The organism is Nocardia ignorata NBRC 108230, assembly GCF_001612905.1.
GTDB classification, from domain to species: Bacteria; Actinomycetota; Actinomycetes; order Mycobacteriales; family Mycobacteriaceae; genus Nocardia; species Nocardia ignorata.
Genome location: NZ_BDBI01000002.1, coordinates 1 through 55,780 on the forward strand (window position 1 = coordinate 1; position 55,780 = coordinate 55,780).

The 55,780-nt window shown below is 68.3% G+C and carries 56 protein-coding genes, 1 pseudogene and 1 riboswitch; of the genes and pseudogenes, 37 read left to right on the forward strand and 20 right to left on the reverse strand.

The window, feature by feature from the left end; all coding sequences use genetic code 11:
* Window positions 1–112: 112 nt before the first annotated feature.
* Complete coding sequence (locus NI2_RS00310; protein WP_067484405.1) at window positions 113–1,501, reverse strand: FAD-dependent oxidoreductase; 1,389 nt, start codon at window positions 1,499–1,501, stop codon at window positions 113–115.
* Between the two features lie 191 nt (window positions 1,502–1,692).
* Here NI2_RS00310 and NI2_RS00315 point away from each other — a divergent pair, with 191 nt between their 5' ends.
* From NI2_RS00315 to NI2_RS00325, 3 genes are all read left to right on the forward strand, one after another.
* Window positions 1,693–2,151 carry an Rv0361 family membrane protein gene (locus NI2_RS00315; RefSeq protein ID WP_067484407.1) on the forward strand — a complete coding sequence of 153 codons (459 nt, stop codon included), beginning with the start codon at window positions 1,693–1,695 and terminating at the stop codon, window positions 2,149–2,151.
* A 45-nt stretch (window positions 2,152–2,196) separates the two neighbouring features.
* A riboswitch (SAM riboswitch) is annotated at window positions 2,197–2,313 on the forward strand.
* Window positions 2,314–2,330: 17 nt separating this feature from the next.
* Window positions 2,331–2,747 carry a rhodanese-like domain-containing protein gene (locus NI2_RS00320; protein ID WP_067484409.1) on the forward strand — a complete coding sequence of 139 codons (417 nt, stop codon included), beginning with the start codon at window positions 2,331–2,333 and terminating at the stop codon, window positions 2,745–2,747.
* 10 nt (window positions 2,748–2,757) lie between these two features.
* Entirely contained in the window at window positions 2,758–3,966 is a 1,209-nt protein-coding gene (locus tag NI2_RS00325; protein WP_067484412.1) for an O-succinylhomoserine sulfhydrylase, read from the forward strand.
* A 7-nt stretch (window positions 3,967–3,973) separates the two neighbouring features.
* Here the strand turns inward: NI2_RS00325 and NI2_RS00330 are convergent, their stop codons facing one another.
* The 4 genes and pseudogenes from NI2_RS00330 to NI2_RS00345 form a co-directional block, all read right to left on the reverse strand.
* Window positions 3,974–4,372 (reverse strand): PIN domain-containing protein, encoded by a 399-nt coding sequence (locus NI2_RS00330; RefSeq protein WP_084475833.1) that lies wholly within the window; start codon window positions 4,370–4,372, stop codon window positions 3,974–3,976.
* Window positions 4,373–4,467: 95 nt separating this feature from the next.
* Window positions 4,468–4,620: pseudogene (locus NI2_RS35585) on the reverse strand (type II toxin-antitoxin system Phd/YefM family antitoxin); the annotation flags it as partial.
* A 34-nt stretch (window positions 4,621–4,654) separates the two neighbouring features.
* A complete protein-coding gene (locus NI2_RS00340; protein WP_067484422.1) occupies window positions 4,655–5,761 on the reverse strand; it encodes an SPFH domain-containing protein in 1,107 nt (368 codons plus the stop codon).
* 17 nt (window positions 5,762–5,778) lie between these two features.
* Entirely contained in the window at window positions 5,779–6,012 is a 234-nt protein-coding gene (locus NI2_RS00345) for an NfeD C-terminal domain-containing protein (RefSeq protein WP_067484424.1), read from the reverse strand.
* Between the two features lie 115 nt (window positions 6,013–6,127).
* Between NI2_RS00345 and NI2_RS00350 the strand changes: the two genes are divergently transcribed.
* Both NI2_RS00350 and NI2_RS00355 read left to right on the forward strand, forming a co-directional pair.
* Window positions 6,128–6,763 (forward strand): DJ-1/PfpI family protein, encoded by a 636-nt coding sequence (locus tag NI2_RS00350; protein WP_084475764.1) that lies wholly within the window; start codon window positions 6,128–6,130, stop codon window positions 6,761–6,763.
* A complete protein-coding gene (locus NI2_RS00355; protein ID WP_067484427.1) occupies window positions 6,760–7,221 on the forward strand; it encodes a MarR family winged helix-turn-helix transcriptional regulator in 462 nt (153 codons plus the stop codon). Before NI2_RS00350 ends, NI2_RS00355 begins: the two co-directional genes overlap by 4 nt.
* A 37-nt stretch (window positions 7,222–7,258) precedes the next feature.
* Here NI2_RS00355 and NI2_RS00360 read toward each other — a convergent pair whose 3' ends face one another.
* Window positions 7,259–8,062, reverse strand: coding sequence for an HAD-IIA family hydrolase (locus tag NI2_RS00360; RefSeq protein ID WP_067484430.1), 804 nt, complete (start codon window positions 8,060–8,062; stop codon window positions 7,259–7,261).
* Window positions 8,063–8,180: 118 nt separating this feature from the next.
* Between NI2_RS00360 and fgd the strand changes: the two genes are divergently transcribed.
* Entirely contained in the window at window positions 8,181–9,191 is a 1,011-nt protein-coding gene (gene fgd, locus NI2_RS00365; protein ID WP_067484432.1) for a glucose-6-phosphate dehydrogenase (coenzyme-F420), read from the forward strand.
* A gap of 15 nt (window positions 9,192–9,206) precedes the next feature.
* Here fgd and NI2_RS00370 read toward each other — a convergent pair whose 3' ends face one another.
* The gene (locus NI2_RS00370; protein ID WP_067484435.1) at window positions 9,207–9,713 is read right to left on the reverse strand and encodes a nitroreductase/quinone reductase family protein; all 507 of its coding nucleotides are present in this window, start codon (window positions 9,711–9,713) and stop codon (window positions 9,207–9,209) included.
* A 73-nt stretch (window positions 9,714–9,786) separates the two neighbouring features.
* Here NI2_RS00370 and pta point away from each other — a divergent pair, with 73 nt between their 5' ends.
* Together pta and NI2_RS00380 are read left to right on the forward strand one after the other, a co-directional pair.
* Entirely contained in the window at window positions 9,787–11,865 is a 2,079-nt protein-coding gene (gene pta / locus NI2_RS00375; RefSeq protein ID WP_067484437.1) for a phosphate acetyltransferase, read from the forward strand.
* Window positions 11,862–13,055: an acetate kinase gene (locus NI2_RS00380; RefSeq protein ID WP_067484442.1), complete on the forward strand. Its 1,194-nt coding sequence runs from the start codon at window positions 11,862–11,864 to the stop codon at window positions 13,053–13,055. Before pta ends, NI2_RS00380 begins: the two co-directional genes overlap by 4 nt.
* A gap of 176 nt (window positions 13,056–13,231) precedes the next feature.
* Here the strand turns inward: NI2_RS00380 and NI2_RS00385 are convergent, their stop codons facing one another.
* The 3 genes from NI2_RS00385 to NI2_RS00395 form a co-directional block, all read right to left on the reverse strand.
* Window positions 13,232–15,562 carry a serine/threonine-protein kinase gene (locus tag NI2_RS00385; protein WP_084475765.1) on the reverse strand — a complete coding sequence of 777 codons (2,331 nt, stop codon included), beginning with the start codon at window positions 15,560–15,562 and terminating at the stop codon, window positions 13,232–13,234.
* Between the two features lie 425 nt (window positions 15,563–15,987).
* Window positions 15,988–16,944, reverse strand: coding sequence for a glutamate ABC transporter substrate-binding protein (locus NI2_RS00390; protein ID WP_067484447.1), 957 nt, complete (start codon window positions 16,942–16,944; stop codon window positions 15,988–15,990).
* A complete protein-coding gene (locus tag NI2_RS00395; RefSeq protein WP_067484450.1) occupies window positions 16,941–18,401 on the reverse strand; it encodes a GlnX family signal transduction membrane protein in 1,461 nt (486 codons plus the stop codon). Before NI2_RS00395 ends, NI2_RS00390 begins: the two co-directional genes overlap by 4 nt.
* A gap of 126 nt (window positions 18,402–18,527) precedes the next feature.
* Here NI2_RS00395 and NI2_RS00400 point away from each other — a divergent pair, with 126 nt between their 5' ends.
* On the forward strand, window positions 18,528–19,160 hold the full coding sequence (locus NI2_RS00400; RefSeq protein ID WP_067484453.1) for an NUDIX domain-containing protein: 633 nt from the start codon (window positions 18,528–18,530) through the stop codon (window positions 19,158–19,160).
* 213 nt (window positions 19,161–19,373) lie between these two features.
* On the opposite strand, the gene thiE is transcribed toward NI2_RS00400, so the two are convergent.
* Window positions 19,374–20,072 (reverse strand): thiamine phosphate synthase, encoded by a 699-nt coding sequence (gene thiE, locus NI2_RS00405; RefSeq protein ID WP_067484460.1) that lies wholly within the window; start codon window positions 20,070–20,072, stop codon window positions 19,374–19,376.
* Between the two features lie 297 nt (window positions 20,073–20,369).
* Here thiE and thiO point away from each other — a divergent pair, with 297 nt between their 5' ends.
* From thiO to NI2_RS00435, 6 genes are all read left to right on the forward strand, one after another.
* Window positions 20,370–21,452: a glycine oxidase ThiO gene (thiO, locus tag NI2_RS00410; RefSeq protein WP_084475766.1), complete on the forward strand. Its 1,083-nt coding sequence runs from the start codon at window positions 20,370–20,372 to the stop codon at window positions 21,450–21,452.
* Entirely contained in the window at window positions 21,449–21,658 is a 210-nt protein-coding gene (thiS, locus tag NI2_RS00415) for a sulfur carrier protein ThiS (RefSeq protein ID WP_067484462.1), read from the forward strand. Before thiO ends, thiS begins: the two co-directional genes overlap by 4 nt.
* Before the next feature lie 49 nt (window positions 21,659–21,707).
* The gene (locus NI2_RS00420; RefSeq protein WP_371851930.1) at window positions 21,708–22,412 is read left to right on the forward strand and encodes a thiazole synthase; all 705 of its coding nucleotides are present in this window, start codon (window positions 21,708–21,710) and stop codon (window positions 22,410–22,412) included.
* An 83-nt stretch (window positions 22,413–22,495) separates the two neighbouring features.
* Complete coding sequence (locus NI2_RS00425) at window positions 22,496–23,428, forward strand: ABC transporter ATP-binding protein (protein ID WP_067484471.1); 933 nt, start codon at window positions 22,496–22,498, stop codon at window positions 23,426–23,428.
* Complete coding sequence (locus tag NI2_RS00430) at window positions 23,428–24,195, forward strand: ABC-2 transporter permease family protein (RefSeq protein WP_067484474.1); 768 nt, start codon at window positions 23,428–23,430, stop codon at window positions 24,193–24,195. Before NI2_RS00425 ends, NI2_RS00430 begins: the two co-directional genes overlap by 1 nt.
* Window positions 24,196–24,508: 313 nt before the next feature.
* Window positions 24,509–25,291, forward strand: a complete 783-nt coding sequence (locus tag NI2_RS00435; RefSeq protein WP_067485790.1) for an adenylate/guanylate cyclase domain-containing protein — start codon at window positions 24,509–24,511, stop codon at window positions 25,289–25,291.
* A gap of 6 nt (window positions 25,292–25,297) precedes the next feature.
* Here NI2_RS00435 and NI2_RS34340 read toward each other — a convergent pair whose 3' ends face one another.
* Window positions 25,298–25,438: a CG2302 family histidine operon protein gene (locus tag NI2_RS34340; protein WP_166655701.1), complete on the reverse strand. Its 141-nt coding sequence runs from the start codon at window positions 25,436–25,438 to the stop codon at window positions 25,298–25,300.
* Window positions 25,439–25,523: 85 nt separating this feature from the next.
* Between NI2_RS34340 and NI2_RS00440 the strand changes: the two genes are divergently transcribed.
* From NI2_RS00440 to NI2_RS00470, 7 genes are read left to right on the forward strand one after another with little or no spacing between them, the layout of a single operon-like run.
* The gene (locus NI2_RS00440; RefSeq protein ID WP_067485792.1) at window positions 25,524–27,239 is read left to right on the forward strand and encodes an acyclic terpene utilization AtuA family protein; all 1,716 of its coding nucleotides are present in this window, start codon (window positions 25,524–25,526) and stop codon (window positions 27,237–27,239) included.
* Window positions 27,236–28,387: an acyl-CoA dehydrogenase family protein gene (locus tag NI2_RS00445; RefSeq protein ID WP_067484477.1), complete on the forward strand. Its 1,152-nt coding sequence runs from the start codon at window positions 27,236–27,238 to the stop codon at window positions 28,385–28,387. Before NI2_RS00440 ends, NI2_RS00445 begins: the two co-directional genes overlap by 4 nt.
* Complete coding sequence (locus tag NI2_RS00450; protein WP_067484480.1) at window positions 28,384–29,982, forward strand: acyl-CoA carboxylase subunit beta; 1,599 nt, start codon at window positions 28,384–28,386, stop codon at window positions 29,980–29,982. The genes NI2_RS00445 and NI2_RS00450 overlap by 4 nt, the downstream gene beginning before the upstream one ends.
* 11 nt (window positions 29,983–29,993) lie before the next feature.
* On the forward strand, window positions 29,994–31,991 hold the full coding sequence (locus tag NI2_RS00455; protein WP_067485794.1) for an acetyl/propionyl/methylcrotonyl-CoA carboxylase subunit alpha: 1,998 nt from the start codon (window positions 29,994–29,996) through the stop codon (window positions 31,989–31,991).
* Complete coding sequence (locus NI2_RS00460) at window positions 31,988–33,148, forward strand: acyl-CoA dehydrogenase family protein (RefSeq protein WP_067484483.1); 1,161 nt, start codon at window positions 31,988–31,990, stop codon at window positions 33,146–33,148. Before NI2_RS00455 ends, NI2_RS00460 begins: the two co-directional genes overlap by 4 nt.
* Window positions 33,149–33,208: 60 nt before the next feature.
* On the forward strand, window positions 33,209–33,991 hold the full coding sequence (locus NI2_RS00465; RefSeq protein ID WP_067484486.1) for an enoyl-CoA hydratase family protein: 783 nt from the start codon (window positions 33,209–33,211) through the stop codon (window positions 33,989–33,991).
* Between the two features lie 4 nt (window positions 33,992–33,995).
* The gene (locus NI2_RS00470) at window positions 33,996–34,610 is read left to right on the forward strand and encodes a TetR/AcrR family transcriptional regulator (protein ID WP_067484489.1); all 615 of its coding nucleotides are present in this window, start codon (window positions 33,996–33,998) and stop codon (window positions 34,608–34,610) included.
* A 99-nt stretch (window positions 34,611–34,709) separates the two neighbouring features.
* On the opposite strand, the gene NI2_RS00475 is transcribed toward NI2_RS00470, so the two are convergent.
* Window positions 34,710–35,345: a class I SAM-dependent methyltransferase gene (locus NI2_RS00475; RefSeq protein WP_067484492.1), complete on the reverse strand. Its 636-nt coding sequence runs from the start codon at window positions 35,343–35,345 to the stop codon at window positions 34,710–34,712.
* 141 nt (window positions 35,346–35,486) lie between these two features.
* Between NI2_RS00475 and NI2_RS00480 the strand changes: the two genes are divergently transcribed.
* Complete coding sequence (locus NI2_RS00480; RefSeq protein ID WP_084475835.1) at window positions 35,487–36,212, forward strand: TetR/AcrR family transcriptional regulator; 726 nt, start codon at window positions 35,487–35,489, stop codon at window positions 36,210–36,212.
* A gap of 110 nt (window positions 36,213–36,322) precedes the next feature.
* Here the strand turns inward: NI2_RS00480 and thiD are convergent, their stop codons facing one another.
* Complete coding sequence (gene thiD, locus NI2_RS00485; RefSeq protein ID WP_067484496.1) at window positions 36,323–37,171, reverse strand: bifunctional hydroxymethylpyrimidine kinase/phosphomethylpyrimidine kinase; 849 nt, start codon at window positions 37,169–37,171, stop codon at window positions 36,323–36,325.
* A gap of 77 nt (window positions 37,172–37,248) precedes the next feature.
* Here thiD and NI2_RS00490 point away from each other — a divergent pair, with 77 nt between their 5' ends.
* Window positions 37,249–38,397, forward strand: coding sequence for a GTP-binding protein (locus NI2_RS00490; RefSeq protein WP_067484499.1), 1,149 nt, complete (start codon window positions 37,249–37,251; stop codon window positions 38,395–38,397).
* 100 nt (window positions 38,398–38,497) lie between these two features.
* Here NI2_RS00490 and NI2_RS00495 read toward each other — a convergent pair whose 3' ends face one another.
* Entirely contained in the window at window positions 38,498–39,631 is a 1,134-nt protein-coding gene (locus NI2_RS00495) for an epoxide hydrolase family protein (protein WP_067484503.1), read from the reverse strand.
* A gap of 89 nt (window positions 39,632–39,720) precedes the next feature.
* On the opposite strand from NI2_RS00495, the gene NI2_RS00500 reads away from it, so the two are divergent.
* The 10 genes from NI2_RS00500 to NI2_RS00545 all read left to right on the forward strand — a co-directional run bounded on the left by NI2_RS00500 (window position 39,721) and on the right by NI2_RS00545 (window position 47,239).
* Window positions 39,721–40,368 (forward strand): TetR/AcrR family transcriptional regulator, encoded by a 648-nt coding sequence (locus tag NI2_RS00500; RefSeq protein WP_067484505.1) that lies wholly within the window; start codon window positions 39,721–39,723, stop codon window positions 40,366–40,368.
* A gap of 57 nt (window positions 40,369–40,425) precedes the next feature.
* Entirely contained in the window at window positions 40,426–40,836 is a 411-nt protein-coding gene (locus NI2_RS00505; protein ID WP_067484507.1) for a VOC family protein, read from the forward strand.
* Between the two features lie 57 nt (window positions 40,837–40,893).
* The gene (locus tag NI2_RS00510) at window positions 40,894–41,691 is read left to right on the forward strand and encodes an ABC transporter permease (protein ID WP_067484509.1); all 798 of its coding nucleotides are present in this window, start codon (window positions 40,894–40,896) and stop codon (window positions 41,689–41,691) included.
* A gap of 118 nt (window positions 41,692–41,809) precedes the next feature.
* Window positions 41,810–42,580, forward strand: a complete 771-nt coding sequence (locus NI2_RS00515; protein ID WP_067484511.1) for an ABC transporter ATP-binding protein — start codon at window positions 41,810–41,812, stop codon at window positions 42,578–42,580.
* Complete coding sequence (locus NI2_RS00520; protein ID WP_067484513.1) at window positions 42,577–43,572, forward strand: ABC transporter substrate-binding protein; 996 nt, start codon at window positions 42,577–42,579, stop codon at window positions 43,570–43,572. The genes NI2_RS00515 and NI2_RS00520 overlap by 4 nt, the downstream gene beginning before the upstream one ends.
* Window positions 43,573–43,726: 154 nt before the next feature.
* Window positions 43,727–45,244 carry an MFS transporter gene (locus NI2_RS00525; protein ID WP_243749768.1) on the forward strand — a complete coding sequence of 506 codons (1,518 nt, stop codon included), beginning with the start codon at window positions 43,727–43,729 and terminating at the stop codon, window positions 45,242–45,244.
* Between the two features lie 71 nt (window positions 45,245–45,315).
* On the forward strand, window positions 45,316–45,747 hold the full coding sequence (locus NI2_RS00530) for an SRPBCC domain-containing protein (protein ID WP_067484516.1): 432 nt from the start codon (window positions 45,316–45,318) through the stop codon (window positions 45,745–45,747).
* Window positions 45,737–46,066 carry an ArsR/SmtB family transcription factor gene (locus NI2_RS00535; protein WP_067484519.1) on the forward strand — a complete coding sequence of 110 codons (330 nt, stop codon included), beginning with the start codon at window positions 45,737–45,739 and terminating at the stop codon, window positions 46,064–46,066. Before NI2_RS00530 ends, NI2_RS00535 begins: the two co-directional genes overlap by 11 nt.
* 20 nt (window positions 46,067–46,086) lie before the next feature.
* A complete protein-coding gene (locus tag NI2_RS00540; protein ID WP_067484522.1) occupies window positions 46,087–46,593 on the forward strand; it encodes an SRPBCC family protein in 507 nt (168 codons plus the stop codon).
* A 28-nt stretch (window positions 46,594–46,621) separates the two neighbouring features.
* A complete protein-coding gene (locus tag NI2_RS00545) occupies window positions 46,622–47,239 on the forward strand; it encodes a maleylpyruvate isomerase family mycothiol-dependent enzyme (RefSeq protein ID WP_067485800.1) in 618 nt (205 codons plus the stop codon).
* Window positions 47,240–47,382: 143 nt separating this feature from the next.
* Here the strand turns inward: NI2_RS00545 and NI2_RS00550 are convergent, their stop codons facing one another.
* From NI2_RS00550 to NI2_RS00560, 3 genes are all read right to left on the reverse strand, one after another.
* Complete coding sequence (locus tag NI2_RS00550; protein WP_067484526.1) at window positions 47,383–48,177, reverse strand: thioesterase family protein; 795 nt, start codon at window positions 48,175–48,177, stop codon at window positions 47,383–47,385.
* Window positions 48,178–48,219: 42 nt separating this feature from the next.
* Window positions 48,220–48,432, reverse strand: coding sequence for a hypothetical protein (locus tag NI2_RS00555; protein WP_067484529.1), 213 nt, complete (start codon window positions 48,430–48,432; stop codon window positions 48,220–48,222).
* 155 nt (window positions 48,433–48,587) lie between these two features.
* Window positions 48,588–49,445: an MmyB family transcriptional regulator gene (locus NI2_RS00560; protein WP_067484531.1), complete on the reverse strand. Its 858-nt coding sequence runs from the start codon at window positions 49,443–49,445 to the stop codon at window positions 48,588–48,590.
* 87 nt (window positions 49,446–49,532) lie between these two features.
* Here NI2_RS00560 and NI2_RS00565 point away from each other — a divergent pair, with 87 nt between their 5' ends.
* The 3 genes from NI2_RS00565 (at window position 49,533) to arfB (ending at window position 51,231) form a co-directional block, all read left to right on the forward strand.
* Window positions 49,533–50,291 carry an SDR family oxidoreductase gene (locus NI2_RS00565; protein ID WP_067484533.1) on the forward strand — a complete coding sequence of 253 codons (759 nt, stop codon included), beginning with the start codon at window positions 49,533–49,535 and terminating at the stop codon, window positions 50,289–50,291.
* A gap of 50 nt (window positions 50,292–50,341) precedes the next feature.
* Window positions 50,342–50,551, forward strand: coding sequence for a tautomerase family protein (locus tag NI2_RS00570; RefSeq protein ID WP_067484536.1), 210 nt, complete (start codon window positions 50,342–50,344; stop codon window positions 50,549–50,551).
* A gap of 251 nt (window positions 50,552–50,802) precedes the next feature.
* Window positions 50,803–51,231, forward strand: coding sequence for an alternative ribosome rescue aminoacyl-tRNA hydrolase ArfB (arfB, locus tag NI2_RS00575; RefSeq protein ID WP_067484539.1), 429 nt, complete (start codon window positions 50,803–50,805; stop codon window positions 51,229–51,231).
* Window positions 51,232–51,637: 406 nt separating this feature from the next.
* On the opposite strand, the gene thiC is transcribed toward arfB, so the two are convergent.
* Both thiC and NI2_RS00585 read right to left on the reverse strand, forming a co-directional pair.
* A complete protein-coding gene (gene thiC, locus NI2_RS00580) occupies window positions 51,638–53,290 on the reverse strand; it encodes a phosphomethylpyrimidine synthase ThiC (RefSeq protein WP_067485802.1) in 1,653 nt (550 codons plus the stop codon).
* 177 nt (window positions 53,291–53,467) lie between these two features.
* A complete protein-coding gene (locus NI2_RS00585; RefSeq protein WP_067484542.1) occupies window positions 53,468–55,723 on the reverse strand; it encodes an MMPL family transporter in 2,256 nt (751 codons plus the stop codon).
* Between the last annotated feature and the right edge of the window lie 57 nt (window positions 55,724–55,780).

Below are 55,780 nucleotides of genomic sequence, written 5' to 3' on the forward strand. Positions count from 1 at the left end.
ACTCGAGTAGTGCCGTGTGGTCGGGAGTGCGGTAGGTGGCGGACTCGAGTGGTGCCTGTGGCCGGGGGGGCGTAGGCGGGCGGGCTCGTGGGTGAGCCCGCCCGGTGTGGCTTTACGCCTTGTGGGGCTCGCTCGCGCGGAGCATGTCTTCGCGCTCGACGACCTTCACGCGCTCGCGGCCTTCGGGCTCGCCGAGGGCGCGTTCGTGGGCGTCGAGGCGGTACCAGCCGGCCCAGGTGGTGAACGGGATGCCTTTGCCCTCGAGGAACTCGGTGACCGCGTCCAGCTCGGGCTTCGGCGCGGGGGTGAAGTTCTTCGCGTCGTCGAGCAGGCAGGCGATGGTCTCGTTGGCGTCGCCCTTGGTGTGGCCGATCAGGCCGACGGGGCCACGCTTGATCCAGCCGGTGACGTAGGTGGCGGGCATGAAGCGGGCGTTGCCTTCGGCGCTCTCGTCGGCGATCACGCGACCGGCCTCGTTGGGCACGGTGCCCGCCTGATCGTCGAACGGCAGCTGGTTGATGTTCTGCGACAGGTAGCCGACGGCGCGGTAGACGGCCTGCACGTCCCACTGCTTGAACTCGCCGGTGCCCTTGACGTTGCCGGTGCCGTCGAGCTGGGTGCGCTCGGTCTTGAGACCGACGACGCGGCCGTTCTCGTCGCCGACGATCTCGGCGGGCGACTCGAAGAAGTGCAGGAACAGCTTGTGCGGGCGGTTGCCCTGGTCGCGGATGGCCCACTGCTCGAGGGTGTTGGCGACCATGTCGACCTGCTTGGAGTTACGGCGCGCGGCTTCGGAACCCTCGTCGTAGTCGATGTCCTCGGGGTCGACGATCACCTCGATGGTCGGCGAGTGGTCGAGTTCACGCAGCTCGAGGGGGGTGAACTTGGCCTGCGCGGGACCGCGACGCCCGAAGACGTGCACCTCGACGGCCTTGTTCTCCTTGAGCCCCTTGTAGACGTTCGGCGGGATCTCGGTGGGCAGCAGCTCGTCACCGGTCTTGGCGAGCACGCGCGCCACGTCCAGGGCCACGTTGCCGACACCGAGCACGGCGACCTTCTCGGCGTCCAGCGGCCACGAACGCGGCACGTCGGGGTGCCCGTCGTACCAGGAGACGAAGTCGGCGGCACCGTAGGAACCGTCGAGGTCGATGCCGGGGATCGGCAGTGCGCGGTCGGCGTTGGCACCGGTGGAGAAGATCACCGCGTCGTAGAACTGACGCAGGTCGTCGAGGGTGATGTCGGTGCCGTAGTCGATGTTGCCGAGCAGGCGCACCTGATCCTTGTCGAGCACCTTGTGCAGGGCGGTGATGATGCCCTTGATGCGCGGGTGGTCGGGTGCCACGCCGTAGCGGATGAGGCCGAAGGGCGCGGGCATGCGCTCGTAGAGGTCGATGCTGACCTCGGCGTCGGACTTCATCAAGGCGTCGGCGGCGTAGATACCGGCCGGTCCCGCACCCACGATCGCGATGCGAAGCGGGCGAGTCGCTGTCTGTTCGGTCATTGTCTACGCGCACCCTTTGGTCGAGAAACGATGTGACGGCGTCAACTTAGCTTAGGCTAAGTCGGAAACCGGCTACCGGCCGCTGCCGTCCTCGTCGGCGGCAGGCCGTAATCAACGCGATTCTAGCTGCGGTGTTGCGGCAACCCGGCGCGCGGTGTAGCTGCCCGGCCCGGGTCTGTCAGGATTACCACATGAGCGAGGAGCAAACAGGCTCGGACGATCAGCCCATCGAGGTCGATCAGACCGACAAGCGGTCCATCGTCCCGTTCGTCGCGGCCGCGGTGATCGCGGTCGTCGTGCTCATCAGCATCGTCGTCGGCGGGCTCCTCGCGCCCGCTGAGAAAAATGTCACAGAGGCCGATCGGCTCGCGGCCGCCGTCACCAACTATATCGACGCGCGCTCGCGCACCGATCAGCGTCCGCCGCCCGGGGTGGCGTGCCCCGGGTTCGACGAGGCGAAATCGGGTCTCACCGAACGGCTCGGCGGCCCGGAATCAGCGGCGACGATCGACAAGAAGGGCTTTTCCAACGCCACCGTCAACGGCAACCGGGCCAAGATCGACGCCACCGTTTCGGTGGGTGGGCAGTCGACGTCGAGCACCTGGAACCTCACCCGGGTCGACGGCGCCTGGCTGGTGTGCACGCCCTGAGGAGTTTGACACGGTGACCAGTGCCGGGGCAATCTCAGATCGCAAGGTCATGAGTACCAGCGTCAAGCCCCGGCTAGCTGGTCGGCAACCCTCCTCCGCGGTGGGGTGCTCCGGGTGACGACCTGGCCGTGTGCGGACTCCCCGCCTCGGCAAGAGCGGATTCACGCAGGAGGATCGACATGAGTTACGCCGGCGACATCACCCCTGAGAAGGCGTGGGAAATCCTGACCGAGCACGCCGACGCGGTGCTGGTCGACGTGCGCACCGAAGGCGAGTGGGCCCACATCGGCATCCCCGACACCAGCTCCATCGAGCGCCCCGCGCACTTCATCGAATGGGTCGACGGCACCGGCGCGCGCAACCCGCGCTTCGGTGAGCAGCTCGAACAGGTCCTCGCCGACCGCCCGGCCGACGCGCCCGTGGTGTTCCTGTGTCGCTCGGGTCAGCGCTCGGCGTACGCGGCGACGGTGGCCACCGCGGCGGGGATCACCCCGTCCTACAACGTGCTCGACGGTTTCGAAGGTGGGCTCGACGCGTTCGGGCAGCGCGGCAGCACCGGCTGGCGCGCCGTCGGCCTGCCGTGGCGCCAGGCATAAGGAGACTCGCATGATCACCGGTGGTTCCTTCGACAAGCCGCTGCCGGAAGGGGTTGGTCCCGCCACCCTCGGTGTGCGCGGTGGCCTGCGACGTTCCGGATTCGACGAGACGTCCGAGGCGCTGTACCTGACTTCCGGCTTCGTCTACGAGAACGCCGAGGCCGCCGAGGCCGCGTTCACCGGCGATGTCGAACACTTCGTCTACTCCCGCTTCGGCAACCCGACGGTGGCCATGTTCGAGGAGCGCATCCGCCTGCTCGACGGCGCCGAGGCCGCGTTCGCGACCGCCTCGGGCATGTCGGCGGTCTTCACCGCGCTCGGCGCGCTGCTGAAGGCCGGCGACCGGCTCGTCGCCGCGCGCAGCCTGTTCGGTTCCTGCTTCGTGGTGTGCAACGAGATCCTGCCGCGCTGGGGCATCGAGACCGTCTTCGTCGACGGCGACGACCTCGACCAGTGGGAGCAGGCCCTGTCGGTGCCCACCCAAGCCGTGTTCTTCGAGACCCCGGCCAACCCGATGCAGACCCTCGTCGACGTCCGCAAGGTCACCGAGCTGGCCCACGCCGCGGGCGCGAAAGTGGTGTTGGACAACGTCTTCGCCACCCCACTGTTGCAGCGCGGGTTCGAACTCGGCGCCGACGTGGTCGTCTACTCCGGCACCAAGCACATCGACGGCCAGGGTCGCGTCCTCGGCGGCGCCATCCTCGGCGCCAAGGACTACATCGATGGCCCGGTGAAAACCCTGATGCGCCATACCGGTCCGGCACTGAGCCCGTTCAACGCCTGGACCCTGCTCAAGGGCTTGGAGACGATGCCGCTGCGCGTGCGTCAATCCACCGAATCGGCGCTGAAGGTCGCCGAATTCCTGGAGACGAACAAGTCGGTCGAATGGGTGAAATACCCGTTCCTGCAGTCCCATCCGCAACACGCCTTGGCGCAGGAGCAGATGTCGGGCGGCGGCACCGTCGTCACCTTCGCCCTGCACGGCGACGACGGCAAGAAGCGCGCCTTCGAGGTCCTCAACCGCCTGCGCATCATCGACATCTCCAACAACCTCGGCGACGCCAAAACGATGATCACCCACCCCGCGACCACCACCCACCGAGCCATGGGCCCGGAAGGCCGCGCCTCCATCGGCCTCTCCGACGGCGTGGTCCGCATCTCGGTAGGCCTGGAAGACATCGAAGACCTCCTGGGCGACCTCGACCACGCCCTCAGCTAGCTCCCGTTCAACGAACGGGGTCGTACACCGCGAAACCGAGCTGCTCGGCCACCGTGGCCATGTTCTTGTCGTGGGTCACGATGGTGAGGTCGTCCAAGCCGCTGCGTAGTGCGGAGGCCAGATGGATGGCATCCAGGGTTCGGATGTGGGAAATGATGGCCTCGGCCTCGTTGAGGACAGCGTGATCGACCGGGATGATGTCGATGTGATCGATGATCTGGTCCCGGTCGAGCACGGGCAATCCTTCACGGCGCAACACGCGGGTGATTTCGGTGCGTAGCAATCGCGACGAGACGACTCGGTCGACCTCGCTGCCGGTGGTGCCGTCGAACCACTCAGCAGCTTCGGCCGAGTGTCCGAGGATGATCCGCATGGCGACCGAGGTATCGAGGTAGAAGTACCTCACCACTCGCCCTTCTCCGAGTCGAGCAACTCGTCGATCGAGTCGGCCGTTCGGAGTTCGTGACGCCGGATCGCGCGGGTGTTGGCGCGTCCAGCGACCTTGCGCGGAATGATCTGCGTCGAGGAGACCGCAGGCACGATGAAGCCCACCCGATGGTTGTGCCGGGTCAGCTCGTAGACCTCGCCCGATTCGACGTCGGCGACCATGGCGGACGGATTCTGGCGAAGCTCGCCGACGCTGATGGACTTCATAACGCCCAGCGTACGCGGGTTTGTCTACTAATGTCTACGAGTCGTGAACCTTGTCGACCTCGCCGTTGGACAGGGCCTTCTGCAAGGAGTTGAAGACCGTCAGGCCCTGGCCGACCATGCCGTTGACCAGTTCGCTCACGCCGTCGGGTCCGTTGAGGACGGTGAGGTTGGCGTTGGCGAGGCCGTTGGAGGCTTGGCGGACGATCTCGGGGAGTTGCTCGATGAGCAACTGGTCCAAGGCGATTCGGTTGTTGGAGGCGGCGGCTTCGGCCTGGATGCGAGTGCGGTCGGCTTCGGCCTCGGCGAGGATGCGGACCCGTTCTGCCTCGGCGAGAGCGGGTTTCACGACTTCGGCCTGAAGTTCCTGCTCGCGCAGTTCGGCGTTCTTGCGTGCCTGTTCGGCCTGGGCGGTGAGGACTTCCTGCCGGGCTACGGCGTCGGCGAGCGGACCTGCCTGTGCCGCTTCGGCATTGGCCTTGTCGATGTCGCGCTGGTACTGCGCCTTGAGCAGCGAGGTCTCGCGCTCGTATTCGGCGCGGCGGCGCAGCGATTCCTGTTCGGCCTCGGCGGCGCGCTGGGCGGCCTGGGCCTGGGCGATCTGGGCGTCGCGCTGCACGGCCGCGTTGTGCGGGGCGGCGAGGGCCTCGATATAGCCGAGGTTGCCGTCGTCGATCGACTGGATCTGGAACGAGTCGACCCACAGGCCGATATTGCTCATCTCCACCTTGGAGGCGATCAGCACCTCGTCGGCCAGCTTCTGGCGTTCGCGGATGATCTCCTCGACGGTCATCGAGCCGACGATCGAGCGCAGGTGACCGGAGAAGATGCGGCCGGTGAGCACCGACATCTCCTTCTCCTGCTCGGACAGGAAGCGTTGTGCCGCATTGACGATCGACTGGGTGTCGTTGGCGACCTTGAACGCGATAACCGCGCGCACGTCGAGCTGGATGGCCTGCTTGGTGACGCAGCGTTCGCGGATCTCGGATTCGAACATTGCCAGCGACAGGTAGCTGACCTTGCGAAACAGTGGAATCACCCAGGTGCCGCGACCGATGATCACCTTGAACGGCGCGTTGTCCTTGACCTTGGCGCCACTGACCAGCATGGCCTCGTCGGGATCAGGAACGTGATAGCCCAGCATCTGAGCCTCCCTTGCTTTCAGTTGTCTTGCGGCAGTCGCGGTGTGAGCGGTATCCAGGGCACGACGTCGACGAGCCTGCCCGGATTGACCGCGACGATGAGCACGGTCGCGCCCGCCTCGATCGGTTCGTCGGCGCGCGCGAGATACAGCTCCGTGCCGCCACGAATGGCGACGAGTACTTCGCCGAGTGCGCCCGCGGCGCGGATCGGTGAGGTGATGGTGCCGGTCATTCCCTGCACCGGGTCGGTCATCGTGGCGAACTCCTTTGTCTCGCACCGGTTGTGCGTCAGCCTACGGAGGGGCGCCTGTAAGCGGGTAACAAAATTCTTATTGACAGCATCCTGTCAATAATGACAGGATGCTGTCATGACGAAGAAGACAGTTCACGTGGCTGTGTACGACACTCTTTCGGACTGGGAAGTCGGCGCGGCGACGGTCAATATCGCCGACGACTCCTGGCATCGCGAGCCGGGGCGCTTCGAGGTGGCGACGGTCGGGCTCACGACCGCGCCCGTCACCACCGCCGGACGCATGCGGGTGACCCCCGACCTGGCCCTGGCCGACATCGACCCCGCCGACAGCGCGATGCTGATCCTGCCCGGCGCCGACCTGTGGGACGCCGGTGACGACCTGGCTCCCTTCGCTCGCAAGGCGCGGGAATTCCTCGCGGCGGGTGTACCGGTCGCGGCGATCTGTGGTGCCACCCTCGGACTCGCCAAGGAAGGCTTGCTCGACGACCGCCCGCACACGAGCAACGCCGCCGAATATTTGGCCTCCAGTGGCTATTCCGGCGCCGAGCACTATGTCGACGAATCGGCGGTGACCGACGGTGACCTCATCACCGCCGACGCCATGTCCCCGTTCGAGTTCGCGCGTGAGATCTTCGTCCGCCTCGATCTCTTCGAGCCGCAGGTACTCGACGCGTGGTACCAGCTGTTCGGACAGAAGGACCCCACCGGCTACTTCGCTCTTGCCGAAAACGCAAGCGGACAAGCAGATTGAACGAACAACAGCAGCTGCTCGACGCGGCCGCGCTCACCGTCTACCGGCTCAACGGTCAATTCCTCGCCCTCGGTGACGAATTGGCCGCGCCTGCCGGGATCTCGGTGGCGTGGTGGCAGGTGATGGCGTCGGTGGAACATCAACCGTTGCCGGTCGCCGGGATCGCCCGCGCCATCGGCATCACCCGGCAGAGCGTGCAGCGGGTGGCCGACATCCTGGTCGGCAAGGGGCTGTGCGAATACCGGCCGAACCCGGCGCACAAACGGGCCAAGCTGGTCGCGATCACCGAGGCGGGCGAGGCGGCCGTCCGTCGCATCGACCCGCAGCACGAAGTGTTGGCCCGTCGCCTCGCCGACGCACTCGGCCCGGCCGAATTCGCCGCGACCGTCGAGACTCTCACCCGGTTGTCGGCGGCGATCGACATCATCGTCGCGGGTGACGAGAACAGCGTCGGTTGAGACCGCCCACGTGGCGGCGGCCAGTGCGTCGGGCTCGTCAGAGTTCCACGAACGGGGTGCGGGTGCGATTGAGCAGGTCGGCGATCGAATCCACGACAAGCGTCGGCCGGAAGGGGTACTTCTCGACCGAAGACTTGGTGGAGATACCCGAGGTGACCAGGACCGTGCGCATGCCCGCCTCGAGACCCGCGATCACATCGGTGTCCATCCGGTCGCCGATCATCACCGTCGACTGGGAGTGCGCGCCGATGCGCCGCAGTGCCGAACGCATCATCAGCGGGTTCGGTTTGCCGACGTAGTAGGGGTCCTTGCCGGTGGCCCGGGTGATCAGGGCGGCGACCGAACCCGTGGCGGGCAGCACGCCGTCGCGGGAGGGACCGGTGGCGTCGGGGTTGGTGGCGATGAACTTCGCACCACGGTCGACCAGTCGGATCGCGGTGGTGATCGCCTCGAAGGAATAGGTGCGGGTCTCGCCGAGCACCACGTAGTCGGGGTCGCTGTCGGTGAGCACGTAACCGATCTCGTGCAGCGCCGTGGTGAGCCCCGATTCGCCGACCACGTACGCGGTGCCGTTGGGGCGCTGGTCGTCGAGGAAGGTCGCCGTCGCCAGCGCCGAGGTCCAGATCGACTCCTCCGGGATGTCGAGGCCGGTGTGGCGCAGCCGGGCCTGCAGATCGCGCGGGGTGCGGATCGAATTGTTGGTCAGCACGAGGAACGGGATCTCGTTCTCGCGCAGCTCGGCGAGGAACTCGTCGGCACCGGGGATCAGCTGATCCTCGTGCACCAGCACGCCGTCCATATCGGTCAGATACGACAAGATCTGGTCATCCTTGGCGGTCACCAGCTAATCATCCGCTAAAACCGGGCGCGGTGGGAGACGAAACGGCGACGGTGCGGATCGCGGGCCGCACGCTAGTGTCGAGGAGGCAGCGGTCAGCGGAGGAACAGGAGTGGCTGGAATGGTCGATCTCAAGCTCGGGTACAAGGCGTCGGCGGAGCAGTTCGGACCACGAGAGCTGGTCGAGTTGGCGGTGGCCGCCGAGCAGCACGGCCTCGACAGCGCCACCGTGAGCGACCATTTCCAGCCGTGGCGGCACAACGGCGGCCATGCACCGTTCTCGCTGGCCTGGCTCGCGGCCGCGGGCGAGCGCACCGAGCGCATCATGCTCGGCACCTCGGTGCTCACCCCGACCTTCCGCTACAACCCGGCGGTGATCGCGCAGGCCTTCGCCACTTTCGGCTGCCTGTACCCGGGCCGGGTGATGCTCGGTGTCGGTACCGGCGAGGCGCTCAACGAGATCGCCACCGGGTACAAGGGCGAATGGCCCGACTTCAAGGAGCGGTTCGCCCGGCTGCGTGAGGCCGTGCGACTGATGCGCGAACTGTGGCTCGGCGACCGGGTCGATTTCGACGGCGAGTACTACCACACCGTCGGCGCCTCGATCTACGACGTGCCCAAGGACGGCATCCCCGTCTACATCGCGGCCGGTGGCCCGGTGGTCGCCAGGTACGCGGGCCGTGCGGGTGACGGTTTCATCTGCACCTCCGGCAAGGGCATGGACCTTTACACCGAGAAGCTGCTGCCCGCCGTCGCCGAGGGCGCGGCCAAGGCCGAACGCGACCTGTCCGCGATCGACAAGATGATCGAGATCAAGATCTCCTACGACACCGATCCCGAACTCGCCCTGGAGAACACGCGTTTCTGGGCACCGCTGTCGTTGACCCCCGAACAGAAGCACGACATCACCGACCCGATCGAGATGGAAGCCGCCGCCGACGCGCTGCCCATCGAACAGGTCGCCAAGCGCTGGATCGTCGCCAGCGACCCCGACGAGGCCGTCGCCCAGATCAAGCCCTACCTCGACGCGGGTCTCAACCACCTGGTCTTCCACGCTCCCGGCCACGACCAGCTCCGCTTCCTCGACCTCTTCAAGCGCGATCTGGCCCCCCGCCTGCGCGCCCTGGGCTGAGCTCCAGCGTCCGGGTCAGGCGCGGCGGAGGGCGAAGATGCGCAGGTCGCGAGTGGTGCGGTCGCGGTAGGCGGCGTAGGCGCCGGTGATCTCGACGAAGCGGGCGAAGATCGCCTCTTTGTCCGCGTCGGGAACGAGGGTGGCGGTCACCGGGATGCGTTCGCCCGCGATGGCGACGGTGGCTTGCGGGTTCGCGAGCAGGTTGACGGTCCAGGCGGGGTGTTTGGCCTGGCCGAAGTTGGAGCCGACCACGTAGAGGGTGTCGCCGTCGTGGACGTAGAGCAGCGGCTGGGTGCGTGGCTGCCCGGATTTGCGGCCGATGGTGGTCAGCAGGATCACCGGGGCGCCGATCGGGCCGAGCACGGTGTACTTGGCGTCGGTGCGTTCGAGCACGGCCCGGTCGAGTGGGGTCAGGGTGCGGATCAGCAGGGAACCGGGCTTTGTCGCGGCGAAACGGTTGGCGGCGCGGGAGAGCAGGTTCGTGCGTGAACCCCAGAGTCGATCCGGGAACTGCGGTGTCATGGGCGGACTATAACCGCGAGGATCGCGCCACACCGAACCCCGGGATCGCCGCCGATTAACTAAGCTCGCGGGCATGGTCGAACCAGCGCCGTCCACCGTGTACATCGCCTCGCCCGAGGGCGACACCGGAAAGTCAACGGTCGCCCTCGGTGTCCTGCAGATGTTGTGCGCCACGACGGCGCGGGTCGGCGTGTTCCGGCCGATCACCCGCTCGGCCACCGCACCCGACTACATCCTCGAGCTGCTGCTCGAGCACAGCACCGCCGATATCAGCTACGAGCAGGCCGTCGGCGTGAGCTACGAGGACGTGCACCGCGATCCCGACGCCGCCATCAGCGAGATCGTGATGCGGTTCCACGATGTGGCCAAGGCGTGCGACGCGGTGGTGATCGTCGGCAGCGACTACACCGATGTGGCCAGCCCGAGCGAACTGCGCTACAACGCCCGTATCGCCGTGAACCTCGGCGCCCCGGTCCTGCTCGTGGTGCGCGGCGCCGAACGCACACCCGTCGAGGTGAAGCAGCTCGTCGAACTCTGTGCGAGCGAACTCGCCGGCGAGCACGCGCAACTGGTGGCGGTGATCGCCAACCGCTGCGATCCCGACGGGATGGACGAGACCTGTGCCGCCCTGGCCGATTTCGACGTGCCGTCGTGGGGGCTGCCGGAGGTGCCGCTGCTGATGGCGCCCACCATGGGCGAACTGTGCGAGGCCATCGACGGCGAGATCTACAGCGGCGACCCGGAATTGCTGCAGCGCGAGGCGCTGCGCATCATGGTCGGCGGCATGACGGCCGAGCACATCCTCGAACGGCTCTCCGACGGCGTCGTGGTGATCGCGCCCGGCGACCGCTCCGACGTGCTGCTCGGTGTGATGAATGCCCATGAGGCGGCGGGCTTTCCGTCGCTGGCCGGAGTCATCATGAACGGCGGCATCCGCCCGCACCCGGCCATCGCACGGCTGATGGATGGTCTGCAGCCCAAGCTGCCTATCCTCACCACCGAACTCGGCACCTACGACACCGCCAGCGCGGTGCACCGCACCCGTGGCCGCATGTGGGCGGGTAGCCCGCTCAAGGTCGACACCGCACTCGCGCTGATGGAACAGCGCGTCGACGCGTCGGCCCTGCTCGAACGCATCCAGGTGCCGTCTTCGACGGTGGTCACCCCGCAGATGTTCGAGTACCGCCTGATCGAACGCGCCCGCTCCGACCGCAAACGCATCGTGCTGCCCGAAGGCGACGACGACCGCATCCTGCGCGCCGCGGGCCGGGTGCTGCAGCGCAAGATCGCCGACCTGACGATCCTCGGCGACGAGGCCGCCGTGCGTTCCCGCGCCGCCGAACTCGGCGTCGACATCGCCGCCGCCCAGGTACTCGACCCGCGCACCTCCGGCTACCTCGACGAATTCGCCGCCGAGTACACCGAATTGCGCAAACACAAGGGCATGACGCTGGAGCGGGCCCGTGAAACCATGGCCGACATCTCGTACTTCGGCACCATGATGGTCTACAAGGGCATCGCCGACGGCATGGTCTCCGGCGCCGCGCACACCACCGCGCACACCATCCGGCCCTCCTTCGAGATCATCAAGACCACCCCCGGCGTCTCCACGGTGTCGAGTGTGTTCCTGATGTGTCTGGCCGACCGGGTGCTCGCCTACGGCGACTGCGCCGTCGTGCCCGACCCCACCTCCGAGCAGCTGGCCGATATCGCGGTGTCCTCGGCGGCGACGGCGGCCCGCTTCGGGATCGAGCCACGGGTGGCGATGCTGTCGTATTCGACGGGTGCGTCGGGTACCGGCGCCGATGTCGACAAAGTCCGTGCCGCAACGGAATTCGTGCGTGAGCGCGCTCCGGAACTGCCGGTCGAGGGGCCGATCCAGTACGACGCGGCGATCGAGCCCGCGGTGGCGAGCGCGAAGATGCCCGACTCCGATGTCGCGGGCAAGGCAACGGTTTTCGTCTTCCCCGACCTCAACACCGGCAACAACACCTACAAGGCGGTGCAACGCAGCGCCGGTGCCGTCGCCATCGGTCCGGTGCTGCAGGGTCTGCGCAAGCCGGTGAACGATCTGTCGCGCGGCGCCCTGGTGGCCGACATCGTGAATACCGTGGCGATCACCGCCATTCAAGCGCAGGGAGACACGAAGTGAGTGACCTGGTCCTGGTGCTGAACTCCGGGTCGTCGTCGATCAAATACCAGCTGCTGCACGCGGATTCGGGTGAGGTGGTCGCCTCCGGGTTGGCCGAGAAGATCGGTGAGGCGCACGGTGGGCGCATCGTGCACGAGTGCGGTGGGCGAAAACTGGTGCACGAGGGGCCGATCGCCGATCATCGTGACGGGCTGCGGCAGGCATTCGAGATGTTCCAGGAGACCGGCATCGACCTGACCACCGTCGGTGTCGGGGCGGTCGGGCACCGGGTGGTGCACGGCGGCGAGGTGTTCTGGGAACCCACGATCGTCACCGACGACGTGCTCACCACCATCCGCGACCTGTCCGAGCTCGCGCCGCTGCACAACCCGGCCAATGCCGTCGGTATCGAGTCGACGCGAGAGCTGTTGCCCGGCATCCCGCAGGTCGCCGTATTCGACACCGCGTTCTTCCACGGCTTGCCCGATGCCGCCAAGACCTACGCGATCGACGCGAAAGTCGCGGCAGCGCACGGCATCCGCAAGTACGGGTTCCACGGCACCTCGCATCAGTACGTGTCGGAGAAAGCCGCCGAGTTCCTCGGACGCGACTACACGGAGCTGAACCAGATCGTCTTCCACCTGGGCAACGGTGCGTCCGCGTCGGCGATCCGGGGTGGCGTCGCGGTGGACACGACCATGGGGATGACCCCGCTCGAGGGCCTGGTGATGGGCACTCGCCCCGGCGACCTCGATCCGGGCATCGTGCCGCACCTGGTGCGCGTGGCCGATCTGGATCTCGCGCAGGTGGAGCAGCTGCTCAACCGCGATTCCGGGCTCAAGGGGCTGTCGGGGGTCAACGACTTCCGGGAGCTGGGCGAGCTGGTCGAAAAGGGAGACGCCGCGGCGGAACTGGCCTACGACGTCTACATCCACCGCCTGCGCCGCTACCTGGGCGCGTACCTGGTGGAGCTCGGCTCGGTGGATGTCATCGTCTTCACCGCGGGTGTCGGCGAGAACGCCGCGAACGTGCGCGCGGACGCCCTCGCCGGGCTGTCGGGCCTGGGTATCGAGGTCGATCCGGGCCGCAACGAAACCCGGACGCCAGGAGTCCGCCGCATCTCGCCGGAATTCTCCCCGGTCGAGGTCTTGGTGGTCCCCACCAACGAAGAACTCGCCATCGCCCGGGCCGCCCACAGCTTGACCGCCTGAAGACCCCGGTCGCGTAACGACCGGGGTCCGGCACCGACGAGCCGTCCGGCCGGCTCCGTCGGCCGCGGGGTGTAGTGCGATTTGCGCGTACGGCTATTCGTGGCTGACACGGCCTTCGTGGGCCTGCGGTGGTCGGCTCGGGCGTTCCGACCCGCGAAGAGACCGACCGCCGAAGATCAGAACCAGGTCTTGGCGCGTAGCGAGTTGGCCAGGTCGATCAGCGCGTAGCGGTGGGTGCGGTCGGCGGCGTTGCGGGCCAGGGCGCGCAGGCCGGTTTCGGTGCCGTCGCGCAGGTCGCGTTCGTCGAAGGGGCGACCGAACAGCTTGGCGTCCTTGCGTTTCGGTGAATTGCCCGCCTGCAACCAGGCCAGGGCGGTGCCCTGCACCAGGGTGCGCATGAGGGTGGCGCGGTGTTCGCCGGGCGGCACGGACTGGGCGCGGGAGGCGGCCAGGCGCAGCACCTGTTCGTCCAGGTCGGCGACGGGAGCGCTGGTGAGCAGCAACAGGATCGCCGTCGTCTGTGCGGTGGTGAAGTGGCGCGATGCGGCCGGAACGTCGTCGAGGGCGTGCACGGCTTCACCCACCCGGCCCGCCACGGCCAGCTGCCTGGCCAGGCCGAAGGCGGCGCTCACCACGGCGCGGTCGGTACGCCATACGGTGTCGTAATAGCGTTCCGCGAAGGCGCGCCACTGCTCGGGTTCCGGGGAATCCCAGTGTTGCAGAATGAGTTCCGCGGTCGCGGCGAGTGCCAGCTTGGGGGCGATCTCGCCGGGGAGCACGCGAAGGACCGCCTCGAACGAGTCGAACGCGGCCTCGTAGTCGAGTTCCAGCAGATGGGCCTGACCGGCGAACCAGTCCGCGCGCCAATCGGAATCGTTCGGCACCCGCTCGAGCAGATGCAGCACGGCGGCCGATTCACCGAGCTCGAGCCGGGCGCGGGCCTCGGCGAAGAGGAGTTCGTTCGCCAGGGTCTCCGGTGCGTTGTCCGGGTCGGCCTCGGCGCGTTCGCGGGCGTCGTGGAGGGCTTCCAGGACGCGCTCGGGCTCGGGATTGGCGGTGGCGGCCAGCAGGGGAGCGGCCGGGTCGGCGGGGTCGATCAGCGGAATCGGCAGGGCCGCGACCACTTCGCCCGAGTCCATCAGCGGAGAGCGGCCGACGCCGTCGAGATAGGCATCGGTCTGGCTGATGAGTTCCTCGGTGCCGAAACTGGTGCGCTGTGGACTGAACACTGTGGACAGCTGGGGATGTTCGGTGTCGGTGTCCTGGGCGAGGATCTCGCGCAAAACCCCGGCCAGCTGTGCCGACATCGCCCGCGCCGAAGGGAAGCGCCGGTCCGGATCGGGGTCGGTGGCGGTGAGCAGGAAACGGTGGAAGAACTCGTAGCGGGCCAGCACGGGTTCGGCGGCGGGCTCGGGGAGCCCGTCGAGGTAGCGGCCGTGCTCGCTCGGCAGGTGCAGGGTGAGGGCGGCGAGAGTGCGGCCGACCGTGTACACGTCGGAGGCGGGTGTCGGACCGGTCCTGGCGATCTCGGGCGCCTGGAAACCCTTGGTGCCGTACAGGTTTCCGTAGGCTTCGATGGTTGCCACGGCGCCGAGGTCGATGAGTTTCACCTGGTCCTCGGTGACCATCACGTTGTCGGGCTTGAGGTCGTTGTAGGTGAGCCCGATCGAATGCAGGTGTTCGAGCGCGGGCAGTACCTCGAGCACATACGCGATGGCCTCGGCCACCGGCATCCGTTCACCGTGCGGGCGGGCATCGAGGATGTCGCGCAACGACTTTCCGCCCACGTACTCCATGACGATGTAGCCGATGCTGGACCCGTCACCGGCGGTGTGCTCGACGAAGTTGTGGATCTTGACGATGCTCGGATGCGCCACCTCGGCCAGGAACTGCCGTTCGGCCACCGCCACGGCCTGCGCTTCGGCGTCGCCCGCGTGCAGCAAACCCTTGAGCACCACCCACCGGTCGCTGACATTGCGGTCGATCGCCAGGTAGATCCAGCCGAGCCCGCCGTGCGCGAGGCAACCCTGGATCTCGTACTGCCCGCCCACCATGTCACCCTCGTGCAGCGACGGCCGGAAATCATAAGCGGCACCACAGGTTCGGCACTCGCCACTGCTCGACGCCGCCCGCGCCGGCGTAGACCGCCCCACCGGATCCCCGCACCGCCAGCAGAACCGCCGCCCCTCCGACACCACCGGATCGGTGAGCACCGCATCCCGTGGATCAGCGGGCGTCACGGTCGGGATCGGCACCAACCCGGCCCCCAACCGCCGCGTCGGCCGAGACCGCGCCGTCCGCACACTCCGCCCCGACCGCACCGTCGCCCCGGACTCCGTGTCCGCAGGAACAGCAGCACGCTCCGCTGCCTGGGTGGCAGCCGCAGCCCCCGTTTCCGGCGGCGCGGCCGTGCGCTCCGCCGCCTGGGTAGCCGCATAGGCACCCAGCTCAGCGGCACTGAACTGGTCCGTTCGCTGTGCGGCCTGCGTATCCGACAGGTCATCCATCGGCGCCCTGGCCGAAGCCTGGGTCGCGGGAGGTTCGTCGCCTGGCGGGTGCTCGGCTGGGCTGTCCGGTGCGGCCGCTCGGCGCGTACTCGCCTGCGTGGCAGGCCATTCCTGCTCCGCAGGTTCAGGGGAGGCCCGAGTTTCGGATGGATCGCGCTCGACCGGCCGATGACTCAACTCGGTCGTGTCGGTGGGGCTCGGACGGGGTCGGCCGAGGGGAAGTTTCGGGAGGGGTTTGGTTTCGTCGTCCTCGGTGGAGGGTGGCAGCGTCCAGCCGCCGGGGAGTGTGCCGGGTTTCGGGCGTTGGGTGAGGCTGGTGGGCTCGGGGCGTGGGGCGAGTTCGGGCGCCGTGTCGGCGGCGGGTGACTGATCGTCCGGGTCGCCGTGGCCCGGTGCGCCTTTCGGTGGCGTTGTACTCATCGCGATCAGTCCTGGTACTTCGGGGCGGGTGGCGTCGCTTCGCCGAGCGTGGACAGCCAGCGGCGGTGGATGCGCGTCCAGGTGCCGTCGGTGCGGATGCGGTCGAGGGTGGCGTTGACGAAGCGGACCAGGTCGTCGTCGCCCTTGGGGATTCCGATGCCGTAGGGCTCGGCGCTGATGCTGGCACCGACCACCTCGGTGTAGGGGTCCTGGGCGGCGAGACCGGCGAGGATGGCGTCGTCGGTACTCACCGCGTCGACCTGGCGTTGCTGCAGGACGACGAGGCAGTCGGCCCAGGTCGGGACCGTGAGGATGGTCGCGGCGGGCTGATCGCGGCGGATGTGGTCCAGCGAGGTCGTCCCGCGGACCACGCACACGCGCTTGCCCGCCAGATCGGCGAGGCCGGTGATACCGGAATTCTTCATCGCGAGCACTCGCTGATCGGCGCGCAGATACACCGTCGAGAACGCCACCCGTTCGCGCCGTTCGCAGGTGATCGTCATCGTCTTGGCCACCAGGTCGACGGTGTGCTCCTGCAGCGCCTTCTCCCGCTCTTCCGAAGCGAGACTTCGGTATTCGATCAGGTCCGGATTGCCGAGCAGGTCGCGGGCGATCTCGCGGGCGATATCGGCGTCGAAGCCGACGATGCGCCCGGTCACCGGGTCGCGGAAACTGAACAGATTGCTGCCCGCGTCCAGCCCGACGACCAGCCTGCCGCGCGCGCGGATGGCCGCGATCGTCGGACCGTCGGCGGTGCTCGGGCGCAGACTCGCGGTCGGATCGCCGCACTGCGCGCCGGTGCGTGGCGGCAGCGGAGTGTCGGTGCCGATGGGAATCGCCTTGGCGGGCAACGGCGGTTCGGAATACACGGTGTGTTCGTCGGGTGCCGGTGTGCTGTTGTCGGAACAGCCGCCGAGCAGCGCGACCAGCAGCAGCGCCGCGACGGCGCGCCCCCGCCTCACCGGTACTCCCGCAGCCGGGGCCAGAGCCCGAGCGCCACACAGACGGCGGCGGCGATGCCGAGCACCAGGGCGCCGGGAGCCAGGAACGAGAGCACGTCGGTGGCCTGGGATACCTTGTCGCGCAACCGATCTCGTGTGGCTGTCCGGGCGTCGTCGAGTGCGCGTTCCAGGGCGTCGACCTGGGCGGTCGAATCGGCGGCGCTCGGCCCGGTCGCCACGGCGGCGGCGCCGACGAAATCACCACGCTGGAGGGTGTCGTTCATCCGCTGATGCGCCGACTGCCAGCGGGCCAGCGCGGCGCGCGCGTCGGTCACCTCGTCGGCGGCCGGTGCGCCGGACGGGTAACCGTCGAGGAGTTCGGCGAGCCGGGCGGCATTGGCGTCGAACGTTCGGTCGTAGTCGCCGGTGGCGTCGCGGCGCACCAGCTTCACCATTTCGGCGGCCCTGGCCTGCTGCACCAGGATCCGGCTCTCGGCGAGCCGGGCGGCGGGCACCGCGCCCTCGTCGCGGCAGCGGATCATCGCCACCGCCGACACCGACCCGGCCGCCACCGTCCACAGCAGGGTGAGCGCCACCATCGCGGTACCGATCAGCAGGCCCATGTTGAAAACCCGCCGCGACCGGCGCGCCAGCTCCATCTGCACGTAGACGAGCGCGGCGAGCGTGAGCACGAGCAGCCCGATCGCGACCCACGGCGGCTGCACGTGCCGGTGCTGGGCGGCGGTCACCGCGTCGAAGCGGTGGTCTTCGAGTTCCTCGGCCATCGGCAGCAGGGTGGTCTGCATCTGGTGCGAGGCCTCGCTCAGATACGCCGCGCCCACCGGGAAACCGTTGCGGTTGTTGGCCCGCGCGGTCTCGATCAGCCCGGTGTACACGGGTAGGCCGGTCGCGATGCCCGTGCGCAGGCGCCGGTCGGTGCCTGCCGGGTCGGCCGCCTCCTCGGCGGAGATGTGACCGGCCTGGGTGACCAGCTCGGCGGCCGCCTCACCGATGGCCTGGGTGTAGCGGTCGCGCACCTCCTCCGGCTCGACCCCACCAGCGATGAAGGCGCGGCCCGCGGCGGCGTCGGCGATCGAGAGCGAGGTGTAGAGGTGGTTGGCCGAATGCGCGTCGGGTTCGGTGTCGTCGAGCAGGACGCCCAAAGCTTGCTTGCGCTCGCTCACGGTCGTCGAAGTCACCATGCCCGCGGCTACGCAGAGCAGCATCAGCACCAGTCCGGCGGCGAGCAATCGGCCCGGCGTCGACCGCGCGAACCCCCGCAGGCGGGCTGGCTGGAACTGCGCGCGCAGGGCTTTCACATCGGGTGCGGGCGGTCGATCGGCGACGAGCACCTGCCTGCGCGAGGGCATCCGCCGCGTCGTGGTTTGCGGGCCGTTACCTGCTTCCACCTGCGGTGACGGGCCGGTTCGGACAGCCGCGACCTCGGTCGCCGCCTCGCGGTTTCCCGGTTCGACCATCGCTCACCTCCCCGTCCTGTCCGCGCACCCGTCCTGGTGCGGAGTTTATTGTGGTCGTACCGGTGCCGCAGCCCCTCAGACACCCCCGTGGCGGTTGCTGCACGGCTGCTAGGGAGAGGGTATTGGATGCGCGGTGACGGAGACGGGTGGGCTGACAGCCCGGGTGGCGTCCGGCACTGGGGCAAGTTCGGTGCGGCGGGTCTGCTGCTGCGCGCACCGCTGCCCGGTGGTGGCTCGGCGGTGCTGCTGCAGCATCGGGCCGCGTGGAGTCATCAGGGCGGCACGTGGGCGCTGCCCGGCGGTGCCCGCGATTCCCACGAGACCGCCCGGCGCGCGGCGGTCCGCGAAGCCGAGGAAGAGGCCGGGATCAGCGCCGACGCCGTGCGCGTGCGCGCCGAACGCCTCACCATGACCGCGCCAAGCGGCTGGACCTACACGACCGTCGTCGCCGACGCGGCGAGCACGCTGCCGACCGTCCCCAACCAGGAGAGCACCGAACTGGCCTGGGTCCCCGAAGACGACGTCACCGCCCTCCCGTTGCACCCCGGTTTCGCCGCCGCCTGGGTCGGCCTGCGCGCAGTCCCCCTGCGCGTCGTCGATGTCACCCCCGACCTCGCCCCCGCCCTGCCCCGCACGGTCGACCTGTCCGGCCACGGCTTCTACTGGCTGCACACCACGATCACCGGCCCCGGCGCCGAAATCCTCCTCGACAACCCGACCACCGGCCCCACCGTCACCCGAGCCGACCTGCTGTCCTGAAACCCCTCGTGCCGTCCGAACCCACCGGGCCGCACGCATGAACTCCGAACGTCGCCGCCATGAGCGTCCGCGGCACGTCGCAGCTGAATTCAGCCGCCGCCAGGGGCCACCTTCGGCAGGCAATCGCGACCTGGTCAGTGGAATACCACGCTCTGGCGGCGGGAGCCCCTCGGCCGGTGCCGCCACCAGAGCGTGGTGATCAAGCGTCCAGGGTCAGGAGGCGGCGAGGAGGGCCGATTTGAGTTCCCGGGCGGCGGCTTCGGGATCGGCGGCCTCTGTGATCGCGCGGACGACGACCACGCGGCGGGCTCCGGCTTCGAGGACTTCCGGGAGGCGCTCGGTGTCGATGCCGCCGATCGCGAACCAAGGGAGCGTGGGGTGGGAGTCGGCGGTGGTGCGGATCAGGTCGACGCCCGCGGCTTGCCTGCCCGGTTTGGTCGGGGTGGTCCAGATGGGGCCGGTGCAGAAGTAGTCGAGGTGGCCATCGATCGCGGCCAGGCCGGCCTGGTTGCGGTTGTGGGTCGACCGGCCGATCACCACATCGGGGCCGAGGATGCGGCGCGCGTAGGCGGGCGGGAGATCGCCTTGGCCCAGGTGGAGCACGTCGGCGCCGGCGGCGAGGGCGATATCGGCGCGATCGTTCACCGCGAGCAGCGCGCCGTGCCGCCGGGTGGCCGCCTTGATCTCGGCGAGCGCACCGAGTTCGGCCTTCGCCTCGAGCGGACCGAACTCGGCCTCGCCCGGCGACCCTTTGTCACGCAACTGCACGATGTCGACGCCACCGGCCAGCGCGGCATCGACGAACCTGGCCAGATCGCCCTTCTCCCGGCGTGCGTCGGTGCACAGATACAGCAGGGCCGAGGAGAGGCGTTCCCTCGGCGGGACGGAACGGTTCGGATGGGAGGGCTGCACAGTGTCGACGGTAGTCGCGCTACCGTGGAACCGCGAACGTCGAAACCCCTCGACACGGTGGACTCGCGGCAATCCCGCCGAGCCCGTCGTCGAAACCCTCGATGTTCGACCAGCGGTGGCCCCGGTTCTCGGCCGCCTCGATCTGGGCCGCCCGGCCCGCGGCGCCGTCCGCAACGTCGCGGCGACAGTACGAGAACCCACAGCGCCGGTCACGGCCTCGGGCCGACCAACCGCGGCGAAGGACACGGCAACAGGCGAAACCTGCGGCACCCGCCGCAACTGGACACGGAGGCGTTGATGCGGACACTGGCGGTTGTCGGCGGCGGTGCCGTCGGACTCGCCGTCGCATGGCGGGCCACCGAGGCGGGCTGGACCGTCACCGTGTTCGACCCGGCCCCCGGAACCGGTGCGTCCTTCGTCGCGGGCGGGATGCTCGCCCCGCTGTCGGAAGGCTGGCCCGGTGAAGACCGCGTGCTGGAATTCGGCGCCGCAGCCCTGGCTGCCTGGCCGTCCTTCGCCGAGCAACTGCGCGCGATCACCGGCGAGTCCGTCTTCGTCGCCGAAGAAACCCTCACTGTCGCCCTCGACACCGCCGACGCCCAGGACCTGCACACCGTCGCGGACTGGCTCGCCGGTTTCGGCCACGATCTCCCTGTCCTCGACCGCGCCGGCGTCCGCGCGCTGGAACCGGCGCTGGCCCGCACCGTCCGCGCGGGCCTGCACGCCACGACGGAACCGGCCGTCGACAATCGCCGCGTCCTGCGCGCACTGCGCGCTGCCTGTGCCGCTTCGGGCGTCGAGATCCGCGCGGAATCCGTTGCCGCACCGGCCGATCTGCCGCACGATCGGGTCGTCCTCGCGGCGGGCGCACGGTCCGCCGAGTTGTGGCCGGGTCTGCCGGTGCGCCCCGTGAAGGGGGAGATCCTGCGGTTGCGCCGCAGGCCGGGGGTGAATCCGCCGCCGACCCGCGTGATCCGGGCGCGCGTGCACGGCAGGCCGGTCTACCTGGTGCCAAGGGCGGACGGAATCGTTCTGGGCGCAACCCAATACGAGGCAGGGCTCGACACGACGGTCACCGTCGGCGGGGTCCGGGACCTGATCGCCGACGCCGAAGCCATCCTGCCCGGCATCGGCGAATACGAGTTGGCCGAGGCCGCCGCCGGTTCCCGCCCCGCCACTCCCGACAACCTGCCGCTGCTCGGTCCGCTCGACGACCGGGTACTCGCGGCCACCGGACACGGCCGCAACGGCATGCTCACCCTCGCGCTCACCGCGGCCCTCGTCCCCGGCCTGCTCGACGGTGTCACCACGCCGGTCGCGGAACTGGCCGCACCGCAACGTTTTCCAGCATCCGTGCTGTCTCGAGGAGGAACCCGATGACCATCCCGATCGGCGTCACCGTCAACGGTGCCGACCACGAGTTCGCCGAGCCGCTCAGCGTCCGCGAACTGCTCACCCGGCTCGAATTGCCCTGTCAGGGTGTGGCATTGGCGGTCGACGGTGCGGTGTTCCCGAAATCGCGCTGGGACGAACCGGTCGGGCGCGGCTGGACCATCGAGGTGCTCACGGCGGTGCAGGGTGGCTGACCTCGCACCGTTGCGGATCGCGGACAAGGAGTTCGGTTCGCGGCTCATCATGGGCACCGGCGGCGCCGAGAACCTCGCCGTGCTCGAGCAGGCCCTGATCGCCTCGGGCACCGAACTCACCACGGTCGCCATGCGCCGCGTCGACGCGGTCGGCGGCACCGGCGTGCTCGACCTGCTGAAACGCCTGGACATCACCCTGCTGCCGAACACGGCGGGCTGCCGCACCGCCGCCGAGGCCGTGCTCACCGCCCAGCTCGCGCGCGAGGCGCTGGAGACGAACTGGGTGAAGCTCGAGGTCGTCGCCGACGAGCGCACGCTGCTACCGGACCCGTTCGAACTGCTCGACGCCGCCGAGAAGCTGGTCGATGACGGTTTCGTCGTCCTGCCCTACACCACCGACGACCCCACCCTGGCCCGCCGCCTCGAAGACGCCGGTTGCGCCGCCGTGATGCCGCTCGGCTCACCGATCGGCACCGGCCTGGGCATCGGCAATCCGCACAATATCGAGATGATCGTGGCGGGCGCGGGCGTGCCGGTGATCCTCGACGCGGGCATCGGCACGGCCAGCGACGCCGCGCTCGCCATGGAACTCGGCTGCTCGGCCGTCCTGCTCGCCACCGCCGTCACCCGGGCCCGCGAACCCGAGCTGATGGCGTCGGCGATGGCCGCGGCCGTGCGCGGCGGCTACCTGGCCCGGCAGGCGGGCCGCATCCCGAAGCGTTTCTGGGCTCAGGCTTCTTCCCCAGCCCGCTAAGGGTTCGGGTCATCCTCGAGGATGACCCGACTCGCGACTTCCAGCCGACGCGCGCGCCGGGTTTGCTGGGGCATGCTGGACGCATGATCGAGCTGAGGGGCCTGACCAAGAAATTCGGCCAGACCGTCGCGGTACAGGATCTCTCGTTCACCGTCCAGCCTGGACAGGTGACCGGGTTCCTGGGACCCAACGGTGCGGGTAAATCGACGACGATGCGGATGATCCTCGGGTTGGACAAACCCACCGCGGGAACCGCGTTGATCGGCGGCAAGCTGTACCAGGAGCTCGAGCGGCCACTCACCCAGGTGGGTGCGCTGCTCGACGCCAAATGGGTACATCCCAACCGGTCGGCGCGCGCGCACCTGCAGTGGCTCGCCGCGTCCAACGACCTGCCCAAGGACCGCGTCGAGGAGGTGTTGCGGCTGGTCGGCCTGTCCGAGGTGGCGGGTAAGAACGCCGGCGGCTTCTCGCTCGGTATGTCACAGCGGCTCGGCCTTGCCGGCGCGTTGCTGGGTGATCCGAAGGTCCTGCTGTTCGACGAGCCGGTCAACGGCCTAGACCCCGAGGGCATCCTGTGGATCCGCCGGTTCATGCAGCGCCTCGCCGCCGAGGGCCGCACGGTGCTGGTCTCGAGCCACCTGCTTTCGGAGATGGCGCAGACCGCCGACCATCTGATCGTCATCGGTCGCGGCAAACTCATCGCCGACACCACCACCAAGGAGTTCATCGAACGCGCGTCCGAACAGTCGGTGCGCGTGCGGAGCCCACAACTGGACCAGCTGCGCAGCCTGCTCACCTCGCACGGCATGACCGTGCGTGAGGACGGCGACGCCGCGCTGGTCGTCACCGGCGTGACCAGCGACGAGGTCGGCAAGGTCGCCGGAACCAACAGCGTCACGCTCTACGAGCTGGCACCGCAGCAGGCCTCCCTCGAGGAGGCGTTCATGCGGATGACCGGCGGCGCCGTGGAATACCACGGCGGGGGAATCGATCAGGTGATGGGAGGTGCGCTCTGATGGGCGTGCTCGCTGCGGAACGAATCAAACTCACCTCCACCCGGTCGCCGTGGTGGTGCTCGGCGGTGGTGGTGCTGCTCGGCATCGGCCTCGCGGCCCTGATGGCCGTCATCACCAGCGTCGACACCTCCCAGGCGACCGAGCCGGGCGAGGGCCCGCCGATGCTCACCCCGAGCCTGGCGACATCGGGCGTGACGGGCTTCGGCGTAATGGTGCTGATGATCATGGCCGCGCTCACGGTGACCAGCGAATACCGCTTCGGGGTGATCCGGACGAGCTTCCTCGCAGTGCCCAACCGGTCGAAGGTGATCGTGTCCAAGGCAGGCTTGGTCGGTGTGTACGCGGCGGTGCTGACGGGCGTGCTGGCGCTGGCCGCCTTCGTGGTGGCCAAGGCGATCGTCGGCGACGATGCCCCGATGCTCGTGCTCGACGGCAACTGGCGCGCCATCTACGGCATCCCGATCTACGCCTTCCTGAGCGTGCTGCTGGCGGTCGGCGTGGGTGTGCTGGTTCGCCAGTCCGCGGCCGCCATCTCGCTGATCGTGCTGTGGCCGCTGCTCATCGAGAGCCTGCTAGGCGCGTTCGGCAGCTTCGGTCGCGCGGTCAACCCGTTCCTGCCCTTCGCCAACGTGAACCGCTTCCTGTCGGTCGAGGAGGTCTCGGGCAACTGGCACTGGGGAGTGTGGGGCAGCCTGGCCTACTTCGCCGCGTTCTGCGTCATCGTCTTCGCCGGCGCCCTGGTGGTCGTCAACCGTCGCGACGCATAACCCTGGTCCTGCCCGGGCTGCCCTCGCAACAAGCCCGGGCCGCGTGGGGGGCGACCTTGTCGGGAGGTCCTCCCCGGAACCCCCGGCGTCCGCTGCCCGGACGCCGGGGGTTTTTGCGTATCCCTTCGGCCCGCACCCAAGTCTGGCCTTAAGTTTCGGGCAGGCGGGACTGTAGGCTCGGTCCGTGAGTGAAACGCCTTCTGGCGCGCCGGATCCGCGACAGCGTGACGCTGACGCCGAGGTGTTCATCCCGTTGGAGCCGACCGTCGATGCCGACTCCGAGGAGCCCGGTGCCCGCAACGGTCGTCGTCGCGTGCAGATCTCGTCGAAACTGCAGGCCGCCAACCGTCGTGCCGACGTGATCGGCGCGTTGCGCAAGGCCCGTCAGCAGCTGCCGGGTGACCCGTCGTTCGGCGATCCGCTGTCGGTGTCCGGGCCGGGTGGGGCGCGGGCCGTGGCCAGGGTCGCCGACCGGATCGCCGGTGGCGCGCCGACGGCGGCACGCGAGATCGGTTTCGGCGCGCTGCAGGTGTGGCAGGCCGCCCTGGAGCGCGTGGGGCGTGGCCGGGGCACCGAGGAGGTGACGATCGTGTTCACCGACCTCGTCGGTTTCTCCAGTTGGGCGCTCGCGGCGGGTGACGAACGCACCCTCGATCTGTTGCGCAAGGTGGCCAAGGCCATCGAACCGCCGATCGCCGAGCGCGGCGGCCAGGTGGTCAAACGCATGGGCGACGGCCTGATGGCCGTGTTCTCCTCACCCGACCGCGCGGTGCGCGCCGCCCTCGCCGCCCGCCGCAACCTCGAGGACGTGGAGGTACAGGGCTACAAACCGCGCATGCGCGTCGGTCTGCACACCGGGTCCCCGCGCGAGATCGGTGGCGACTGGCTCGGCGTCGACGTGAACATCGCCGCCCGCATGATGGAGGCAGGCGGCAACGGCAACACCATGATCTCCAGCACCACCATGGCCGCCCTGCGCCCGGAAACCCTCACCGACCTCGGCGTCACCGCCAAGCTCTACCGCCGCAACTTCTGGGCAGCCCCCCTCAACGGCGTCCCCGAGGACGTGAAGATCTTCAAGCTAACCCCGGCCTGACCGCGGTCAGAGCCAGAGGAACGCGCCTGCGGCGGCGAGGGCGGCCGCGGCGATCAGGGCGATGGACATCGCGCGATTGTTCTTCCAGGTGGTGTAGGCGCCGCCGAGCAGGAAACCGGCGAGGGCGAAGAGCAGGACCGCAGACATGTTCACCATCTTGCCTGGTGAATTGCCCGCAGTTAACAAGCACGCATGCTTGCTTTTTTACGGGACCGGTGTGATCCTGGGTGCCATGAGTGCACTCTCCGCTGACCCGGACGTGATCCGGATCGGTAATTGCTCCGGTTTCTACGGCGACCGGCTCAGCGCTATGCGCGAAATGCTCACCGGCGGCGATCTCGACGTGCTCACCGGCGATTACCTCGCCGAACTCACCATGCTGATCCTCGGCCGCGACCGGATGAAGGACCCGAGCCTCGGCTACGCCAAGACCTTCGTCAAGCAGATCGAGGAGTGTCTCGGTCTGGCGCTGGAGCGCAACGTCCAGATCGTCACCAACGCGGGCGGCCTGAATCCGGCCGGGCTGGCCGAGCGGCTGCGCAAGGTCGCCGCCGACCTCGGTCTCGATGCCAAGATCGCGCACGTCGAAGGCGACGACCTCGTCGCCCGGGCGGGCGAGCTCGGCCTCGGTCAGCCGCTCACGGCCAACGCCTACCTCGGCGCCTGGGGCATCGTGGAGTGCCTGAACTCCGGCGCCGACATCGTCGTCACCGGTCGGGTCACCGACGCCTCGGTCATCGTCGGTCCGGCGGCGGCTCATTTTGGCTGGGGCCGAACCGAGTACGACGCACTCGCGGGTGCCGTGGTGGCCGGCCACGTGATCGAGTGCAGCACGCAGGCCACCGGCGGCAACTTCGCCTTCTTCACCGAACTCGGTGATCTCGGCCGCCCGGGCTTCCCGATCGCCGAGATCCGCCGTGACGGGTCGAGTGTCATCACCAAACACGCGGGCACGGGTGGCGCGGTCACCGTCGACACGGTCGAAGCGCAGCTCATGTACGAGATCCAGAGCGCGCGCTACGCCGGGCCCGATGTGACCACCCGCCTGGACAGCATCGCCCTGAGCCAGGAGGGTCCGGACCGCGTTCTCATCAGCGGTGTCACCGGTGAGGCGCCGCCGCCGCAGCTCAAGGTCTCGCTCAACACCCTCGGCGGCTTCCGCAACGAGATGGCCTTCATCCTCACCGGGTTGGAGATCGAGGCGAAAGCCGAACTGGCGCAACGGCAACTCGAATCGTGGTTGCCGGTGAAGCCGGCCGAGATCAGCTGGACCCTTGCCCGTCTGGACCGTCCCGACGCCGACACCGAGGAGCAGGCCAGCGCCATCCTCCGCTGCGTGGTGCGCGACCCCGATCCGAACAAGGTCGGGCGCGGCTTCTCCAGTGTCGCTGTGGAATTGGCGCTCGCGAGTTACCCGGGTTGCACCTTTACCGCGCTGCCCGGCAATGGTTCGCCCTACGGTGTCTTCACCCCCGGCTACGTCGACGCGCATGAGGTACCCCACGTGGCGGTCCTCGCCGACGGCACCCGTGTCGACATCGCGCCCGCGACGGAAACCCGTGCGCTCGAGCCACTTCCGGAACCCGCGCTGCCCGAACCGCTGCCGCCCACCGCGACCCGTCGTGTCCCGCTCGGCAGCATCGCGCTGGCCCGCAGCGGCGACAAGGGCGGTGACGCCAATATCGGCGTCTGGGTGCGCACCGACGAGCAGTGGCGCTGGCTCGTGCACACCCTCACCGTGGAGAAGCTGCGCGAATTGCTGCCCGAGACAGCCGAACTCGACGTCACTCGGCACGTGCTGCCCAACCTGCGGGCGATCAACTTCATCATCACCGGCCTGCTCGGCAAGGGCGTCGCCTACCAGGCGCGTTTCGACCCGCAGGCCAAGGGGCTCGGCGAATGGCTGCGCTCTCGCCACATCGACATGCCGACGGAGCTGCTCGCATGACATCTGTATGGGACACGCCGGAACGAAAAGAGCTGCGCGCCACCGTGCGCGGGTTCGTCGAGCGCGAAATCCTGCCCGACCTGGACTCCTGGGAGCGCGAAGGCGCCCTGCCGCGTGAGCTGCACAAGAAGGCGGGTGGGCTCGGCCTGCTCGGCATCGAGTACCCCGAATTCGCCGGTGGCGAGGGCGGTTCGCCCATCGACGGTGTCATCGTGGGCGAGGAGTTCCACTACGCTGGTGCCTCCGGCGGCACGTGGGCATCGCTGTTCACGTGCGGAATCTCGTTGCCGCACATCATAGCCTCGGGCAACCAGGAGCAGATCGACCGCTGGGTGAAGCCCACCCTGGCCGGTGACCTGATCGGCTCCCTCGCCATCACCGAACCCGGCGGCGGCTCCGACGTCGGCCACCTCACCACCTCGGCGGTGCGCGACGGCGACGACTACATCATCAACGGCGCCAAGACCTTCATCACCTCGGCCTGCCGCGCCGACTTCATCGTCACCGCCGTGCGCACCGGTGGGCCCGGCGCCGCCGGTGTCTCGCTGATCATCGTGCCCACCGACACGCCGGGCTTCGAGGTCACCCGCAAGCTGGAGAAGATGGGCTGGCTGGCCTCCGACACCGGTGAGCTGTCGTTCACCGATGTGCGGGTGCCCGCGGCCAACCTGGTCGGCGCCGAGAACTCCGGATTCGCGCAGATCGCCAGCGCGTTTGTGAGCGAGCGGGTCGGCCTGGCCGTGCAGGCGTACTCGATGGCCCAGCGCGCCCTCGACCTCACCCTCGAGTGGTGCCGCAACCGGGAGACCTTCGGCCGCCCGCTGATCAGCCGCCAGTCGGTGCAGATGACGCTGACCGAGATGGCCCGCCGCATCGATACGGCCCGCGTGTACACCCGCTCGCTGGTCGAGCGGGTGGAGAACGGCGAGCAGGGCCTCATAGCCGAGGTCTGCTTCGCCAAGAACACCGCTGTCGAGACCGTCGAATGGGTCGCCAACCAAGCCGTCCAGCTGCACGGCGGCATGGGCTACATGCGCGAGTCCGAGGTGGAGCGCATCTACCGCGACATCCGCATCATCGGCATCGGTGGCGGCACCAACGAGATCCTGACCATGCTGGCGTCGAAAGTATTGGGGTACCAGTCGTGACGACCTTCCGTTCCACCCTCGACACCGCGTCGCCGGAGTACACCGCCGCCGCGGAGGCGATGGCGACCAAGCTCACCGAGGTCGAGGCCGAGTTCGCCAAGGCCATCGCCGGTGGCGGCCCCGAGAAGGTGGCCCGTCATCACAAGCGCGGCAAGCTCACCGCCCGCGAGCGCATCGAACTGCTGCTCGACGAGGACTCGCCGTTCCTGGAGCTGTGCCCGCTGGCGGCCTGGGGTAGCGACTTCCACGTCGGCGCGTCGACGATCGCCGGTATCGGCATCGTGGAGGGCGTCGAGTGCATGATCGTCGCGCCCGATCCGACGGTACGCGGTGGCACGTCCAACCCGTGGACGCTGCGCAAGACATTGCGCATCAACGACATCGTGCGGGAGAACCGCCTGCCGGTGATCTCGCTGGTCGAGTCCGGCGGCGCCGATCTGCCCACGCAGAAGGAAGTCTTCATCCCGGGCGGCGCCATGTTCCGCGACCTCACCCAGGCCTCGGCCGCCGGAATCCCCACCATCTCGCTGGTTTTCGGTAACTCGACCGCGGGCGGCGCCTACATCCCCGGCATGTCCGACTACGTGGTGATGGTCAAGGAGGGCGCGAAGGTCTTCCTGGCGGGACCGCCGCTGGTGAAGATGGCCACCGGTGAGGACTCCGACGACGAGACCCTCGGCGGCGCCGAGATGCACGCCCGCACTTCGGGTCTGGCCGACTACATGGCCGCCGACGAGCAGGACGCCATCCGCATCGGCCGCGGCATCGTGCGCAGGCTGAACTGGAAGAAGCAGGGCCCCGAGCCCCGCGCCGAGGTCATCTCGCCGCTCTACGATCCCGAGGAACTGCTCGGCATCGTGCCCTCGGATCTGAAGATCCCGTTCGATCCGCGCGAGGTGATCGCCCGCGTCGTCGACGGCTCCGACTTCGACGAGTTCAAGCCGCTCTACGGTTCGAGCCTGGTCACCGGTTGGGCCGAGATCAACGGCTTCCCGATCGGCATCCTGGCCAACGCGCGCGGTGTGCTGTTCTCCGAGGAGTCGCAGAAGGCCACCCAGTTCATCCAGCTGGCGAACAAGAAGAACACGCCACTGCTGTTCCTGCACAACACCACCGGCTACATGGTCGGCAAGGACTACGAGCACGGCGGCATCATCAAGCACGGCGCGATGATGATCAACGCGGTGGCCAACTCGAAGGTCCCGCACATCTCGCTGCTGATCGGCGCGTCCTACGGCGCCGGGCACTACGGCATGTGTGGCCGCGCGTTCAACCCGCGCTTCCTGTTCGCCTGGCCGAGCGCGAAGTCGGCCGTGATGGGCGGCGCGCAGCTGGGCGGCGTGCTCACCATCGTGCAGCGCGGCGCGGCCGAGGCCAAGGGCCTGCCGTTCGACGAGGAGGCCGCTGCCGGTATCGCCGCCATGGTCGAGGCGCAGATCGAGACCGAGGCGATGCCGATGTTCCTGTCGGGCAGGCTCTTCGACGACGGCATCATCGACCCCCGTGACACCCGCACCGTGCTGGGGATGGCTCTGTCGGCTATCCACACGGCACCGATCAAGGGCGCCGAGGGCTTCGGCGTCTTCCGAATGTGAGGCGCGACAACATGGCCATTACGAATGTTCTTGTCGCCAATCGTGGTGAGATCGCGCGCCGCGTGTTCGCCACCTGCCGTCGGATGGGTATCGCCACCACTGCGGTGTACTCCGATGCGGATGCCGCGGCGCCGCACGTGTCCGAGGCCGACGCCGCCGTCCGGCTGCCCGGCAACACCCCGGCCGAGACCTACCTGCGCGGCGAGCTGATCATCGAAGCCGCGCTCGCGGCCGGTGCCGACGCCGTCCACCCCGGCTACGGATTCCTCTCCGAGAACGCCGAATTCGCGCGTTCGGTGCTAGACGCGGGCCTGGTGTGGATCGGTCCGCCGGTCGCGGCCATCGAGCAGATGGGCTCGAAGGTCGAGTCGAAGAAGATGATGGATGCCGCCGGTGTCCCGGTCCTCGCCGAGCTCGATCCCGCCGAGGTCACCGAGGCGCACCTGCCGGTACTCATCAAGGCCTCCGCCGGTGGCGGTGGTCGCGGTATGCGCGTGGTGCGTGAGCTGGGCGATCTGCGAGACCAGATCGCCGCGGCCCAGCGCGAGGCAGAATCCGCGTTCGGCGATCCGACGGTGTTCTGCGAGCGCTACCTCGAGACCGGCCGTCACATCGAAGTCCAGGTCATGTCCGATACTTTCGGCAAGACCTGGGCGGTCGGTGAGCGTGAGTGCTCGATCCAGCGTCGTCATCAGAAGGTCGTGGAGGAAGCTCCTTCGCCGCTGGTCGAGAAGATCGACGGCATGCGTGATCGCCTGTTCGAGGCGGCACGGCTGGCCGCCGAGGCGATCGGCTACGAGGGTGCGGGCACCGTCGAGTTCCTCGCCGACGAGAAGGGTGACTTCTTCTTCCTGGAGATGAACACCCGTCTGCAGGTGGAACATCCGGTCACCGAGCAGACCACCGGCCTGGACCTGGTCCGCCTACAGCTGCAGGTGGCCTCCGGTCTCCCGCTGCCCGCGACTCAGCCCGCCCAGCGCGGCCACTCGATCGAGGTCCGGCTCTACGCCGAGGATCCGGCGCACGACTGGCAGCCGCAGAGCGGTCCCGTGCACAAGATCGAGATCCCCTTCACCGCAGGCCAATTCACGGTGCTAGAGCAGCCGGGTGTCCGCCTCGACACCGGTGTCGTCGACGGCTCGGTCGTCGGCGTGCACTACGACCCGATGCTGGCCAAGGTCATCTCCTACGCCGAAACCCGCGCCGAGGCAGCGCATCTGCTCGCCACCGCGCTCCAGCGGGCGAAGCTGCACGGCCTGGTCACCAACCGCGACCTGCTCGTGCGCGTGCTGCGGCACCCCGCGTTCCTCGCCGGTGACACCGACACCGCCTTCTTCGCCACCCACGATCTGGCCGCGCTGTCCGCGCCGTTGGCGTCGGAGGCCGACGAGGCACTCTCCATCGTCGCCGCCGCGCTCGCGGATTCGGCCGCCAACCACGCCGCCAACCGCTTCGGCAGGCTGGCGCCCAGCGGCTGGCGCAACCTGGCGTCGGAGCCGCAGCGCAAGTCCTACGAGAGCCGCACCAGCGGCACACACGAGGTGCGCTACCGGTTCGACCGGTCCGGTGCCGTGACGGTGGAGGGCCACGACGGTCTGGAACTGATCTCGGCGACGCCGAACCGGGTCGTGCTCGCCGTGCCGGGTGAACGTGGGCCGGTGCGCCGCCAGTTCGAGATCGCCCGCTACGACGATCTGGTGGCGGTCGACTCGCCGCTCGGCCCGGTGGCGGTGCGCAGGCTGCCGCGCTTCACCGATCCGTCCGAGCAGGTCGCGGCCGGTTCGCTGCTCGCGCCCATGCCGGGCAGCGTGATCCGGCTCGGTGCCGCCGAGGGCGATCACGTCCAGCAGGGCCAGCCGATCCTGTGGCTGGAAGCCATGAAGATGGAGCACACCATCGTCGCGCCGGCCACCGGCGTCCTCAGTGCACTCAACGTGACCTTCGGCCAGCAGGTCGAGGTCGGAACCGTCCTCGCCGTCGTCGAGGAAGAAGAGCAGGAGCAGGCATGAGCTTCCACGAAACCGAAGAGCAGAAGGCGCTGCGCGCGGCGGTCGCCTCGCTGGCGACCAAGTACAACTACCGCGACTACGTGCTGCCGCTCTCGCGCAAGAACGAGCCGCTCAGCGAACTGTGGGACGAAGCGGGCAAGCTCGGCTTCCTCGGCGTGAACCTGCCCGAGGAGTACGGCGGCGGTGGCGCGGGCATGTACGAGCTGGCACTGGTGCAGGAGGAGCTCTCGGCGCAGGGCGCAGGTCTGCTGCTGATGGTGGTGTCCCCGGCCATCTGCGGCACCATCATCACCAAGTACGGCACCGACGCGCAGAAGCAGACCTGGCTGCCCAAGCTCGCCGACGGTTCGTCGAAGATGGTCTTCGCGATCACCGAGCCCGACGCCGGTTCCAACTCGCACCAGATCACCACCACCGCCCGCCGCGACGGTGACGACTGGATCCTCAACGGCCGCAAGATCTTCATCTCCGGTGTCGATCAGGCCGAGGCCATTCTGGTGGTCTCGCGCACCGAGGACCACAAGACCGGCAAGCTCAAGCCCGCGCTGTTCATCGTCCCCGTCGACGCGCCCGGCCTGGTGAAGAACGTCCAGGAGATGGACGTCATCGAGCCGGATCACCAGTACACGCTGTTCTTCGACGATGTGCGCCTGCCCGCCGACGCCCTCGTCGGCTCCGAGGACGCCGCGCTGGCGCAGCTGTTCGCCGGATTGAACCCCGAGCGCATCATGGGCTCGGCCATGGCCATCGGCCTGGGCCGCTACGCCATCGACCGCGCGGTGGAGTACGCCAAGGAACGCACCGTCTGGAAGACGCCGATCGGTGCGCACCAGGGCATTTCACATCCGCTGGCGCAGATCAAGATCGAGCTGGAACTGGCCAAGCTGATGATGCAGAAGGCCGCGACGCTCTACGACGCGGGTGACGAGTTCGGTGCTGCCGAGGCGGCCAACATGGCCAAGTACGCCGCCGCCGAGGCCAGCATCAAGGCGCTGGATCAGGCGATCCAGACCCATGGTGGTTCGGGTCTGACCAAGGAGGTCGGGCTGTCGGCGATGCTGCAGGCCGCGCGGATCATGCGGATCGCGCCGGTCAGTCGCGAGATGATCCTCAACTTCGTGGCCCAGCACTCGCTCGGGCTGCCGCGGTCCTACTGAGTTACCGGCGGTCGCCCCAGCTGGGGCGACCGCCTTCACTTCGGATGAACAGGAGTCCCGATGAGTGACGTGACGGAAGCACCGTTCGTCCGCTACGAAGTGGTCGATGGGTTCGCCACGCTGACCTTCGATTCTCCGCACAACCGGAATGCTTTGTCCTCGAAGCTGGTTCGTGAGCTGCTCGAGGGGTTCGATCGGGCGGCGGAGGATGCGGCTGTGCGCGGGATCGTGCTCACCCATACGGGAGACACGTTCTGTGCGGGGGCCGATCTGAAGGAGGCGAGTACCGTCGATCCGGCGGTGGCCGCCGACCAGCGGACCCGGGTGATGATCGACGTGCTGCGTGGGATTCTCACCTCGCCCAAGCCGGTGATCGCGCAGATCGACGGGAATGTGCGGGCCGGTGGCATGGGCATCATCGGTGCCTGCGATCTCGTCGTCGCGGGACCGGGCAGTAGTTTCGCGCTCACCGAGGTGCGGATCGGGATGGCGCCGTTCATGATTTCGCTCACGCTGGTTCCGCGCATGGACCAGCGGTCGGCCAGTCGCTACTTCCTCACGGGGGAGAAGTTCGACGCGGCGACGGCGCGGGAGATCGGGTTGGTCACCATCGCGGCCGACGACCCGTCGGCCGAGGTGAAACGCCTGTGTGGGCAGCTGCGCAAGGGGTCGCCGCAGGGGTTGGCGGAGTCGAAGAAGCTCGTCAACGCGACGCTGCTCGCCGACTTCGACGCCCGGGTGGAGGAGCTCGCGCAGCGCTCGGCGGGGTTCTTCGGCACCCCGGAGGTGATCGAGGGTATGACGGCCTTCTTCCAGAAGCGCCCGCCGAGCTGGGCACAATAAGCCCATGGCGACACCCCACGAACCCAAGCAGGACCGCAGCCGGGTCACCCGGCAGCGGCTGCTCGAGGCGACCATCGACTGCCTGGCCGAGATGGGCTGGGCGGCGGCGACGGTGTCGGTGGTCGCCGAGCGGGCGGGAGTGTCACGGGGCGCCGCGCAGCACCACTTCCCGACCAGGGAAGACCTGATCACGGCCGCACTCGAGTACATGTTCGAGTTCCGGATGGACCAGGCCAAGACCGAAGCCGAAACGGTGCGCGAGGTCGCGCAGGGCATCGGCCGCACCCGCGCCGTGGTCTCGGCGCTGATCGAGTCCTACACGACACCGTTCTTCAAGGCCGCGCTGCAGGTGTGGACGCACGCGGCCGCCGACCCGGCCCTGCGCGAACGCATCGTCCCGCTCGAGGCTCGCTTCGGCCGCATCGCGCACCGCCGCGCCGTGGAAGCGCTCGGCGTCGACGACTCCGACCCGGTCACCCACCACCTCGTGCAGGCCACCCTCGACCTGGCCCGCGGTCTCGGCCTCGCCGACGTCCTCACCGACGACTCGGCGCGCCGCAAACAAATCGTCGACCAGTGGGCCGCGACGCTGCACAACGCCCTCAACCTGGCCCACTGAACCCCTGTGGGCCGTCGCCTCGGTGGTCGACCGCTGCTGGGTGGCACCCACGCGGCACCCTCGACTCCGTTAACAGGCTAGCTAGGCGAGGTAGCGAAGCTAGGCGAGACGGCGCACGCGGACAACGCTGTCGGACCGCTCGCCAGCGACACCGTCGGGGCTGGTCGACGGCGTGGTGACGAAATCGGCCGTTTCCACCTGCCACCCGCCGGGAGCCAGGTCGAGCTGCTCGATCACCTCGTCGATGGTGGGGAAGTGGACGGCGTGCGGCGGATTGTCGGCCGCCCAGGTCGGCCAGCCCGCGTGCCCGCCGACGATCAGCGAACCGCCGGGTGCCACGGCCTCGGCCGCTCGGCGCAGGATGCGGGCGCGTTCGTCGGGGCGTTCCACGGGGGAATGCAGGAACTGCGCGGAGACCAGATCGAAGGTGCCCTCGGGGAAGGTCTCCATCAGGTCGTGGCGCTGCCATTCGATGCTCACGCCCGCATCGGTCGCGTGCTGGGCACCGCGCTGCATGGCGGTGGCCGACACGTCGACCGCGGTGACCTGCCAGCCGCGGGTGGCCAGCCAGATGGCGTCGCCGCCTTCACCGCAGCCGAGGTCGAGGGCCGTGCCGGGCGTCAGGTCGGCGGCTTCGCGGACGAGGGTGGCGTTGGCGTTGCCGGTCCAGATCTGGTCGCGCTCCCGGTAGAAGTCTTCCCAGAACTGTTCGGCGGTCGGGGTGGTCTCGGTCATCGAAGCTCCTGATGGTGCGGGTCTGATCGGATGTTCTCGATGGTGCACACCGATGCCGCCTACTGGCAACCTTCCTTGCCGGTACGGCAAAAATTCAGGGGTGGCAGCGTGTCGCGCCGCGTGGCCAGCGATACTGCCAGTGTGACGCGCGTGCATCGGAAGGCCGACGAGGTCCCAGCCCGGCGTGTGGACGCGCGCACCGAACGCTGGCGGGCCCACCGCGTCCAGGTGCGGATCGAATTCGTCGAAGCGGCCTTCCGTGCCCTCGACGCGCACGGCCCGGACGTGAGCATGGGCGACATCGCCAAGGAGGCGGGTGCCGCCAAGCCCAAGCTGTACCGGCACTTCGAGGACAAGACCGATCTCTACAACGCGATCGTCGACCGGGTGCGCGAAATGCTCTGGGAGCGGCTGCTCGGCGGGATCGACCTCACCCACGACTCGGCAGCCGAACTGGTGCGTCGCGCGGCCGCCGAGTACGTGGCGGTGGTGTCGGAGCACCCGAATGTCTTCCGGTTCATCCTGCACAGTCATTTCAGCCAGCAGGCCCGCGAAACCGAACGGGCCCTGGCCGCCGCCCGCCAATCGGCCAGGCGCGCCGCCGAATTCATCGCCGGGTTGCTGCCGGACGAGTCGGTCGACGTGGCGGGCATCGAATTGGTGAGCTATTCGATTTTCGGGGCGGTCGCCTCGGCGACGGACTGGTGGCTCGGCGCCAACCAGCGCGAGGTGTCGGCGATGCCCGTGGAGCGGTTCATCGACTATCTGGCCGAGAGCATCTCGGCACTCGCCCAAGCTCACGCCCGGTTCAACGGCGTCCGGATCGAACCGGACGAACCGCTGCGCGACGCATTCGTGACTGACTGAACTCGCGCCCGGCACGAACTTCGTTGTTCTCGCCGACTACGTCGTTGGAGCCGGTGGGGGTGCGATGACCTCAGTATGGACCCGCCCACCGACAAGTTTCGATTGCCACGCTAGCGATCTGTGCGGAGTCTCCATAACGGCGACACAGGGCCGTGACCAGCGCCGAGGTCGTAAGAGGCGGCCAGGCACCGATAGGTCCATTCCTTGGCGAAGGCCACCGCTTCGGGCACCGAGTACCCGTGGGCGAGCGCGCTCGCGATGGCCGCGGCCAAGGTGTCGCCGCCGCCGTGATCGTTGCCGGTGCCGATGCGTGGAGCACTGAATTCCTGGAAGGTGTCGCCGTCGAAGAGCAGGTCCGTGCTGGTCTCCGACGTGCGCAGGTGCCCGCCCTTCACGATGGCCCACTGCGCGCCGAGGCCGTGCAGCGCTTCGGCGGCTTTGCGGGCGGTCGGGTCGTCGACCACTTCGATGCCGGTGATGAGGCGCACCTCGTCGAGATTCGGCGTGACGACGGTGGCGAGCGGGATGAGTGTGGTGCGCACGGCGTCGAGCGCAGAGGCGTGCAGCAGCGGGTCGCCGTGCATCGATGCCGCGACCGGGTCGACGACCAGCGGCACCGTTCCCTGGCGTCCGATCCCGACCTCCCGGCACACCGCCGCCACCGATTCGATGATGGCGGTGGACGCGAGCATCCCCGTCTTGGCCGCGCCGATCCCGATATCGCGCACGACCACCCGCACCTGATCGGCCACGATCTGCGGCGGGATCTCGTGGAAACCGCTGACGCCCACCGTGTTCTGCACCGTCACCGCCGCGACGGCGACACAGGCGTGCACCCCGCACATGGCCATGGTCCGCGAATCGGCCTGGATGCCCGCGCCGCCACCGGAGTCGGTGCCCGCGATGGTGAGCGCGCGAACAGGAGTTTGGCCATCGGGGGCGAGCGGCAACATCTTCACGCCCCAACCCTACGACCGCCTGTCCGATTTCCTGGACCCAACCGGTTACAGCAATTGAAAACCATTATCATTAACTCGTGACCACCACCGATTCGCCCGCCCGCCTGCCCGTCACCGTCCTGTCCGGCTTTCTCGGCGCGGGCAAGACCACCCTGCTCAATCACATCCTCGCCAACCGCGAAGGCCGTCGGGTCGCGGTGATCGTCAACGACATGAGCGAGGTGAACATCGACGCCGCGCTCGTCGCGGGTCAGGGTCACCTCGATCGCACCGAGGAGAAACTCGTCGAACTCACCAACGGCTGCATCTGCTGCACGCTGCGCGAGGACCTGATCGAAGCCGTCGCCCGGCTCGCCCGCGAGGGCCGGTTCGACCAATTGGTGATCGAGTCGACCGGCATCTCCGAGCCGATGCCGGTGGCCGCCACCTTCGACTGGGAATTCGAGGACGGATTCCGCCTCGGCGATGTGGCCCGACTCGACACCATGGTCACCGTCGTCGACGCCTCGACCTTCCTCGCCGAACTGGTACGCGGCCAAGCCCTGGCCGAGCGTGAACTCGAAGCGGGCGAGGGTGATTCGCGGACCATCGCCGACCTGCTCGTGGATCAGGTGGAGTTCGCCGATGTACTGCTGGTGAACAAGACCGACCTCGTCAGTGCGAATGCCGCCGCGACGGTCGAGGCCACCGTGCGCAGGCTCAATCCGCGCGCCCACATCCTGCGCACCGAGAAGGGGGTCGTCGACCTGGGCGAGGTGCTGTCCACGGGTCGCTACAACCCGGTGGTCGCCGCCGAAACAGACGGCTGGGCAGAGGAATTGGCAGGCGGGCACACACCCGAGACCGAGGAATACGGCATCAGCAGTATCACCTTCATCGCCGACCGCCCCTTCCATCCGCAGCGCCTGGCCGACGCGCTGACCACCCTGCGCGGCATGCTCCGCAGCAAAGGTTTCTGCTGGATCGCCAGCCGCCCCGAGCTGGCCGCGATCTGGTCGCAGGCCGGACCCAACCTCACCTTCGAACCGGGCGCATGGTGGTCGGCGCTCGAGGTGCCCGCCGGACAGGAGATCGTGTTCATCGGCGTGCGGCTCGACGCGGCGGCGGTGCGGCGCGAACTGACCGCAGCCCTGCTCACCGACGCGGAGTTCGCCGCAGGCGCGGCCGTGTGGGCGACCTACGACGACCCGTTCCCCGCCTGGGGCGACCTGCACGAACACCACTGATCGTCGACTTCGTTACGCACATGTCGATGCGCTGGTGCATGATTCGAATGGGCTTCGGCCCACGCACCGATGAGGGGAGCGTGGGCCGGGGCACCGGGACTCAGGACAGGCCGGCGAAGAACCGCCGGATATCGCCCACCAGTACCTCCGGTGCCTCGTGCGCGGCGTAGTGCCCGGCCGCATCGTTGGCCCCGCCCGCGCCGGTGCGCACGTCGTAGGAATTCCAGCTGACGATATTGCTGTGGTCGCGTTCGGCGAAGCGCCGGATGGACTGGAAGTCGCCGGCGAACATGGCCAATCCGGTCGGCACGGTGGTCGGTGTGCTCGGGTGCTCGGCGGCGTGCGCGTCCTCGTAGTAAAACCGCAGCGAGGAGCCCGAGGTGCCGGTGAGCCAGTACAGCGCCACATTCGCGATCACGAACCGCGCGTCGATCGACTCACCGAACAGCTGCGCGTTCCAGCCGAGCAGTCCGATCGGTGAATCGGCCAGCGCGTAGGCCAGGGTTTGTGGCTGCTGGCTGTGCAGGGTGTTGAACGCCATCTTGTTCTCGTGGAACCACTGCAGGTGTTGCAGCGCGGCCATATCCGCCTCCGACATGCCCTCGAACTCGGCCGGGTCGCCGGAGGGGAAGGAGAACAGCTGGGTGACGTGCACGCCGATCACCCGCTCCGGCGCGATCCGCCCGATCTCGGGAGAGACCATCGAACCGCCGTCGTTGCCGATGGCGCCGTAACGCTCGTAGCCGAGGCGCGTCATCAGCTCGGCCCACGCGCGGGCGGTGCGGTAGCGATTCCAGCCGGTGCTGCGGGTGGGGCCGGAGAACCCGAACCCCGGCAGCGACGGGATGACCAGGTGGAACGCCGGATCCTCGAGCGATTCGGGCTCGGTGAGCGGCGTGATCACATCCACGTATTCCAGGATCGAGCCCGGCCAGCCGTGGGTGAGGATCACCGGCGTCGCATCGGCGCGCGAGGAACGGATGTGCAGGAAGTGGATGTTCTCGCCGTCGATCTCGGTGGTGAACTGCGGGTAGGCGTTGAGCTCGGCTTCTACTGCGCGCCAGTCGAATTCCTCGAGCCAGTACTTCGCCAGGGCGCGGACCCGATCGCCGGGAACGCCGTAGGCATCGCCGACGCCGGGCAGCTCGTCCGGGTAGAGCGCGTTGCGCAGCCGGGCGGCGAGATCGTCGAGCCGGGCCTGGGGGACATAGATGCGGAAGGGCGTGACGGTCATGTCGGATCCTCTTCTTGAAACGGAATGCTTCGTTCTGTTCCAACTCTAACAGAACGGATCATTCCGTTTCAAGTGGTAGGCTGATATTCATGCCGAAGCAGAACGAAACCCCAGCTCAGCCCCGCTTGCCCGGTCGCAAGGCGCAGGCCGCGCGCAATGACGGACTGATCCTCGAGGCCGCGCGCACGGTGTTCCTCGACGATCCGACCGCGCCGATCGCCGCGGTCGCCGAACGCGCGGGCGTCGGCATCAGCGCCCTCTACCGCCGCTATCCGAGCAAGGAGGTGCTGTTACGCACGCTGTGTCACGAGGGGTTACGGCGCTACAACGCGGAAGCCGATGCCGCACTGAAGGATTCCGACGGCTGGCGCGGATTCGTCGGTTTCCTCGAGCGGGTGGTCGACGCCGACGTGCACTCGCTCACGGTGCGGCTGGCCGGCACCTTCACCCCCGACGACGCGATGCTGCCCGACGTGCTGCATTCCGGCGAGGTCACCGAGGAACTGGTCCGTCGCGCCCATGCCACCGGTCGGTTGCGTACCGATGTGAGCGCCCTGGACATCGGCCTGATCCTCGAGGCATGCGCCGCGATCACCATGCCCGACCAGGCGCGCACCGCCGAACTGCGCCGCCGTGTCCTCGCCCTGCTGATCGACGGCCTGCGTGCCGAGGGCGACCTGCCCGGTCCACCACCCGCGCCGGGGGAATTCGCTTGGCGTTGGGAGCGCAAAGCCTGAGGTGGTGGCACACTGAGCGGCGTTGCGAGTCGGCAGACCAACCGTGGAGGGTGCGTCGTGAACTGGACTCTGGAAGTAGTGGTCGTTCCCGTGTCGGATATCGACCGGGCCAAGGATTTCTACGCGAACAAGCTCGGATTCAACGTCGACCACGACACGGTGATCTCCGACGAGGTGCGCATCGTCCAGCTCACCCCGCCCGGCTCCGGTTGCTCGATCGTGATCGGCAAGGGCGCGGTTCCACAGATGCCGCCGGGTTCGTTGAAGGGCTTGCAGTTGGTGGTGCCCGATATCGAGCAGGCGCGCGCCGAACTGGTGGCCCGCGGTGTCGAGGTCACCGACGTACAGGTGCTCGGGGTGAACCCCTCGCCCACTCCGCATCCACTCGACAATGTCGGCTTCGTGTTCTTCAGCGATCCCGACGGCAACGGGTGGGGTGTGCAGCAGATTTCCAGCCGCGCGGGGTAATCCTCGAGCTGATCGCAACCCTGTCGTGGCGCGGCAAGGGCGGGGCACCATGCATCCATGTTGTCTACATCGCGCACCGCACCGGTGGACCGGCCGCTGTATCGCCGACCCGGCCTGCTGCGCGCGGTCTCGCCGCTGGCACTGCTGTTGCTGTGGCAGATCGGTAGTACCAGCGGCTGGATCCCGGCCAAGAAACTGCCCGCCCCCTCGGCGGTGTTCGAGGCGGGTCTCGAGATCTATCGGTCCGGTCAGCTAGGTGACGCGTTGCTGGTGTCGGGTCAGCGCGCGCTCTACGGTTTCGCGCTCGGCGCGGTGCTCGCGCTGGCGTGCGGTGTGCTGGCCGGGCTCAGCAGGATCGGTGAGTACGCACTCGACCCGCCGTTGCAGATGATCCGCACCATCCCGCTGTTCGGCCTGATCCCGCTGTTCATCATCTGGTTCGGTATCGGCGAGGAACCGAAGGTCTATCTGATCGCGCTCGGTGTGTTCTTCCCGCTCTACCTCAACACCTACTCCGGTATCCGCCAGCTCGACCCGAAGCTGCTCGAGCTCGGGACCGCCCTTCGTCTCGGTCTCGGTGAGCGGTTGCGGCTGCTTGTGCTGCCGGGTGCGCTGCCGCAGATCCTGGTCGGTGCGCGTCAAAGTCTCGGCATCGCTTGGCTTTCGCTCATCGTCGCCGAACAGATCAATGCGAGCGCGGGGCTCGGCTTCGTCGTCAACAACGCCCGTGAGTTCCTGCGCACCGACATCGTGGTGTTCGGGCTGGTGGTCTACAGCCTGCTCGGCCTGCTCACCGATTCGCTGGTGCGGCTGGCCGAGCGCCGTGCGCTGCGGTGGCGGCCGGGGGTGCGGTGATGTGCGCGCCCGCCGCGCCACGCGGTCCGCAAGCCGCGTCACCGTCCGCGACAGCTGCCTAGAGGTGCCACGTGCGCCGACCGACCATCGTCCGCCGTTCGATTGCGAGGCCCACTCGATGACCGTTGCTACCACCATCGCCCCGCGCACGGGCGTCGCCGCGCGGATAACCGCGCTAGCCAAGAGTTTCGGTGAGCGCACCGTCCTCGACGGCATCGATCTCGAGATCGGTGCGGGTGAGATCGTCGCCCTCGTCGGACGCAGTGGCTCGGGCAAATCCACCCTGCTGCGGATTCTCGGCGGCCTCGATTCGGCAAGTACCGGTGAGGTTCGCGTCGAGGGGCGACCGACGATCGTCTTCCAGGAATCACGGCTGATCCCGTGGCAGCCGGTGGTCCGCAATGTCGCGCTCGGCAGACCCGCGCCGCGGAACCGCCGGGCCGACGAGCAGGCCGCGCGCGAGGTCCTCACCGAGGTCGGTCTGGCCGCCCGCGCCGACGCATGGCCGCTCACGCTTTCCGGCGGGGAGGCCCAACGTGCCGCGTTGGCAAGGGCCTTGGTGGCCGAACCGACCCTGCTCCTGCTCGACGAGCCGTTCGGTGCCCTCGACGCCCTGACCCGGCTCACCATGCACGACCTGCTGCTCGGCCTGCACGCCGAGCGCGCCTTCGGCGTGCTGCTGGTGACCCACGACGTGCTCGAAGCGATCACCCTCGCCGACCGCGTGCTCGTCCTCGACGACGGCCACATCGCCGCCGACGTCCCCATCGACCTCCCACGACCGCGCACCGCCGCGGCGCCGGAGGTCGCCGAGTACGCGACGCGGCTGCTCGCGCTGCTCGGCGTCACCCTGACCCACCCGTCCACCGCACGAAAGTTGTTCCTGTGAAACGCACTCCGAAGTCCCGGCTGGGCGGACTCGCTCTCGCCGTCGTCGCCGCGCTCTCGTTGAGCGCCTGCGGTGACGACGCGGCGACCGAGGCGGCACCTTCGGGGCCGGTCGACCTGAGCACGGTGACGCTGAAAGTCGGTGACCAGAAGGCGATCTCGATCGAGGTGCTGCTCGAGGCGTCGGGTCAGCTGGAAAACCTGCCCTACAAGATCGAGTTCTCCACCTTCACCGCAGGCCTGCCGCTGGTCGAGGCGGCCAGCGCGGGCGGCATCGATATCGCCCAGACCGGCAACACCCCGGTCATCTTCGGTGCGGCCGCCGATGCCGATATCAAGATCGTCGGCGCGCTCTCGGCCACCGGCAAGGGTGATGCGATCCTGGTCGGCAAGGACTCACCGATCGCTTCGGTCGCGGCGCTGAAGGGCAAGAAGGTCGCCGTCTACAAGGGCAGTTCGGCCAACGCCAACCTGCTGCTGCAACTGAAGAAGGCGGGCTTGTCGCTGAGCGATGTCGAACCGGTCTACCTCTCGCCCGGTGACGGCTACACGGCCCTCACCAGGGGAGATGTCGACGCCTGGGCCACCTGGGACCCCTACACCGCCATCGCCGAGAAGGAGATCGGCGCCAAGTCCATCGCCGCCGCCGACCAGGCCGCCAACGGCTACAACTTCTGGGCCGCGGGCAACAAGACCCTCGCCGACCCGGGCAAGTCGGCCGCGCTCGCCGACTTCTTCCAGCGCTACGCCGCCGCGACCAAGTGGTCCTCGGACAACCTCGACACCTGGTCGGCGAAGTACGCCGAACTCACCCAGATCAGCGTCGACGCCTCCCGCACCACCTGGACCCGCTCGATCAAGCAACCGATCCAGCTCACCGACCAGGTGATCGCCTCCGAACAGGAGATCGCCGACGCCTTCGCCGACGCCAAGGCCATTCCCGGAAAGGTCGACTTCGGCTCCTACGTCGACACCAGGTTCGACAAGTCCTGAGACGGACCCTGACGGCGCCTGCGATCCTCCGGGTCGCAGGCGCCGTTTCGCATTCACCTGGTGTGGCGCTTACCCGGGGAACCGGTACCGAGCGGTTACGTTGACGTGGGCGGTCGAGCGCCACGGAAACCGATCACGACCAGGATGGTGACAGGTGGACGAGCAGACGAAGACCTACGGGTCGGTGCGCTGGGTGATGCTCGGGGTGCTGTGCGCCAGCCTGTTGCTGGTGGCGATGGATGCCACGGTCCTCAATGTGGCGTTGCCGTCGTTGATCGACGATCTGCACGTCGGGCCGCTCGAGCAGTTGTGGATCATCGACATCTACGGCCTCGTGCTCGGCGGGTTGCTCATCACCACCGGTGCGCTGGGGGACCGGTGGGGGCGGAAGTTGTTGTTCATCAGCGGGTTTCTGCTGTTCGGTGTCGCTTCGGTGATCGCGGCCACCGCGGGCAGCGCGGCGCAGCTGATCGTCGGGCGGGTGCTGCTCGGTATCGGTGGCGCGATGGTGATGCCCTCGACGTTGTCGCTGATCCGCAACATCTTCACCGATGTGCGCGAGCGCAACACGGCCATCGGGATCTGGGCGGCCGTCGCCGGGGTGGGTGCGACGGTCGGTCCGATCGTCGGCGGTTTCCTGGTCGAGCATTTCGGCTGGTCGTCGGCGTTCTGGTTGAACGTTCCGGTGGTGCTGGTGACGGTGGTAGTCGGGTTGTGGGTGCTGCCGGAGTACCGGACCCCGCAGGCTGGTCGGCTCGATTGGTTCTCGGCGGTGCTGTCCGTGGCGGGCATCGTCTGCCTGGCGTGGGGCATCAAGCATCTGGCCAAAGGTGAGGCGACACTGGTGGATTGGGCGATGCTGCTTATCGGCGTCGGCGCGTTGGCCTGGTTCGCCCGCCGCCAGCTGCGGTCGGCTGATCCGCTGCTGGACGTGCGCCTGTTCCGAAACGGCGCGTTCACCGCGGCCGCCGTCGCGACCCTGCTCGCCATGATGGCCATCGGCGCCGCCATGTTCCTGATCTCGCTGTGGTTGCAGTACGTGCACGGCTACAGCCCTTCGCAGGCGGGCATCCGGATGCTGCCCGCCGCCCTCACCCTGCTCACAGCGTCGTTGCTCACGCCGATGCTGATGGAGAAATTCGGGGTCCGCGTGGTGCTCGGTGTCGGCCTGGGTGCGGTCGCGCTCGGCTTCCTGCTGCTCGCGGTGAGCCCGGAACCGACGTCGTATCCGGTGGTGGCGCTGGTGCTCGTCTCCTTCGGGCTCGGTGACGGGATGGCCGTCACCGCGGCCGCCGCCGTGCTCGTCGGTGCCGTTCCCGCCGACCGGGCGGGTCAGGCGGGTGCGGTAGAGGAGACCAACTACGAGGTCGGTGTCGGTTTCGGGGTGGCGCTGCTCGGCAGCCTGCACGCCAGGCTCTTCACCGAGCACATGACCCATCTGCCCGTTCCGCCCGACCGCGTGGAGCAGGCGAGCGGTTCGGTGGGCGGTGCCGCCGAAGTCGCCTCGGACCTGCCGGAACCCGCCCGCACCGAGCTGCTCGGCGCCGCCACCCACGCCTTCGATTCCGCCCTCACCACCACGTCGTATCTGTCGGCCGCCGTCGTGGCCGTGGTGACGGTCGGTGCCGTCTGGCTGGTGCCGAAGGGTTTTCGCGTGAGCGGTGGACACTGACCCTTGACGCAACCAACTGGTTGCCATACTGTGGATAGCAACCAACCGGTTGCGACACAGGAGGAAGCGCCATGGGATTTCCCGATCAGATCGTGCGAACCGTAGAACTCGCCCACCCGCCCGCCAAGGTATGGGCGGCGATCACCACCGCCGAGGGGCTCGCGAGCTGGTTCGGCAATACCGCCGAGATCGACCTGCGACCCGGCGGGGACATGCGGATGACATGGAACGAAGGCATGGCAGCCGACATGCGCGTGGAGCGGGTCGAGGAGCCGACCGTCTTCGGCTACACCTGGCCCATCAACGGCCTGCCCGACGACGACCCGCGCCGCACCTACGTCGAATTCCGGCTCGAACCGACCGGCGCGGGCACCCGGCTCACCGTGGTCGAATCCGGCTTCGCGCAGCTGCCGGAGACCGCGCACAAGGAGGCCTTCGAGGGCAATGTCGGTGGCTGGAAGAGCGAGCTGGGTGAGCTCGTCGAGTACCTCGATGCGGCCTGAGACCGAGGCAACCGCCGAACGGGTCTTCGTCGCGCTGGCCGATCCGAGCCGTCGCGCGGTCCTCGCCGCGCTGGCCGCCGACGGTCCGGCCACCGCGACCGACCTCGCCGATCGCCTGCCCATCACCCGGCAGGCGATCGCCAAACACCTTGCCCTGCTCGCGGACGCGGGCTTGGTGATCGCGGAACCCGGTGAACGGCGTCGCGTGCGCTACCGCCTCGATTCCGCCCCCATGCGGGTGGCCCAGCAGTTCCTGGCCGCCCTGTCCCGTGACTGGGACGGTCCACTCGACGCGCTCCGCCGCCACCTCGACGGCTGAGCCGAGCATAGGAAAAAGCCATGAGCGACTTCACCGCGACGATCACCGTGCACAAGACCCCGGCGGAAGCCTTCGCCGCCATCAACGACGTGTGGTCGTGGTGGTCGGAGACCGTCGAGGGCACCTCGGGAACGGTCGGCGACAGCTACCGTTTCGAGGTCCCCGGCATCCACCGCTGCACCATGACCACCACCGAATCGATTCCCGGCAAGCGCCTGGTGTGGCACGTCACCGACTCCCACCTCGCCTTCATCTCCGACACCGCCGAATGGGAGAACACCGACGTCGTCTTCGACATCACCGAAACCCCCGCCGGCACCGAAATCCGTTTCACCCACGTGGGTTTGGCGCCGGAGGTCGAATGCTACGAGGTGTGCGCGAATGCCTGGGGCGCCTACATCACCACCAGCCTCCACGGCCTGCTCACGACCGGAAAGGGTGACCCGTTCCGTCGCACGAGCACCGGCGAATCGGAACTGATCAAGCACGGGAACGCCGAACTGGTAAACCTCGACGCCCTGCGCTGATCACCGTGTGGCCGGTACGTTCGATGCTGTGCACGAGCATCCGGACGAAACCTTTGTGAGCGCGGCGGCGAGCTTCGCCGCCCTGGTCAGGAAGATCCCCGCCGACAGCTGGGCGGGGCCGGGATTGGGTGAGTGGGATCTGCGATCGCTGGTGGGTCACACCTCCCGCTCGCTCACCACCGTCACCGCCTATCTCGAGCAGCCCGCCGAGGTCGAGGACGTGGCGAGCCCGCAGGAGTACTACGCCATGGCGAAAGCCTATGCGGCGCGGGCGGGTAGCGAGGCGATCGTGCGGCGCGGACGCGACGCGGCCACCGAACTCGGCGACGACCCCGCCGCGGCGATCGACGCCCTGGCCGCCGCCGCGACCGCCGCTGTCACCGGCGCCGAAGATCGGTTGATCACCGTCATCGGTGGGCTCGGCATGCGGCTCTACACCTACCTGCCCACCCGGACCTTCGAGTTGGCCGTGCACAGTCTCGACATCGCCGCCGCGACCGGCCTGAGCTGCGAGCTACCCGAGGATGTGCTCACCGAGGCCATCGTGCTGGCCGCGCGCACTGCGGTCCACCTCGGCGACGGGGTATCGGTGCTGTCGGCATTGACCGGCAGAACGACCCTGCCCCAGGGCTTTTCCGTGGTCTGACGAAGCCTTGCGGCACGTTCGCAGCGAGCGGCGTGATGTGGGTGCGTCGCGGCGTGCGGGGTGGGTCGGCACCGGATGCGACCGGATGTCCGCACCGAATGTCAACGCGTGGGCCAAAGCGGCTGCGCGCTGCCGAAAGTGTCCTATCCGCGTGGTGCGATCAACAGGGTCTGGGTGCTGCGACCGATCGGGCCCGTCTCGTCGAACAGCGCCGATTCCGCGAGGCCGATGCCGTGCGGTTGCGGGTGGGTCACCGCATCCAGGCACACCCACTCGCCGACCGGCTGACGATGCAGGGTGACGGTGAGATCGGTGTTGATGAACAGGTATTTCGACCAGTCGAGCACCGCGCTCACTCCGTTACCCGAATCGGCGGCGGCCAGGGCGCGTTCCAGCGGGCTCGGGGCGGTGCCCGCGACGATCGGATACTTCAATTTGATCCAGCAAACGGCGGGGCCGGGGGCCGCGAATGACCCTGTGCTGAAACGGTATTCGATTCCGGTGTGGAACCCGACCCGCTGATTCGACGGGAACGTCCCCGGCTGCGCGTCGGCAGGCAGCGGCCTCGTGCCGCTCGGCAGAAACTCCGGCGGCAGATCCAGCGGCGGCTCCGACAGCTTCAACCGCCACGCCACCGCCCGCATCACCGGCCCCCGCTCCGCCGACAACGTCGCCTCGATCAACTCGACGCTACGCCCCGACCGCACCACCTCGGCCCGCACCGTCAACGGCGCCAACGGCACCGGCCCGAGGATCTCCACCGCCACCCGCCCGACCTGAAACCCGTCACGCGGTTCACACCGCTCGATGACATGGCCGAGCAGCGCCGACGGCGGCCCCGCGTGCTGCGCATCCGGCGACCAGGGGCCGCGGGTGAGCTCGGTCGACTCGAAGCGATTCGGGTCCGTCGGGTCGGGGAGATAGAACGCATCGGCCATATCGCCGACGCTACCGCAGGCCGTAGCGGGGATGGTGCGCCGTTAGGCGGAGCCGCTGGTCACCAGGGTGAGCAGGTCGAGCAGCGGGCGAATGGGGCAGGGGTTGATATCGGTCGACGTGCAACCGATGGAGGACGACCCGGAATCGGCGATCGACAGCGGCGAGGCCGCCTGAGCGGTACCGAGCGGTGCGGCGAGAGACAGGGCGGCGGCCGCGAGGGCCCCGGCGAAGACACGTTTCGTCCGAACAGACATGCCAGAACCCTAGTGATCGCCTGGAATAGGGAAAGCCCCCGAAACCCAGGGGGTGGCCGTTAATAGGGATGAGCGTGAGCGAACTCCAACTTGGGGACAAAATGCGCGGTGCTTATGAATCGGTCCAGGGCGTGCTGGCTGGGCCCCTGCACCGGTCACCGGAGGTCGGTGAATTCCTGTGTGCCGACCACGGTGAGCAGGTCCAGCTTGTTCGCGCTGTCGGTGCCGACGGCTGGGGTGAACCAGAGCAGCCGTTGCCGGCCGTCTTCGCTGAACAGATTGAGGCAGTTGACTTCGATCAGGCCGAGCGCCGGGTGATTGATACGTTTGCGGTCGTTTCGACGGAATGCCACCTCGTGAGCCGTCCATATCGCCGCGAACTCGGCCGAGCAGCTCAGTAGCTCGGAGATGAGCGAAGCCGCCTCGGAATCCGCGGCGGAGCGACGGCCCGCGGCGGCCCGCAGATCGGCGACGAACGCGCGAGACTGGGTCTCGTGGTCGCTGTCGGGATAGAGCCGCCGGGATACGGGATCGGTGAACCATCGGTACACAAAGCTCGCCCCCATGCCCTGTCGGCCGGTTTGATCGCCGAGCAGCGCGACGGCCAGAGCATTCTGCACCAGCGTGACGTGCAGGTCGGTGATCACCTGGGCGGGCGTCGCGACCAGCCGGGTGAGTAGGTCGACCATTCCCGGATGGACGTGCGAACTCGCGGTGCCGGCGCGTGGCACCGGACGGTCGGCGAGGTGATAGATGTGGTCACGTTCGTCTGCGGTCAGCCGCAACGCGCGCGCCAGCGCCGCCAGCATCTGTTCCGACGGCTGCGACCCGGCCCCGCGCTCGAGCTCGTTGTAGTAGTCCACCGAAGCTCCGGCGAGTTGGGCCACCTCGTCGCGACGGAGTCCGCGCACGCGCCGTCGTGGCCCGGACACGAATCCGACCTCTTCGGGCCGGATGCGCTCGCGCCGTGACCGCAGGAACGCACCCAGCTCGGCATACTTCGCGACGCTCATGACATCCAGTCTGCGGTATGCCGGGCCCGCGACACAGGGGATGACGTCCCCTCGTACCCGCCGCCCGAGCCGCCGATAGTCGAGAACATGACATCCACCGACACCGCATCGGGAAAGGCCGCACAGGTTGCCGTCGTCACCGGAGGTTCCCGCGGCATCGGGCTGGCGATCTCGCTCGAGCTCGCGGCCCGTGGCAGCACCGTCGTCGTCAACTATCGGGACAACGCCGCCGCGGCCGAGGAAGCCGTGGCGACCATCTCCGCGACGGGTGGCACCGCCATCGCGGTCCAGGCCGACGTCGCCGACGAAGACGCCGTCTCGGCACTGTTCGACCGCGCCGAGGCCGAATTCGGCGGCGTCGACGTCGTCGTCAACTCCGCGGGCCGCCTCGCCCTGTCCACCATCGCCGACCTCGATCTGAATGTTCTCGACGCGATTCACCGCGTCAACATCCGCGGCACCTTCGTCGTTGCCCAGCAAGCCGCGCGGCGGCTGCGCGGCGGCGGCTCGTTCGTGAGCTTGTCGACCTCCGTGGTCGGTGCCCAGTTCCCCACCTACGGCGCCTATGCCGCCAGCAAAGGCGCCGTAGAAGCGGTCACGCTGATCCTGGCCAGGGAACTGCGTGGCCGCGACATCACCGTCAACACCGTGGCTCCCGGCCCGACCGCCACCGCGATGTTCCTGGACGGGAAGACCGAGGAGCAGATCACAGCGCTGGCCGAGAATTCGCCGCTCGAACGCCTGGGCACACCGGAGGACATCGCCCGCGTGGTCGCCTTCCTCACCAGTCCCGAGGGGCACTGGATCAACGGCCAGATCGTGCGCGCCAACGGCGGCATGATCTGACGCCGAGACCGCCGCCATCGCCGAATATCACACCACCTGAGGAGATCGTTATGCCGTTCGCCAACTTCAAGGTCCCCGCTGGAACCATCGACAACGAGGACAAGCGGAAGATCGTGGAACGCACCACCGAGCTGTATGTCGAGATCTACGGTGAACGCGCTCGCGCGACCACCGTCGTCCTCGTCGACGAGGTCGTCGACGGCGGCTGGGGAGTCGGCGGCAATGTGCTGACCGCCGAAATGCTCAACGGCAACACCTGATTCATTCGTACGGAGCGCTGTCGACGCGGATCTGCCGGTGCGCACCTCCGGTCCGGAACGGACAGTGCGCAGCAGCGGCCGCGCCGAGCCCGAGAGGGAGAAACGCAGCACAGGCACACCCGAAACGCGCGCATACAAGGTCATCGTTATCGTGAACGACAAGGTCACCATTCAGCTACTTGGGATAGTGGACTCGCGAATCCCGAGCGCGCTCGGCATCGCCAACACCGACGGAAAGACGGCATCGGATCATGGCGGAAGACCTGACCGTGACTCGGACACTGGTGATACCCGCATCCGAGTTGCGCGAGCGGTTCTCACGCTCGTCCGGCCCGGGCGGGCAGCACGTCAACACAACCGACAGCCGGGTCGAGCTGTCGTTCGACCTCGCCAACTCGCCTTCCGTGCCGGAGTGGCTGCGCACCCGGATGCTCGATCGCCTGGCCACCCGCCTGGTCGACGGGGTGCTCACGATCGCCGCTTCGGAGCACCGCGCACAGTTGCAGAACCGCGCAGCCGCCCGCGAACGCCTGACCTCGTTACTGCGTGCCGCCGCTGCCGCCCCGCCACCCGTCCGCCGCCCCACCAAGCCGTCGCGCGGCGCGAAAGAACGTCGCATCGCCGCGAAGAAGCGGCGCGGCATCACCAAGCGAAACCGCCGCGCGTTTCCCGACGACTAGGCCGTGTGTCGAAGTGGTGAGCAGGACGCGGACGCTCGCGAGGTATCGGACAGCGCCTGGAATAGGGAAAGCCCCCGAACCCAGTGGGTGGCGGCAGGAAGGGCGGGAGGCGCGCGATATTTCGGAACAGGTGCGGCAGAAGCTCCAGCTCGGACCGGAGCAGTTCGCGAACCTGGAACAGCTTGTCGGCGTGCGGAATTCGGCGGGTGAGCCGATCGCGTGTGACAGCCGCTTGTGGCCGCAGTTCGAGTTCCGGGCTGTGTCGCTGGGGTCCGGGATGATCGGGGACGCGCGTTATGTGCGGAAAGTAGGCGCCCCGGCGCTTGTAACTGGGGTTCGACCAGCTCTGATCGGACATCGTCCGACGTCAACGCCCGCCCCGATTGTGGGGCGGGCGTTGACGGGGTCAGGAGACGACCGGGAGGTAGACCTGGTTTCCGTGGTCGGCGAACTCGGCGGATTTCTCGGCCATGCCCGCTTCGATGGCGGCGACGTCGGTGAGGCCTTGTTTTTCGGCGTATTCGCGGACGTCGGCGGAGATGCGCATGGAGCAGAACTTCGGGCCGCACATGGAGCAGAAGTGGGCGGTCTTGGCGGGTTCGGCGGGCAGCGTTTCGTCGTGGTATTCGCGGGCGGTGTCCGGGTCGAGCGAGAGCGCGAACTGGTCGTGCCAGCGGAATTCGAAACGGGCCTTGGACAATTCGTTGTCGCGGTCCTGGGCGTGGGGGTGGCCCTTGGCGAGGTCGGCGGCGTGGGCGGCGATCTTGTAGGTGATCACTCCGACCTTCACGTCGTCGCGGTTGGGCAGGCCCAGGTGCTCCTTGGGGGTGACGTAGCAGAGCATGGCGGTGCCCGCCTGGGCGATGATCGCGGCGCCGATGGCCGAGGTGATGTGATCGTAGGCGGGCGCGATATCGGTGGCCAGCGGGCCGAGGGTGTAGAACGGAGCCTCTTCGCAGAGTTCTTCTTCGAGGCGGACGTTCTCGACGATCTTGTGCATCGGCACGTGGCCGGGGCCCTCGATCATCACCTGCACGCCATAGGATTTCGCGATCTTGGTGAGCTCGCCGAGGGTGCGCAGTTCGGCGAACTGGGCCTCGTCGTTGGCGTCGGCGATGGAGCCGGGGCGCAGGCCGTCACCGAGGGAGAAGGTGACGTCGTACTTCGCGAGGATCTCGCACAGTTCCCGGAAGTGCGTGTACAGGAACGATTCCTGGTGATGGGCAAGACACCACGCGGCCATGATGGATCCGCCGCGCGAGACGATGCCGGTGACGCGCTTGGCCGTGAGCGGGATGTAGCGCAGCAGCACGCCCGCGTGCACGGTCATGTAGTCGACACCCTGCTCGCACTGCTCGATGACGGTGTCGCGGTACAGCTCCCAGGTGAGCTTGGTCGGGTCGCCGTTCACCTTCTCCAGCGCCTGGTAGATCGGCACCGTGCCGATCGGGACCGGCGAATTGCGCAGGATCCACTCGCGGGTCTCGTGGATGTTCTTGCCGGTGGACAGGTCCATGATGGTGTCGGCGCCCCACCGCGAGGCCCACACCATCTTCTCCACCTCTTCGGCGATCGACGACGACACCGCCGAGTTGCCGATATTGGCGTTGATCTTCACCAGGAACTTCTTGCCGATGATGGTCGGTTCGAGTTCGGGGTGGTTGTGGTTGGCCGGGATCACCGCGCGCCCGGCGGCGACCTCCTCGCGCACGAGTTCGGCCGAGACGCCCTCGCGGGCGGCGATGAAGCGCATCTCGTCGGTGACGACGCCCTGGCGAGCCCAGTGCAGCTGGGTGGGCGGGCCGTCGATCTGCGGCTTGGTCCATTCGTCGCGCAGTTTCGGCAGACCGGCCTCGAGGTCGATCACCGCGTTGTCGTCGGTGTAGGGCCCCGAGGTGTCGTAGACGTCGAAGTGGTCTCCGTTGGTGAGGTTGATCCGGCGCACGGGAATGCGCAGGCCGTCGACCTCCTTGTAGTGTTTGACGCTGCCCTGGATGGGTCCGGTGGTGACGGTGTCGACTCCGGCGGTGTTGCCGTTCGACGACGTGGCTGTGCCCATGAACAGTCCTCCCTACGCCGGCATTACCCGGTCAGGTTCATACGGTCGACGGCCCTGATCGCCCGGAAAAAGGGCTAGCCGTCCTCTCAGCCCGCTGGTGCGAGCCCCCGTGTTGATGTGGAATTCTCCGCCGCCGACGATACCCGCCGGGCGGGGCGACCCGCCCGGCGATCGGGTTTATGCGGAGGTCTTCTCGAGTGTCGGATGTGCGGCCGGGAGGTCGTCGTCGGCCTCGTGCAAACCGAACCTGTTGTGCAGCTTCGCGAGTGGCTTGGGTGCCCACCAGTTCCAGGTGCCCATCATCCGCATGAGCGCCGGTGCGAGCAGACCGCGGATGACCGTCGCGTCGCTGATGACGGCGAGCGCGCAGCCGAGCCCGAACAGCTTCATCATCGACACACCGGAGGTGGCGACGCCGAGGAACACGATGCTCATCAGCAGCGCGGCGGCGGTGAAGATGCGCCCGGTGCGGGCCACACCCATCGCGACCGCCTCGGTATTGCCCTCGGTGGTCTTGGGCCCGGCCAGCCACTCCTCGCGGATGCGGGAGAGCAGGAACACCTCGTAGTCCATGGACGCGCCGAAGGCCAGGCTGAACATGAGGATCGGCATGGCCAGGTTCAGGGTGCCGGTGGCCTGGAAACCGAGCAGCCCGGACAGGTGCCCGTCCTGGAAGATCCACACCATCGCCCCGAAGGTGGCCGCCAGCGACAGGATATTGAGCACGAGCGCCTTCACCGGGAGCACGACACTGCCGGTGAACAGGAACAACAGCACCAGCGTGGTGATCGCGATCAGGGCACCGGCCAGCGGCAGCTTGCCGGTGATGGCCTCGACGGAATCCTGGTTCAGCGCGGCGGGACCGGTGACGAGGGCATCGGTGGGCGCGGGCACCGCACGCAGCGTGTCGAGCTGGTCGCGGCCCGCGTCGGAGTAGGGGTCGAGCCGGGTGGCGACCGACAGGTACGCACCCGCCGACGGGTCCGACATCTCCGGCACACCCGCCGCCACCCGCAGGCCGTTGCGGTACACGGCCGCGCTGCTCAGCACCGCCGGTACGTCGGGCACCGTGGACAGCTCACGTGCGTACGCGTCCAGCTCTGCCGGGCCGCCCCGGAATTCGCGCAGCACGATGGTCGCGCTCGACGCCATGTCGGCGTCGAATTCGGTGCGCAGTACGTCGCCGACTTCACGGCTGGCGACTTCGGTGGGCAGCGAGCGGTCGTCGGGGTAGCCGAACTGCACGCCGAGGAACGGTGATCCGAGCAGCAGCAGGAACGCGGTGGTCGCCAGCGCGATCGGCAGCGGCCGCTTCATCACCGCGGTGACCAGGCGGTACCAGAAGGTCTGGCGCGGCTGCTTCTCCTGGCGCGGCGCCAGCCGGAACAGTTTGCGCAGCGGGGTGCGCAGGTCGCCGGCGTCGATGCGGTGCCCGACAAGCATGAGCAGCGCGGGCAGCACAATGACGGCGGCAGCCGTGGCCGCGGCGACCACCGCGATACCGGCGTAGGCGAAGGATTTGAAGAAATACTGCGGGAACACCAGCAGCGCCGACAGCGACAGCGCGACAACCAGTGCCGAGTACACCACGGTCCGCCCGGCTGTCCGGATCGACCGGATCACCGCCTCGGTGGGTGTGGATCCGCCGGTGAGTTCCTCGCGGTAGCGGCTCACGATGAACAGGCTGTAGTCGATGGCCAGCGCCAGACCGAGGGCGGTGGTCATGTTCAGCGCGAAGATCGACACATCGGTGACGGCGGTGAGTACCCGCAGAATGCCGAGTGCGGCAGCGATCGCGAACAGGCCGATGACCACCGGCAACGCGGCCGCGACGAGACTGCCGAACACCAGCGCCAGCAACAGGCCCGTGATGGGGATGGCGATGGCCTCGGCCAGGATCAGGTCCTTGCTGATCTGGGTGTTGATGTCGGAGAACGTGGCGGCCAGACCGCCCGCCTCGATGGTCACCGGCCCCTCGTTGTCCGCCAGTGCCTCGGTGATCTTGCCCGCCCGGTCCGGCAGTTCGGCGTCGTCGCCCTCGATGCTGGCGAGGATGAGCGCGCGGTTGCCGTCCTTGCTGCGCAGCGCCTGCTTCAGGTCGGGCCGCGAGGTCCAGTACGACTGCACCCCGCTGACCTCGGGATAGGTGCGCAGCGCGGCCACGGCGGCATCGGCGGCGGCGCGGGCGTCGGGGGAGTCGACCGACACCGGGTCGGTGACGAGCAGGACATAATTCGGTTCGCTACCGGGGAAGTGCTCGCTCAGATACTGACTGGCCCGCACCGAATCGAGATCCTCGGTGACGAATCCGCCCGATTTCATGTTCGAGTGCACGGTGGCGCCGATCGCGCCGCACAGGACCATCAGCAGCAGCGCGACCGCGACAACCAGTCGCGGTCTGCCGACAGCGATACGGGCGATTCTCGTCAACATCCTCGGCACCCTCTGTTAGAAGTATCGAGGTGTCACCGTATCCCGGCAACATTTCCA

Coding starts and splice junctions, on each gene's coding strand:
- NI2_RS00420 (WP_371851930.1), top strand. CDS start 21,708: ATGGGCACCGGCGGCGCCGAGAACCTCGCCGTGCTCGAGCAGGCCCTG.
- thiS (WP_067484462.1), top strand. CDS start 21,449: ATGACCATCCCGATCGGCGTCACCGTCAACGGTGCCGACCACGAGTTC.
- NI2_RS00325 (WP_067484412.1), top strand. CDS start 2,758: ATGATCACCGGTGGTTCCTTCGACAAGCCGCTGCCGGAAGGGGTTGGT.
- NI2_RS00315 (WP_067484407.1), top strand. CDS start 1,693: ATGAGCGAGGAGCAAACAGGCTCGGACGATCAGCCCATCGAGGTCGAT.
- NI2_RS00475 (WP_067484492.1), bottom strand. CDS start 35,345: ATGACCGAGACCACCCCGACCGCCGAACAGTTCTGGGAAGACTTCTAC.
- NI2_RS00445 (WP_067484477.1), top strand. CDS start 27,236: ATGACATCTGTATGGGACACGCCGGAACGAAAAGAGCTGCGCGCCACC.
- NI2_RS00310 (WP_067484405.1), bottom strand. CDS start 1,501: ATGACCGAACAGACAGCGACTCGCCCGCTTCGCATCGCGATCGTGGGT.
- NI2_RS00425 (WP_067484471.1), top strand. CDS start 22,496: ATGATCGAGCTGAGGGGCCTGACCAAGAAATTCGGCCAGACCGTCGCG.
- NI2_RS00535 (WP_067484519.1), top strand. CDS start 45,737: ATGCGGCCTGAGACCGAGGCAACCGCCGAACGGGTCTTCGTCGCGCTG.
- NI2_RS00320 (WP_067484409.1), top strand. CDS start 2,331: ATGAGTTACGCCGGCGACATCACCCCTGAGAAGGCGTGGGAAATCCTG.
- NI2_RS00470 (WP_067484489.1), top strand. CDS start 33,996: ATGGCGACACCCCACGAACCCAAGCAGGACCGCAGCCGGGTCACCCGG.
- NI2_RS00350 (WP_084475764.1), top strand. CDS start 6,128: ATGACGAAGAAGACAGTTCACGTGGCTGTGTACGACACTCTTTCGGAC.
- NI2_RS00570 (WP_067484536.1), top strand. CDS start 50,342: ATGCCGTTCGCCAACTTCAAGGTCCCCGCTGGAACCATCGACAACGAG.
- arfB (WP_067484539.1), top strand. CDS start 50,803: ATGGCGGAAGACCTGACCGTGACTCGGACACTGGTGATACCCGCATCC.
- NI2_RS00585 (WP_067484542.1), bottom strand. CDS start 55,723: ATGTTGACGAGAATCGCCCGTATCGCTGTCGGCAGACCGCGACTGGTT.
- NI2_RS00460 (WP_067484483.1), top strand. CDS start 31,988: ATGAGCTTCCACGAAACCGAAGAGCAGAAGGCGCTGCGCGCGGCGGTC.
- NI2_RS00400 (WP_067484453.1), top strand. CDS start 18,528: ATGCGCGGTGACGGAGACGGGTGGGCTGACAGCCCGGGTGGCGTCCGG.
- NI2_RS00345 (WP_067484424.1), bottom strand. CDS start 6,012: ATGACCGACCCGGTGCAGGGAATGACCGGCACCATCACCTCACCGATC.
- NI2_RS00440 (WP_067485792.1), top strand. CDS start 25,524: ATGAGTGCACTCTCCGCTGACCCGGACGTGATCCGGATCGGTAATTGC.
- NI2_RS00370 (WP_067484435.1), bottom strand. CDS start 9,713: ATGACACCGCAGTTCCCGGATCGACTCTGGGGTTCACGCACGAACCTG.
- NI2_RS00555 (WP_067484529.1), bottom strand. CDS start 48,432: ATGTCTGTTCGGACGAAACGTGTCTTCGCCGGGGCCCTCGCGGCCGCC.
- pta (WP_067484437.1), top strand. CDS start 9,787: ATGGTCGAACCAGCGCCGTCCACCGTGTACATCGCCTCGCCCGAGGGC.
- thiC (WP_067485802.1), bottom strand. CDS start 53,290: ATGGGCACAGCCACGTCGTCGAACGGCAACACCGCCGGAGTCGACACC.
- NI2_RS00510 (WP_067484509.1), top strand. CDS start 40,894: ATGTTGTCTACATCGCGCACCGCACCGGTGGACCGGCCGCTGTATCGC.
- NI2_RS00495 (WP_067484503.1), bottom strand. CDS start 39,631: ATGACCGTCACGCCCTTCCGCATCTATGTCCCCCAGGCCCGGCTCGAC.
- thiO (WP_084475766.1), top strand. CDS start 20,370: ATGCGGACACTGGCGGTTGTCGGCGGCGGTGCCGTCGGACTCGCCGTC.
- NI2_RS34340 (WP_166655701.1), bottom strand. CDS start 25,438: ATGTCTGCGGTCCTGCTCTTCGCCCTCGCCGGTTTCCTGCTCGGCGGC.
- NI2_RS00550 (WP_067484526.1), bottom strand. CDS start 48,177: ATGGCCGATGCGTTCTATCTCCCCGACCCGACGGACCCGAATCGCTTC.
- NI2_RS00465 (WP_067484486.1), top strand. CDS start 33,209: ATGAGTGACGTGACGGAAGCACCGTTCGTCCGCTACGAAGTGGTCGAT.
- NI2_RS00385 (WP_084475765.1), bottom strand. CDS start 15,562: ATGGATGACCTGTCGGATACGCAGGCCGCACAGCGAACGGACCAGTTC.
- NI2_RS00530 (WP_067484516.1), top strand. CDS start 45,316: ATGGGATTTCCCGATCAGATCGTGCGAACCGTAGAACTCGCCCACCCG.
- NI2_RS00540 (WP_067484522.1), top strand. CDS start 46,087: ATGAGCGACTTCACCGCGACGATCACCGTGCACAAGACCCCGGCGGAA.
- NI2_RS00430 (WP_067484474.1), top strand. CDS start 23,428: ATGGGCGTGCTCGCTGCGGAACGAATCAAACTCACCTCCACCCGGTCG.
- NI2_RS00340 (WP_067484422.1), bottom strand. CDS start 5,761: ATGCTGGGCTATCACGTTCCTGATCCCGACGAGGCCATGCTGGTCAGT.
- NI2_RS00500 (WP_067484505.1), top strand. CDS start 39,721: ATGCCGAAGCAGAACGAAACCCCAGCTCAGCCCCGCTTGCCCGGTCGC.
- fgd (WP_067484432.1), top strand. CDS start 8,181: ATGGTCGATCTCAAGCTCGGGTACAAGGCGTCGGCGGAGCAGTTCGGA.
- NI2_RS00455 (WP_067485794.1), top strand. CDS start 29,994: ATGGCCATTACGAATGTTCTTGTCGCCAATCGTGGTGAGATCGCGCGC.
- NI2_RS00565 (WP_067484533.1), top strand. CDS start 49,533: ATGACATCCACCGACACCGCATCGGGAAAGGCCGCACAGGTTGCCGTC.
- NI2_RS00560 (WP_067484531.1), bottom strand. CDS start 49,445: ATGAGCGTCGCGAAGTATGCCGAGCTGGGTGCGTTCCTGCGGTCACGG.
- NI2_RS00395 (WP_067484450.1), bottom strand. CDS start 18,401: ATGGTCGAACCGGGAAACCGCGAGGCGGCGACCGAGGTCGCGGCTGTC.
- NI2_RS00515 (WP_067484511.1), top strand. CDS start 41,810: ATGACCGTTGCTACCACCATCGCCCCGCGCACGGGCGTCGCCGCGCGG.